Below are 57,671 nucleotides of genomic sequence, written 5' to 3'. Positions count from 1 at the left end.
ACGAAAATCCGGTTGCGATACCTAACGATGTTTCGCCTTTGGATGACATTGACTGGATCGGGTCAAGAATATTTCTAAATCAAGCGGATGAATATTATCGGCATGAAGAAGCCTATATGAGCAACATGGAACAATATGGATTCACACGGGATGAGGTGAATCGAGACTCTGACGCGGGCGCCGATCCAGTTTCGGGAGCTAATCCTTCATGCCGAGAAATATGGGAAGGCGAGGCGAACGGCGTCAATCCGGCGCTAGGTCTACGAGACGTTATTCTAGACGCGATCCCGGAAGATGAAGTGGGGGACGTTACTCAGGATTGGCAAGATTGGGGGCATTTCGTTGTTACTGAGGGTGCTATAGCCCCGGTGGACTCTGGAGATATGCTCATTAAGATGATCCTTGAGGCAGATGCCTTGAATCTAAACACTTCCACTCAAGTAGATCTTGGCAATGACTTTGACACTGACCGTTCGATGGGGAAGAAAATCCTAGATATGGTTAGTAATACTTTTGGGATGTTTGCTGGGGCAAAACAGTTTTTTGAGATCAATACATTGAAGCAGATGGCCAAAATTGCCGGGCCCATGATCTTAGCAATCGTGCAGATGATAATTGTCTTTGCTGCCCCATTCCTCATGGTTTTGACCGGCTACAAATTTGAGACATTCTTCAGTCTAGCATTGACCTATTTCTCTTTTGAATTCATCAACGTTATCTGGGCAACAGCATTCTGGTTTGACAATCATATCCTAGATATATATTTGTCAAAGTCGCAAGGCCTCGATACTTATACCAACACATTGATTGCACTGATTATATCTGCTGGGAACATCTTCCTAATGCCATTACTGTGGTTAGGTTTGATGGCCTATGCCGGCGGCGGAATGGTGAGAGGGTTGGCTGCAGCTGGTGGTGGTGCAGGTGGTGGAGCCGCGGGCGTTGCAGGTTCAGGTGGGGGAGCGGCTGGCGCTGGACTTGCTAGAGGTGCAAGCAGCGTGTATTCCAAACGGCAGGCAGCGAGAGCTAAAGCAAAAGAATCGAGCTCTGGGGGTGGTAAGAAAAACTAAGACGAAAGGGGCTGTGAGGCCCCTTTTTTATAATTTATCGTAAGATTTACTGACATAAGCCGAGGCGGGCATTTCTTCACCGTGAACGAATGCTTCGGCTTGCTCCGGGTTCCGCCAATCAGCTGCAGTGTATGGGTTGACTTGGATTGTGGTGCCGTTAGCGCGACGGCCGCTGAACATCCATTCTAGGCAAACCTCCCACAAAAAGCTGGCTATACTCACTGCGCCAATCAGTATGAGAGACACGATCTTGAACCACAGTTTACTACCATGCTCTGACTTTTTGACTCGATAGATATGCTCGGCAGAAGGCCTCAATCCTTTGTATAGCAAAGACACCGCTACTACGCTAAACACAAATGAGCATGCAAGATTAAGAAATGACGTATTTGGCTGGTAGGTCTGAATGATATTGTAGCCTGCGGAGGCAGCCGCCAGCATGCCTGCGCCTGTCGAGGTTTTTTCATCGGCGCTCATCGAGCGTTTGATCTTCAAGGTGATGTTCATTTTTTGCTCACCGTCTTAGTTCTTTGAAGGGCCAGCGATTTTCTGAGTTATCCACAACCTTGACCACGTTATCCGTGGATAAGTGACCCTTTTATGACAGGGATAATGGCCAGCCAATTGCCTAAATACCTCAAAATCCAGACTGTACTCCTTTTTTGCTAATTACCGCAAATGCGGGTTTACTGGGCTATGGCGCCCGGTCTAAATCATATTTCTCGCCGTACTCTGCTACAGCCTCAGCGCACCCAGATGCTCCATAGTTACTGTATAGCGCGTCTTCAGTCGCACCAATGTCTTCAAGAGTGAGCTGGTAAGTCTTGATCATCTCAGCTTCAAATCCCGCAAACCACATAATGCGTCTCATGGCGTCATTCCAGACGGACTGCGGTAGAAAGATCGTGTCCTGACTTTCGCCCAAGTGTTGCATCAATGCGGGAATGATCTCCACATCAAAGCAAAGCTCAGTTTCCCAGCTCCCATTCCCGATTATTTCGGCATACGCGATTGCAAGTTTCTTCGCGCAGTCGTTGATAATATCAAACCGTAGTTGGCCTATGCCCACGCGATGCTGGTGCTCTGTGAATAACGGATAATTTTCATCATCAAGCGCGGTCATCATACAAACTGCGGTCTCAACATCATCGTAGGTAAATGTTTCAGCATGCATTTTCTGTTTTCCTTCTGAATTAGGTTGTTGTATTCACTATCTCATTAAAGTGAAATCCAGCAACTCCGATCCCGAATATTTTTAAATGTGGCCACTTACCCTGCGCTCATGGTGAAACTGCATCTCTCAGAGACGTGGATTCAACGTCCAACCAGGACCGATATTGCGCATCATACTTCTCGCTAATCACACAAACAGCCTCTTCACACGGATCAATCGCGTCTAGCAAGTGCTTCGGTAGCATCTTGCGAACGGCCGACAAGTGCATGTGCTTTAGGGATTCAGGTAGCGGCATGGGCAACAGCTTAACAACGGAAATGTAGCCTACCTGCTTAAGTGATTCTGGCTTAACCCACATCTTCGCCACGGTGGGATAGCGCTGTATTAGTCGTCCTACAGCGCAAAGCGCCTTATCTTCAAAGTGAAGGAGGTTGCAAGCTCCATATTTATTGCCTTCGTAATAAACCTCTATAAGTCCACCTGAGAGCAAAGACCTATCAGAAACAATCGCTGTACCCTTGAGAAGCCTGCAGAATGGCTCTGCTTGATGATTGCGCGGGATAAATACACCGATGGGCCTGTGTGCCAATCGTGCTTGTAACCTATCTATATACGGTGCTGTCGTCATGGTCTGGCTCCTACGGGTAATTATGACACCTCAACACGAGGTCAATTACAGATTCCCATAGAAGTCCAAACCAGCAAGAGGTGCGGTCGCTAGAAATCACCAGAAACAGCGAGCCAGGGTCTTCCTGCCCAAACATGGTTATTGGCTTTCTGCCTAATGATTAAAGATTGTTGGATCATATTGATAACATCCTCTTCACCGCCGAATACGTAGCCCATTCGTTTTGTCGAGAAATAGTCGTATTCAATAGGATCTGCTCCAACTGGAGCCTGCTGGTATTCCTCAATTGACCACGAATACCCTCGAACTCCTCTGCTAGCTAAATCCTGCAGCGTTATTGGATCGGCCACCATGTAGAGCTTCGACATTAATTTGGAAAACTCTGTGCCGTTTGGAATGGTGTTCGATCTGGCTAGGCCATCGTCGAAGAAGTACGCCATTTTTGGCACGTAGTCAGAAATCATGGTCGATACTGGTCCGATATAATCGCAGGACCAAGTTTCTTGTGAAGTGTCCACGTTGTTTGCATGACTTTGTGAAATAACAATCACAACTTCGGTTCCATTGGAGAATAAATCTATCGGCTGGGTATTTACTTCACTGCGTATTCCAGTGGTGAATACAAGAAAGTCAGTGTATGTGTTGGAGCTCATACCGTCCTCCAATCCACGATGAATGTATCAGTACGTTTTATCATGAGATCACCTTTTTACCCGTTTAATTTATTCTGGAAAGTTTCCAGTAAATTCAGGCTCTCATGCTTTATAAAACTAGCAAGTCAGCAAAGTTGATATTTAGATAAAAATATTTTTATTTATTTTATTTTGTTGTATTAAGGCGCGAAATTAGTCAAATCTCGACAGCGAAAAGGAAGCCGGAAAACCCTCAATGCCTTTTGGCTGGTCAGCCCACACGAATTGATCAACTAATGGATATTCAAAATCCGACTGATAACCAAATGAGCAACATAAAGACATTGTGGGCGAGCTTACGCGGCTAATGTAAATCCTAGAAGTTTTAGAGTAGAGGTTCCGAGCTGAATGTTTGAAAGAAAGCTGCTGGAGGCCACCTCGGGCGACACGGCCATTTCCTCAGCGGCTTCGGCGGCACTCTTGATCCATCCCTTCAGTCTCCCATGCTCTATGCCGAGCCTTTGAATGAAAGATTGATCAAATTTTACGTGCATGTTGCCATTGAAGAAGCATCTAACTTCTGCAAATACCTTGTCCTTGCCAGACGCATGATCGCGATAGTGAAAAACTTTCTTCTTGTTGGACTCCCATTCAAAATCACTGGGGCGCTCTTTCCCCTGCACGTCGAATCCAATATTTCCCGCGATGGTCAAAATATCGAGCAAAAAGAAATGAGCGCGAGAGGAAAGACCATTGTGCTTTGTCCGCTCATAGGAGAAGTCAGAGTTAGAAAGACCACCTACACGCTCAAGCACAACGCGATAATCTAAGGTGAAGTGGCTGAGGTCATCAGGACGGTTACAATACCGCCATTTCTCGTCACCGAATGTCCGTTTATTCGACTTGTAGTTGATGACGTTAGCCTTCTCTACCATGCGCTCAAAGACCTCGATCAACTGTTGATCCATATAGTTATTACAGTTCTTCAATGCCCAGCCTAGAATTGCATAGGCATTTGATGCATTGAAATCGACATCTATCCTGGACATCAGCTTATGGAGCATCGCTTCACGAGAGTCGGTGGTGAGTCGGTCGGTAATCTTTTGCAACCGGTCGAAAAGCTCTTGCCAGTACCCCTGCTTACAGCCTTTTATTTTGGTGTAAAGACCAGCGCGTATGTCTTTAAAGTTCACGCCGAGCTCTCTCAGCAACTCCGGGTCCATTGTCTCAAGGGCTTTGTAGTTGCTAATGAGCTTGTCCATATCGCGGTTATACAGCTTTACCAGCACGGCGACCATATCCGAACCCGAAACCAACTCCTTATTGACATCGCTCGCAGTCGGCCCGCGAGGAGTTGGGCGGTCTGGGTCAAACTCATTGGATGCAGGAGCTTGAATTTTGAAGTGAGTATCAAACCATAGTTCGAATGGATCTGTCGCAGACTTACAATCATTAGCCCATCTCCTGTGTTTGCCCCGGAACTCCACGCGAATAATGTCTACTTTTGCCCGAGCCTTACGCTCTGCCTGTGAAAAATCAAAGCTGTCGATTACGGTAGTCTCTGCCTTGCGTAGCTCAATCGCCTGAGCAATTCGAGCGTCGGACTCCCATCGTCGAGGAAGGATCAGGTAAACTAGACCCGAACGAGTCTCCATCAACAGTTTTTCAGTCCAGCGCACATAATCACTGTAAGGCGGATTGCTGAAAGTGACTGCTATCTCTTTGTCACAAAGCGTTTGCTCATAGAAATCGGCGCCAACGATATAGATTGACGGGTCCAGTGCATTGATTAGCGGCCGCGATTTTTCAATAGCGTACATTTTCCCGCGAGTGACCAAGCTTTTAGAGCCATCGCGGTTTTCCTCTTCCCCCTTTGCCAGATATTCCAGTGTTCGGCCATCCCCAGCGCCACAGTCAAGAATAGAGAACCTGTCTGGTAGGTCATTTTCTATAATTAGGGCATCCATATCTGACCTAATTCGCGCCAACATAGCGTCTGTAGTCGGGTACCATTCTTCATCTTGGCCATAATCCTTTAGTTGCTGGACGAGGGCGCGGGTCGTTGCGGGGGTGGCTGTCATGAGTGTATATCCTGTGTTTGTAGTAGATATTTGCTTTCGCTTACATCCAAACTCTCACGGAATCTCAATCCAGCAAGTGGCAAAATATTGATAATTTTCGGGGGTAGCTGGATAGCAATATTGCGTTAAATTGGAAAAGTAGATATGTCGATTATTGATATTCGAGGGAATGTAAAAAATGGGAAAAATCATTCAATTCGCGCTATTAGCCGTAGTTCTGCTTGGACACGGATTATCGTTGGCGGCACCAACTAATTTTGAGCAAGCGAAAGTAGCCGGCAAAACCTATGTCTATTTTGATCGTGCAGATGATGGCGACTTTTACTGTGGCTGCGACTGGCAGTGGGTTGGCCGATCTGGCGGACGCACTGAACTGTCTAGCTGCGGTTATGTGACGCGCGCACAAGAAAAAAGAGCAGCACGGACTGAATGGGAACACGCCCTGTACGCATAAAAAGTGAAAGATTTAATTATAAATAAATATAAATCAATAAGTTATATATCTTAATAGTTACTACCCCGAATAATTTTAGTTATTAGGACAGAAAGTGAGAGAAAATTGGCTTTAAAGAAAAAAAATAATGATGTGAATAATTACAACTAGCATCTGGTTCATTTAAAACTTAACTATTTGAAATATATACAAATAATTCTAGTTCCAGATAGTGATCCAGCATTTTTCATCCCACTGCTTATAGTAGGCTTAATAATGATAAATATACTTATATATAAGTATATTATTGTATTTATTAGTATGTACCAGTGTTTGTACCAGTAGAATTTATAACGTACCAGTTGCACTGCACCGGTAAATTTTCGCGGTACCCTCTGGTCCCCCTACCTGGTTCGCTGCTACCCACCCTCAACCCCGCGAATTACGGGTATTTTTCTCATCTTGTACCAGCAACACGCCACGTACCAGTACCACCTTTTTGTCTGCCGGTTCAGTTTTCTTAGGCATCCAATTGGACGATATAAACCTTGTCCTTGCGGGACGCTATAAATAAGGTATAGTAGTTCACATAGTAATTTGCACCCCGGTTTACATGGTATGTATATATGGCATTTGTAGAACTAGAGGCATATGCTAATCACCAGGCCGAAAACAGGGTAGATGGAACAATGGCTGAGTTTTTAGATGAGCTGCCTCCGCTCACCAAAAAGCAGGAGGGCGTAATGCGGTACTTGGCTACGTTTTGGTCGAAGAACAGGCATATGCCTACTCAAAAGCAAATTGGTGAAGCAATGGGAGTTCAGGCGGCCGCAGCCCAGGGCTATGTAGAAGCCTTGGCAAAAAAAGGATACGTAATGAGGATTGCCGGAAGGCGTCGGAATTTAAGGTTTACTAGCGCGGGTGTTGAAAAACTAACACTCATCGGCGCTCCCCTGGAACAGCGAGATCTGTTTGAAGGAAACGATTGATTAAACACTGGTAGAAGCGAAAACGGCCCGCGTGGTGGAACACGCGGGCCGCTATAAAGACATCTGATTTTAGCCGACCAGATGTCCAGTATTTTCGCCTCACCCAACTGCCCTGTCAACCATGACAGGTATGGGGATGATGATATGGACAATAACTTTGGGCCTGCAACCCATCCAAACGCTGCTGAATACCGCCTTCAAGAAGGCGGTGATCAAAGACAGTATCTTGCAGATCAAGCTTTGATCGATGATCTTCCAGCTTCGTTTCATGAGGCTCTGGATGAAAGCATCCGCAGATTTCAAGCTCAGGGTGGTTCATTTGCGGGTGTATTAAGTCGCCTCGGTTTATCTACCCACACCGCCTACTCTTGGCGCAATGGAAAGGCCACTCCACGGGTTGTTTCTTGCCCATCTGTTAGAGGACTAGAGGAAGAACTCGGTGTGCCTTCAGGATCATTAACGGGCCGCCTTGGTTTTCGTTTGCGCATTCCTGATGAAGATATTCCCGAAGACTTTCATGCTGCGCTTGATATGCTGGCTAAAAACTGGCGCGCAATTACAGGACTGGGGTTTTCTGACCTGGCCACCTCTTGCGGCACAGATACAGAGAGGCTCTATAAGTGGAGGTCTGGCCAAGGTAAACCTGGAATAAAGGCTCTCCCCATTATATCTAGCCTAGAAGAGGCGCTGGATTCCCCGCATGGAACCTTATTAAAACGCCTTGGATTCAAAGTTGATGATGGGCTAGATCATCTGCCGGACGATTTTGGTAAAGCCCTTACTGAGCTTATCGATAGATACCGTATTGCCACGGGCAATTCACAGCGCGATTTATGTGAAGCCATCGGGACATTCGATGCTGTTTTGCTTCGCTGGCGCAAGGGGTTGAAGCCAGGCGTGCAATCTATTCCGATGCTGACTGACCTTGAAAAAGCCCTTAATGTTCCTCTCGGGACGCTGGTAGGGCGCCTTGGGTATGAGATAACACGGGCAAATGACTACTTACCCGATTCTTTTAGTGGAGCGCTAAACGCTCTGGCTATTCGCTACAAAAGCACAGGAAAAAGCCTTCAGCCATTGGCAGCTTCTCTGGGTATTATGGAAAGCACGCTGTATTCGTGGCGATACGGAAAAGCTGTGCCGTCCGCTGCGAAATACTCAACTGTATGTAATCTTGAGGCTCTGCTGGGGGCTCCTGCCGGAACGCTGGTTGACAGGCTTGACCTTGAATCTAATGAAGCGTCTTCCTGGTCTCACACATTTCGAGATTTGCGAAAGCGATACCTTCTGAGCAAAGGGGGGGTGAGTGCCAGAAAAATACCAGCCGTCAAAAATCGCCTCACAGCGCTCAAGCGGTTCATGGAAAGCTTTGAGGCATCCAAGAGTGACAACGCAGTCGTTTTGCTAGGACCTGGATTTAAAGATCGATTGGAAAACCACCTTGAAATGCTAAGGAATGCAGGTCGAGCACATCAGACAGTTAAGGATCGAGCATCACACCTTAACTTCTGGCATGACTTATACCGGGACACCGTCATTGGTGATGGTTTGCCGGAGAGTTTCTCTGAGGCTCTTCGGGCGCTTCTTATTAAACGATCCAGAGAGGGTGTTACACAAGAAGAGATAGGGCGGAGAGTTGGTGTTAGCCCCGCCACATTTGGAGGCTGGTGCAAGGGGGTAGCGGCCTCTCTTCGAAGCCGACCGAAGATTGCGGTGCTGGAAAAAGAGCTTGGAGTCCAGGAAGGGACTTTAGAGATGAGGCTTCCCAAAAGGCAGGCAAAGAAAAAAGTAGCGGAGAAGAAAAGGGGGTTAGCTACACCCTACCGCAAAAAAGCGCGCGGGTTGCGAGACTACCCGTATGGACTCAGACACTTCCCCCCTACATTGGAGAAAGAGTGGAGTGATCTGAAAAAATATAAAACGGCAGCATTTCTTCCGCCGGGAATTGAGCGGAACACCAGCTGGTCATCGGTTGACTTGAGTCGAGCAGCCCCATCTTCAATAGAGCTGGAGCGCGGCATTTTGGATGACGGGAAGTATTCCGCCTCGGCTGCAATAAGCGGCCAGAACCTTCAGCGATTCTTTGGTTACTTGATTCTTCCAAACGACTGCAGCGAGCCTAAGCTTTGTGGAGAGGGGCTTGCGAAAGAAGACCTTACCCTTTCACTGTTTTCGCGGTTTGATGTGATTCACAGGTTCCTTGAATTCAAGCGCCTTCGGTCTGGCGGGTATAACACTGATACAGAAAATTTTCTTGGCTTTGCTGCAATGCTGCTGGCTAAAGATGTTGGGTTTTTGTGGCAGCACCCCGAGTACGGACAAAAACTTTCCCCATCGCTAAGCCCTGATGAATGGCGAAGTGCGTGTGAAGAGTGCCATAAAGAAATCAGGCGCTTCGAAAAATCTTTGAAAAAGGGCAATCACGTTAAGCAGACACGGGACCCCAAGGACCCCCTTCAAGGGATACTGGCTCGCACACACCCTATGGAGGCGCTGCTTGAACTTATAGAGGGAATGGAGAATTCTCGACCATCAGAGAAGAGAGCCCCAATTAAACTTGCGCTGCACATGCGCGATGAGCTGGTAGTTAAAATGATTACAGCGAACCCCCTGCGCATAAAAATGTTTTCGATTATGACCTGGCGGGAAAACGGCTCCGGAAATCTCTACCAAAACAAAGAAACTGGTGAGTGGCGGCTGAGATTTTCTCCTTCGGACTTTAAGAATGAACATGGTGCAGCTAAAGATCCATACGATATGGGCCTTCCTGAACGCTTGTGGCCCGATATCGAGGACTATCTGAAAAATCACCGCCCCAATCTTGCAGGTGCGGATATCTGCGACTATGTATTCCGTCCCGCGCTAAATGCTAATAGCGAGAAAAATAAAGCGGCCCCCATTATCCCCAAAAGGCTGTCACTCAAAATTGACGAGTGGTCGGCGGCAATTCTTCCTGACTGCCCAGGATTTGGTCCTCACGGAGTGAGGCACATCATTGCTACCGACTATCTTAAAAACAACCCTAATGGATACCAGGTCGTCGCACATATCCTGCATGACAAGCTTGAAACGGTTCTTAAGAACTACGCGCACCTGCAGGTTGCTGATGGCTTTAGGTTCTTTTCAGCCTACCAGAATGGCGTCATTGATAACTACAACAAGAAAAGTGAGGCGGCCTAATGAGCGGCGCAACGATAACGAAGGTACCTGTCAGCCAAATTGCATCATTGCTGGCTGACCGCGCCCTTGATGTCGCGAAACACTTACTACCCAATGGCAAGCAAGATGGCGTGGAGTGGGTTGCTGGAAACATTCATGGGGATGATGGAAATTCATTAAAAGTCCGCATATCAGGAAACAAGGCTGGCGTGTGGTGCGATTTTGCTAATCCGAGAGACAGTGGAGACCTGTTGGAACTGTGGGCGGCGGTTTGCGGGAGCAAAGCGGATGCCATCAAAGAGGCGAAAGAGTATCTCGGAATTAGAGATGGAGAGGTGATATCCCTGCCGATCAAAAAACCGGAGCAACGAACCCCGGCTTTTGCGTCAGAAGTGCTGAGGCCTTTGAACGAAGAGTTCAACGCTAGACTTCATAAGCGACTAATGGAAAGTCCGAGTGCAATCAAGTACCTCCGTGGTCGAGGCTTGTCAGTCGAAACAATACAGCGTTTCAAGCTCGGGCTTTCAACGCCGTACACACCCAAGGACGGTGTTACTCAGGAAAACGCCCTAGTATTCCCAATGACGGGTCGGCGGAACGGCGAGTTTTTCAAAAAGTACGGTTATTACAACATCCCTGGCGTCACCCAGAACCCTGTTGATAAAAATGGCTGGATGAAAGGAAGTCCTCAGTGCTACTACGCTGATGCCGTCTATAGCCAGCGCTATATGTTTGTCTGCGAAGGCATTAAGGATGTGTGGCGGCATCGCTAGGCATTGGAAGAAGCTGGAATTCTCGGCGATTACCTGATTGTGAGCTCCACTCACGGATCTGGAATTCCTCAGGAATGGAAGGGTCCAGAGTTCTGGTCTCGCTGGGAGGCTGTCTTGTTGGGGCATGACAATGACGAGGCAGGCGATGCTATGGCTGAGCGGATTGCACTGCTCGCTGGTAGAGAGCTTCATCGGGTCAAGGTGCCCGATTCTCTCGGCAAGGACTGGACTGACTTCTGGCAAAACGGTGGAGATGTCCATCTTTTCAATCAGCAGGTCAATAACGCCACTGTCGTCTCCGTCCAAGTTAAGAACAGCAACGGCTCGCCAGAGCAGTTTGGTCGGGTTAGCTACGACCCTGTTGATATCAACGGCGCTTACCACGGCGGTCACCTCTACTACATCGCGCAGGTCATGATGCGAGAGCAAGGTATCGATGAAAGAGGTCAGTTGGTACCACTGGAGCGCCTGGAAACGCTTGTTGTGCGCTCTGACGGGACAACGCATAGCTATTACAAGTCCCCTGCTCCAAAAGGTACGCCCGACTCCCAGCGTGTTCTGCGCCTGACAGATGGGACTCTGATATCAAAAGAGCCAAAACCCAATCAGTATTCAACCTGGAGCTGGCAGTCGATCAGCAAATACGTGGATGGAAAGGCCAAAGTTAGATCAATTGCCGAGATCGTGGGCGATGTAGTCGATCTTCTAAAGGCATCCGTCTGGCTGCCATACGAAGAGGATTACGCCGTTCTGGCCTTCACGGTACCTGTCACGTTCTTGCAGTCTGTTTTTGAGTCTGTACCTCTGATCCTGCTGAATGGCCCCGCTGCGTCCGGTAAGACGGCGACCGGTATTAGCATGTCCAAGCTCTGCGCGAACGGTAACGTCATTGGGCAGGTTTCTGCTGCCACAGCAGCCCGACACATCGATGAGTGTCGAGGATTCGTCGTGATGGACGATTTGGAGGCTATCAGCGCCAAAGGCGGCAAGGATGCGCAGTTCAGCGAGCTAGTACAGGCGCTGAAGGTTTCTTACAACAAGTACTCCGGCGTGAAGGTATGGACCGACGTTAAGACAATGAAAACTGAGCGCCTGAATTTTTATGGCGTGAAGATGATCAACAACACGCTGGGTGCTGATGACATTCTGGGCTCTCGGATGATTCGAGTTCAGACTCGCTCGATTCCAGAGGGCTTTCAGTCTGAACACCTGCGTGACCTGACCGCAGAAGATGAGCAGAAAATGGCCGCGCTGCGCAACGAGCTTCACACTTGGGCGTTTATGAATGTTGATCAGGTTGCCGAGGTCTATAGCAAAGAGTTCGCTAACCGATCGAATCGAGCTGCCGAAATAGCCGCACCGCTCCGCGTTTTTGCTCGGCTGGTTGGCGATCCTGCCCTTTCAGGTCAGCTAGAGGCATCTCTTGCTCGGCAGTCGCAAAAAACCATTGAGAGCGATGATCCAATCGATACCCTGAAAGAGGCACTAGAGAACATAGTGGCTCAAGGGTACGACACTGTGACGCTCACTCACATCGGAATGGAGATGCGGAGCCTGCTAGACGCAAACTTTGGGCAAAGCGCCTCGACAGAGATCCCCGAATGGTCTCGCCCAGAGTGGATCGGAAAAGTATTGAGATCCAATGACCTTGCCAAGCACGGCACATCAGGCCGTAAGCGCATCTTTGGAAAGAATCTCCGCCTGGTTGGAATCGCGGATTGGTTCGTTAGCAAGGTTCGCGACAAGTTTCAGCAGGAAGGCGTTGAGATTGAGACTGGCACAAAAGGCCCGGACGACTTTTGTAGAGGGTGCCAGGATTGCCCTTACCGCAACAACGGCTGCGAGATCATGACCGCGCGACTACAGGTCGAGAGTAAATCTAAACGGTAGAAATTTTCTTGCGTTACCCAGTAACGGTATTAATATAAACGTTATTAATTATATTAATGGTTAAAACGGTATTAACAGTATGAAAACAATAGCGATAAGTAGTCAAAAGGGAGGGTCCGGGAAATCGACGGTGACCATCCACTTGGCTGTTGCTGCCGCGAATAGCGGTATGGATGTGTTAGTTGCCGACCTTGATCCGCACAGCCAAACAGCCGCGGAATGGGCCTCTGAGCGTGAGATTGATACGCCCTTGGTGGTTAAGGCGAACACCCAGGACATAGTGCAGCTTACGGCCCAGGCAAAAGACGAGGGGTTCGATCTTCTCATCTTTGACTGCCCGCCGTATGTGGATGACGTGGTTAAGGTCGCAACGGAGGTTGCTGATTACACGCTGATCCCCGCTCAACCCCGGTTCGCTGATATTCGTACCCTGCCCCGCGTAATCAATAACGTGGCCCCGCCCTTCGCTGTGGTTTTAAACGCCTGCCAGGTTGGGCTCAACGGACAGGAATCGTCGAAAACTCGTGAGGCTAGAATGCTGCTCGAAGATGCGGGAATTTTTGTTGCCCCTCTGCATATTACGCGACGCGAGGCGTTTGCGGACGCCCTGAATGGCGGCACAGCCGTTTACGAATTTGAACCTGGCGGGAAAGCCGCCAAAGAAATCGACCGGCTTTGGAGCTGGCTGCAGGAGGTGTGGAATGGCTAAGCGCGCAGGTCTCTCTCTTCGAGGGCAAGGAATCAATAACAAGCAGGAAGAAGCTTCCCCTAAGGCAGAAAAAGCGCCGGCAAAGCAAGCGAACCCCCAAAGGCAGATTACGTTACCAAGTAACGAAAAGGTTATCAAAGATACTTTCTCTTTCCCTTCTGGTGATTACGCATTAATTCAGGAGCTGCGAGAAGCCTGTGCAAAAACAGGCGTTATTGCTAACAAGAGCGAGGTTGTCCGGGCTGGCCTACTTGCCTTAGCAAGTATGTCTGACGCGGATCTGTCAAAGGCGCTTCGCCGGATTGAGAAAGTGAAGGTCGGCAGGCCAAAAGACAATTAAGACGTTACTTGGTAACGAATAATTTTGGGGCAACAGTGAAAACTATACCAACAGTTAATACTATATGAAAGATTCTCACGAAGGCGAAAAGAAGCGGCTTAACCCACGAATTACTAAAGACAATGCGTACGATATCAGTCGTGAGCTGGATAAGTGGTTAAGCCGCCGGATTGAGCGACGTTTTATCTATGATTTTGACGGGAGCATTGCTTCAACCCTCTCCGCAATACTGGCCCTGATACCTCACCCCATGTATTCCGAAGCGGTCCGTGGCGAGAGGAAAAGGCAGGCAATGGATATTGTTGCCAATCTAAGTGATAAGCCTGATGAGAGTCTTACGTACCGCCACAAGCGGACACTCAAAAGAGCTAAAGAGACAATTAATGAGATAGATTCGACCGCTCCTTCGGAGGTGTATCCCGAGTCAATTAAAGAGCTTAAGGCGTGGGTGTCGGAACATCTATCTGATAAGGATTGGGAGGCTGTTCTTGGGACGATCAGGCAAAGAAAACATAAGCAGAAAAAGGGTTTGTATGATAAAGCTGTTCAAATCCCTGTCAGCCGGGGTGTTTTTTTCACCCTTAAAGAACTAAAAGGAAATCGAACTTGGGATGGGTTATTGAGTGATCTCGTTGCTCAACACAAAAAAAAGGAACAGAGTTAAATGCCGCTTTCATGGAATGAGATCAGGGATCGGTCGGTAGCATTTGTCCGTGAGTGGGAGAGTGAGTCTTCCGAGCATGCAGAGGCAAAGAGCTTCTGGGATGAATTTTTCCAGGTGTTTGGGGTTAGTCGCCGTCGCCTGGCTGCATTTGAAAAACACGTCAAAAAGGCTGACGGAAAGGACGGCTTCATCGATCTTTTCTGGCCGGGCATGCTGTTAGCAGAGCACAAATCCAGGGGCAAAAATCTGGATTCAGCTTACGACCAGGCGACGGATTACTTCCCTGGTCTAAGCGATAAAGAGCTGCCCAGGTACATCATTGTTTCTGACTTTGCGAACTTTCGAATCCGGAATTTAGATACGGGGGAGAGCGATGAATTTCCGCTTTCTGAGCTGCCTCAGAACCTGTCTCATTTTGGTTTCATAGCTGGCTACGAAACCCGACAGTACAAAGAGCAGGACCCAGTAAACACCAAAGCAGCGGAAAAGCTGGCACAACTCCACGACGCCCTAAAGGAAATAGGCTACGAAGGACACGAGCTGGAAGTGTATCTAGTTCGGATTTTATTCTGCATGTTTGCCGACGACACTGGCATCTTCATGCCGAGAAGTGCATTTGAGGACTTCATTCGTGACCGCACAGCAGAAGATGGTTCAGATCTCGCGCCACGGCTAAATCAGATATTCCAAACCCTCAATACGCCTCCTGAAAAGCGCCTTAAAAACCTCGACGAGCAAATCGCGGCGTTTCCCTATGTGAACGGCAAGCTATTCGCTGAATTCCTGCCTCAGGCCAGTTTTGACCGCTCTATGCGCGAAACCTTGCTAGACTGTTGCGAGCTGGACTGGGGGGCAATTAGCCCGGCCATATTTGGGTCTCTATTTCAGGGCATAATGGACGCCAATATGCGCCGTAATCTGGGTGCGCACTACACCAGCGAGAAGAATATCCTCAAGGTGATTGGGCCGTTGTTCATGGATGAATTGCGAGAGGAGTTTGAAAAGGTCAAAACGCAACCCAAGAAGCTACAGGAGTTCCACGACAAGTTGGGGTCGCTCAACTTCTTCGATCCCGCATGTGGATGCGGCAACTTCCTCGTCATCAGTTACCGGGAAATACGGCTTCTGGAGCTGGAGGTGATTAAGCGCCTTTACGGAAAAGATCAGCAACAGCTTTCGATGGACGCTATCGATCAGTATGTAAGAGTCGATGTAGACCAGTTTCATGGGATAGAGATAGAGGAGTGGCCCGCCCAGATTGCCCAGGTGGCTATGTGGCTGATCGACCACCAGATGAACCTTCTGGTCGGTGAGGCCTTTGGTCAGGCGCTGGTAAGAGTCCCGCTGGTAAAGTCGGCAAATGTCGTGCACGGGAACGCGCTGCGATTGGACTGGAATGAGGTAATTCCTTCGGATAGGTGCAATTACGTTTTCGGCAACCCGCCATTTGTTGGCGCGAAATACATGGATGCCGAACAAAGAAAAGATGTTGCTGTGGTATTTCAGGATGTACCAAGTGCAGGGTTACTAGATTTTGTTGCGGCTTGGTATGCGAAATCTGCGGTATATATGTCCGCGCGCGCTCGTTGCGGATTTGTATCCACGAACTCCATTTGCCAGGGAGAACAAGTGGCGGTGTTGTGGGGCTGGATGTTTTCGAAAGGGATTCAGCTTGATTTTGCGCACCGGACATTTAAGTGGAGAAACGAGGCCAAAGGCGTCGCGGCCGTCCATTGCGTCATTGTAGGATTTAGTCGATGTGGGTATCCAAATAAGAAAATATTCGACTATGAAAGCATTTCAGGAGAACCTCAAGAAACCTCAGTCAAAGCAATAAATCCATACTTAGTTGAAGCGCCTAATGCGCTGATTGAACGAAGAAGAAGCCCTATTTGCGAAGTTCCACAAATGCAAAGCGGGAACAAGCCGATTGATGGGGGGAATTATCTTTTCACGCCTGAGGAAAAAGCAGAGTTTTTGATAAAAGAACCTCAATCTTCGAAGTATTTTAAGAGATGGTTAGGCGGCTATGAATTTGTTAATAACGTTGAAAGGTGGATTCTGTGGCTCGGCGACTGTGAGCCCGGCGAATTAAAAAAACTGCCAGAATCAATGAAGAGAGTCGCCAGCGTTAGAGAATTTCGGTTAAAAAGCAGTAGTTCCCCGACAAAGAAATTGGCATCTTCTCCAACTAGGTTTCATACGGAATTCATCCCGCAGGGGGAATATATTGCAATGCCCCAAGTATCTTCGGAGCGAAGACCAATAATACCCATCGCATTTTTAGATGAGAGTGTGATGTGTGGAGATAAACTCAGGGTAATTGAGGGTGTAACTCTCTACCATTTTGGTGTTTTGCTTTCCTCTATGCACATGTCCTGGACTCGTAGCGTGACAGGCAGGCTAAAAAGTGATTACCAGTATTCAGCGCTTATCGTTTACAACAACTTCCCATGGCCCATGAGTGCAAACGAAAAGCAGCAAGAATCTATAAAGAAGGCCGCACAAGAAGTACTAGATGCCAGATCTAATCATAAAAATTCCAGTCTTGCCGATCTATATGACCCTCTAACCATGCCGTCTGATCTAGTGAAAGCCCATGAAAGGTTAGACCGGGCTGTGGATGCGGCGTATGTGCCTAGCGGCGGGAAAAAGACCTGGGCAACAGAAACTGAGCGCGTAGCATTTTTGTTCGAGCTGTACCAGAAAATCACTTCATTGCTTCCTGCAGAAAAACCTAAAGCTAAACGGAAAAAGTCTGCATGAGAATGGAATATGCTGTTTTATCTGTTCTTCTGATACCCCTTCTTGTGGTTGCTCATCCCGGAGGCGTTGATTCCTTTGGGGGGCATAAAAACAAGAGCACTGGCGAATACCATTGCCATAGAGATTCCTGCAGGGCCGCTCATAACCAGGTCCAGTCGGCCACTCAAGACGCAGAAAAAGAGGGTCGATCGTTTAGTCAACTTTATGATCGAAAGGATTACCCTCACTGGTCGGATCTGGATGGTGATTGCATGAATACTCGCCACGAGATTCTTGCTGCATCCAGTGTTGGTAATACAAGAATTTCACCTGACGGTTGTTATGTATCTTCCGGCCAGTGGAATGACCCATTCAGTGGCAAGGTTTATGTCCGAGCTAGTGATCTTGATGTGGATCATATCGTGCCACTGAAATGGGCCCATATACATGGGGCGGCGGAATGGCCTCGAAACCTGAAAGAGAAGTTTGCGAACGATCCTGAGAACCTTCTTGCTGTGGACGACGCACTAAATCAGGCGAAGGGTGCAAAGGGGCCAACTGAGTGGATGCCGCCAAATCAGAACTATCGGTGTGAATATCTTTCCAGATGGGTTCTCGTTCTTAGGAAATATTCATTAGCGATGCAGCCAGGCGAAAATAGGATATTCCAAAAGCAGCTTTCTGCCTGCAGCTTAAGCTCATAGGCACTAGATGGATAGCTTGTGAAGATTGAGGTTCCCACAGAGCTACTGTTCCTGATGGGGGTACGACACCGCTAAAAAACCTGATTTAAAAATAGTATTAACTATTAAAACCATTTGTTTGGTTGGTGAATTTTAGGGAGAGACAGGTGGACCCATTCACGTTAGTCGTTGGGTTTGTGGTCGGCGCTTTCACAGGTGCGGCTGGTCATTATCTCGGGGCAAAATATACGGATAAAAGAAGAATTAAAGAGTCATCCTCCAACCGGCAAGCACAATGGGATGAAGTAAAAAATAGATTCCCAGCGATCATTGCGGAAATGATGGAGGATGCCAAACATCCAGAACTACAGGGCGTTAGGGAATTCTTCGTGAAGAGCAGTCGAACGAGCGTTAACCGCGATGAGCCCTGTTTCGAATACCACACCGATGTTCATGAAGACATAGGTCCTGCAGTAAGCTACTTAGAGGAGCTTGGGTACATTGAAGATGTCACGCCGGGGAATTGTCCGATGTATCGAATGAAGGAGCATTTTATCGACCTACTCCGTCAGAGATAAAACTCTTAACATAATGACCAGTATGTAAAGAGATGCCCAGCAGCAGCCTTGAAACCACGAGCTTTCAAGCAAAGAAAAAAGCTGCGCCCAGCCGCCATTCTGTAAAGAGTTCGCGGCACCAAAACACCGTTACCCACTAACGCAACAAAAATCAGACCGCATTAACTGTTAATACCATTATAACGATAATAATAGTATTAACGGTATTGACTGTTTTATACTGAGCGTTACCCAGTAACGAATGAGGCGAACAATGCTTACTGTCGATGAGTCAGGTTTAGATAGAAAGTTTCTGACCGAGTCTGAGGTGCGGGAACTACTCCAAGCCGCCAAAAGGAACAGGCATGGCACCAGGGATTACTGCATGCTCTTGATCGGGTACAGGCATGGTTATCGGGTTTCCGAGCTAATAGATGTGCGGATGTCAGATATCGACCTGGAGGCCGGAAGAATCTTTGTGCGGCGATCCAAGGGGTCCTTATCAACGTCTCAGCCCCTGCAGGGTGATGAGATTAGAGCATTGCGCGCCTGGTTGCGTGTTCGAGGCAGCGATCCCAGCCCATTTCTTTTTGTGGCTATTTGCATTCTAAGGTTGGATATTGAAATTTCATCCAGATAGCGACATTTCCGATTTGTGCAAAACTTGGTAGAAACTGGTTTGATAGTCAAGGTCGCCTAAAGACAATCAGCAGACGTTCAACGCTGTGTTCAGGGGGCAACGCCCTGAGTGAGACGGGATTCGAACAGCGCAAACAACGATAACGCAAGTGTACCGCTGAAAAAAGCGAACGACCCAGTGAGTCACTTGCATTACGTTGTTGGGGGAGAGCACCACAAATTGGACTAACCCCGATTGTTCCGCTTCCAACACAAGCGCATTTTATGATAGATTGGCAGCTGTAGTCGCGATTCCCGCATCTGTTAGCTGGCTTAGTGTTCAAGGATTGTCTCAATCCAACCTATGGAGAATGCCCAATGACCGGTTTTATCGCTGTGCTGTTTTACGTAGTGTGGATGCAACTGCTGATGCTGGCTTACGCGTTTCCCCGCGTGCCGATGGCGCTGTTCGGGGATCGCAACTTCGCGGACTGGGAGCGCGCTGAAGTCAACCGCGACCCACCCTTTATGGTCCGCGTCAAAGGCGCACATCTCAACTGCGTGGAAAACTTTCCGCTCTTCGCTGCCGTCGTGGTGATCGCTGCGCTAATGGGTAAGAGTCCCGTTGTGGATGGCCTTGCGGCCTTTATCCTGGCCGCGCGTGTGGGGCAGAGCCTAGTACACCTCATCAGCACCGCGCCAGCGTTTGTGCTGTTACGTGCCACGTTTTTCCTCGCTCAGGTAGGCATGATTTTCTGGGTTTGCTACCAACTCATCGTCTGACCGAGCCAACGTGCCCCTGAAACCATGGGGTATCAAGCGCCAGTCAGATCCACAACGCTAATGAAAGAAGTCTGCGGGTATGTCGTCATGCTTATTGACAGCGGGAATCATATCAACACCCAAATATGGGGCGCGGACGCGCTGGCGAAAATGGCGAAGCCGCCTGCGTGTTAGCGTCCCAGCCCGCCTCGGCGGGCGCCATAATTTGTTTGTATGTTTCATTCACTCCGGCCGTATACAGTGAACTTGTCAGAAGTTGCGTCTTTGAAAAATGTAACGCTACTACTGCCCGTTGAGCGTAAAAGCTGAACATTTTCAGCTAGGTTCTCTACAGTAACGTTTTCTATGTAACTGTCAAAATAACAACCAGATACTTCTTTACTGAAAGAGGTATTGGAGTTGAGGTTAAGGTCTAGTGCTAAATATCCGGAAAGAAAGTTAGGGCCAATAACATTTGTCTCACTAGACGACGAGCGTAATTGTTTAATGCATTCCGCTTGTGACGAATTGGCTATGACTAAGTTCGCAGCTTTTGGGATGAACGTAAGCTGATATACATTAATTGCTAGTGATAGCGCCAGCGCGGCTACTAAGAATACCTTCACTCAACTTTCCTTGAAACATAATAGCTTATTGGATTGAATTCATAGTAACACCCGTTTCCCTTGAAGAAACATACTCCGTATTTTCATGGGAAAGGTAAAATGTCTGCTTTACGTACAATGCCGCCCCTCATATTTTAGATTCCAACCAGCAGCGCTTCCTCATTACTTTGGCAGAAAAACTGATTTCCAACCTTAGAATGCAAATAGGCCTTTTTGTAGGAGAGAGAGGTCCGTTTACGCGGCAGGCAATTAACTACCTCTTGAACGCAACCGCGAAGAAGGCCGGATTACAGATTAAGGTTCACCCTCATATGCTGAGGCATTCGTGCGGATACACACTAGCAAACAGAGGTAGTGATACCAGGCTAATTCAAGATTGGTTGGGGCACAAAAATATCTCCCACACAGTGATTTACACGCGGACAGCCGCTAGTAGATTTGATGGGCTTTGGCGTTGAGAAAATGAGAAAAGCTCACTTCAAGCATGGCGTAGTTACCAATATTTTTTCTCATAGCATTGCCGACTATTTTGCAGGCAAAAAAAATACTTATTTATCAGTGCATTAGCAAAATTAGTTGCCTATAAGTAACTATTTATCAAGACAGAGTGGGAACACGTTGTACCTGCGTATGATTTTGGCCATCAGCGTCAATGCTGGCAGCAAGGAGGCCGTTCAAATTGCAAGGCTAATGATCCTGTCTTTTCAGTGATGGAATCAGATCTTCACAACCTATCATGCGATCGGAGAAGTGAACGGCGATCGATCAAACTTCCGATATTCCGAAATACCGGGCGAAGCAACTCAATATGGCGCCTGTGACGCAGAAACTGATTTTAAGGGGCGTAAATTTGAGCCTCGGCCAGAAGTACGGGGCATGGTGGCGAGAATAAGCTTTTACATGGCTGATCGATACAACCTCAGGCTATCCCGTCAACAGGAACAGCTCTTTATGGCCTGGCATAAACTCCACCCGGTAAACGACTGGGAGCGAGAGCGAGATCGCCGTATTGCGACTCAGATGGGGCACTCCAACCCATTCGTTACTGGAAACGCACGGTGGGAGAAAGGGCACAAAAATTCTTCCACTGGCCTCGTCCAGCCCATACAAAGAAAATCCGCCGCGGTTGAATCAAATGTTTCCGATCAAGGTGGCGTTCGTGGCAACAAAAATAGCAGTGTCTATCATCTACCCGTGGGCTGCCCAAGTTTTGATCGGGTAGCAGTTCACAATCGAGTGGCATTTAGCAGTGAACAAGCAGCCGCTGCGGCTGGTTACCGTAAGGCTGGGAATTGCAAATGACTGGTAGGGTATTGCTAGTTTAACTTACCGAGAAAAACCAAATGTTGTAATTGAACGCTTGCGTTGACGTGTTTTTAGTATCTCTCACTGAGGGTGGCATAATGGCAGAAGAAGCAAAACTAATATCAAGGGAACCCTGGTGGGCGACGCCGCCCTCAGTATACGAATCCGAGGATGACCTGACGTGGGGTTATCTTGAGTATTACTCCGACGGCAGCTGGCATTTCGATCCAACAGAGCCCTCGGAGGAAGAAATTCGGAGCCGCAAGTCCTGCCGGTTGTAGTATCCTGTAGGCTCGTGTCGAGTCATGACACAAAACGCATATACAGGAGCTAGTCATGGACATGGAACTGGTCTTTCAAATACTCGCATTATTCGCAATAGTTGCCGCCGCTATTTCTTTTCACTTTTTTGATCTTGGCCGGATTCTATCTGCCAAAGAACGCACTACTGAAGCTGACAGCAATGCTGGCATTAACGATTATTACAGTAGAAACGAACCAATCAACTCTCACCATTGGGACGAATAGCGGCCTACCATTCTCCGGGAGATAGCCAATGATCAAATTATTTTTGGGTGCTGTACTACTGGCATTAAGTTCGTATAGCGTAGCCATGTGCGCGGTTATGACGAGCTCACCGCCTGAGCTGACTAACAAAATCAATGGGACATCCGCCTTTGGCCAGGATATTTTCACTCGATACGACGCACCCAATGGCGGTATCGCTGACAGGGATTTTGCAGATGCGCTTAAGATGTTCACAAGTAACCTAGCATCCCACCAAGCTGCTGAATGTGCCAAGCGCGGCGCGACGACCATCATTAACATGGATATAGATTTCGACGTGGACTTTGAGAAACAACGGTACTTCTTTCTAGCCACTTATGATTTTGTTTCGCCGTAAATACTGGAGAGCAACATGCGATGGATTCGCCTTTCACTACTTATTGTCACCACGACCCTCAGCATCACCACCAATGCTGATCAGAGCCAAGAGCCGTGGCCATACATTAGTTTTAGAGTTGACGCTACCGAGGGTTGCCATCGACTAGCAGATGTGAAAAAGGATGAGATGGTTGGATGGGTCAAGGAAAGAATTGAAAGACATAATAAGCCGCTTCCAATCCACGGTGAAAAGATTGGGCTAATGATTAAAGCTATGTGTGTCATTAATGTGAGCTCACGCAACGGCGGTCGCGCAGATGGTTATGTGAACGTTAATGCGTTTGTACTTTCTGATGGTAGCTTTCTAGGGCATGAAGTTGACAGTCTTATTGACTTCAAGACCGAGGTTTATGCCTTCCAGCAATTCAACGCACAGCAAATAAAGGCGCTACTGAAAGAAAAGATTCAGGTCGTTTCCGCTCGCTACCTTTTCGATATGATTATGGGAAAAAACAAGATCAACTTAGGCCCAACACTTTTTCATCACAAAGGTTTTGATATGAAAGTAGATCCCGCAGCTGCTGAAGCGTTACGAAATCAAGATCGAAAATAATACTAGTGGCGCAAGACACAGGACTTGTAGCAAGTCTCGCGGACGAACCCATACTTTTGATTAACTGAATCGTTCGCCGTTATGGCCGCATCTCACGAAATAGTCTGAATCGGGTCGTTAGTTTGGCTGGTGTCAGTAACGGGCTTGTTGAAAATGTTCTACGGTGTACATTCTTGGCCTCATAGATTTAGTAGATATGGCTGAGTATGAAGAGCTAATAGGAAGGGCAAAACGACAGTAATCCGGCATGCAGTCGATTCAGTCATTCAAATCGAGTGACTCGCAGCACCTCATCTATGCTGGTTACACCCTCAATCACCTTTCTTAGACCGTCTTCATAAAGGCTCGCGCGAGATTTGCTAGCTTCTTCCAAAAGCTCTGCTTCCGATCGCCGGTCATGAATTAACTTCCGTAGCTGAACGTTTATTGCAACTACTTCGTAGATGGCCGTCCGACCTTTGTAGCCATCTGCTTGACAAACCTCGCAACCATCGTGGTTGGGCTTATAAATTGTTGGTGTCGCACCCGGAATATCACGTAGCAGGTTATCTGGGAGTTCCTCGGGTAGGCACGGTTGTCGGCAGTTTAAGCATAATACCCTCACCAATCGTTGAGCGATGACTGCACTAAGGGTCGAGGCTATTAGGTAGGGTTCAACGCCCATATCTTCTAATCGTGTGATGGCACCAATCGCGGTGTTTGTGTGAAGAGTAGATAGTACTAGATGTCCTGTAAGGCTCGCTTGAATAGCAACACGGATTGTATCCTCATCCCGAATTTCCCCAACCATGATGACGTCAGGGTCTTGACGAAGCATCGAGCGTAGGCCTTTTGCAAACGTCATCCCGGTCTTTAAGTTCACCTGCGTTTGGCTGATCCCATCCAAGCGGTATTCCAGCGGATCTTCAATAGTGAGGATATTTCTTTCACCATTATTGATATGTGATAGTCCTGAATACAGTGTTGTACTTTTTCCTGACCCAGTGGGCCCAGTAATAAGCACAATTCCGTGAGGTAACTTTAATATATTTTTAAATGACGTCAGGTTTTGTTCGGTGAGTCCTAGGCCTTCTAACGCGAAACGTCCAGCATTCTTATCAAGAATACGCATTACTACTCTTTCACCAAAACTTGCAGGAAGAGTCGAAATTCGTAGATCTACATCTCTGCCGCCAATGCGAATACTAATACGGCCATCTTGAGGAACACGTTTTTCAGCAATATCCAGCTTTGCCATTACCTTGATTCGTGAAACGACTATTTGGGAGAGCGCCCTATCTAGTTCAAGGGTTTGTTTCAGGCGGCCATCAATTCTGAACTTTACGTCTAATTTATTTTCATTCGTCGTTAGGTGAATGTCAGATGCACGAAGACGAATGGCCTCTGCGATTAAGGCGCTTATCAATTTAATTATTGGCGCGTCATCTTCTTGAGCCAGAACTTCGGTTGCATCAGGAATAGCGTCCTCAAGCGACTGCAAATCCAAATTGTCAGTTAAACCAGAAGACTCCTGAAGGGATTTGGCGCTGTGCTGCTGATATAAGGAAACGAGAAGATTTTCAAATACTTGCTCTGGTACCTGTTCCATGACCAATGGGCTGACGTCAATCCGTTGAATTTCATTTAGAACAGGTAGTTCCGGGAATTGATGAAAGATTAGTTTATAGTGTGTTGAATTTGGGGCGGCGAGCAGTATGGCTTGATGCCTTTTAGCATAACTGTAGGGAAGAATAACCTCCCCTTCCGATAAGGCAGGTGACATGTCACGGTTCAACTGGAGCATCGACAGTATTCGATTTTAATTCAGGCAATATCGGAAGCGCGTCAGGTAATAGGAATGTCTCTACGCGGTTTCTAAAACGTAACTGCTGATCCCTAATTTCATTGTAACGCTCATTTGAGATGGCTACGCCAGATGCACGATCAGGCAAAATTAGCGGGTGAATGAATACCATCAAATTACGTTTGACCATACTATTACTCGTACTACGAAAAGCTCTGCCTATTACCGGAATATCGCCGAGAAATGGGACTTTACTTACGGTTTCCATAACTTCATCACGGATAAGGCCACCTAAAACTAGCACGTCATCATTTTCAATTAATACGCGTGTGCTCAATTCCCGCTTATTAGTGATAATGTCGGCGGTTTGAACGGAAGACTGACCAATGCTTTCCACTTTTTGGGAAATATCTAGCGTCAGTGAATTACGATTATTGATTCTAGGTCGTATATTTAAAGTAACGCCAATGTCTTGTCGCTGGATTGTTTGGAAAGGATTTTCATCGCCAGCGCGTTGCAGTGACCCAGTAACGAAAGGCACGTTTGACCCCACCAATATTTTCGCCTCTTCATTATCTAGTGCAACGATACTTGGTGTGGAAAGGATATTGGCTTCAGACGATCCCTCTAATGCCCTGATCATCGCTCGTAAAGAGCCATTTCTGAAATACCCTAGTGATAACCCCGCGCCGCCACTTGCCGCGCCTCCCGAAATATTAATGGTGTCGGAAATGGCGTTTGGTAGGAGCGAGACCGATCCGAAAACGGCGTCATCAGTTTCAAGGTTGGTTTGCCACTCCACCCCAAGATCTTTACTTAAGTCCTCACTGACTTCGACAATAATTGCTTCAACCAGAACTTGGGCGCGCCTAGCGTCTAACTCTTGGATCACAGCTCGCATGGTTTCCATTACACTTGGTGGAGCTGTGATTATTAGGGAATTTAAGGGCTCGTGGGCACTAATTTTAATATCTACGTTCGCTAGACGCTGATCTTTCTCCCCGCGCTGGATACTTCCACTAACGGTTTCAAGAATAGGTACCAACTTACCAGCTTCGGCATATTGAAGACGAATGACCGAGGTATTGCCAGTACCCTTAACCGGCTTATCCATCTGATTAACGAGATCGCGAACTTGTGCTTTAGTCATTGCGTCCCCAGATACCAGAATGCTATTGCTTCGTCTATCGACGGACAGGCGAAACTCTGGTCCGTTTCCCTGCTGCTTAGCTGAACCGATAAGCTCTCTAATGGTTGCTGAGACTTCATCAGCATTGGCAAATACTAGCGGTATTATTTGCACTTCGATTTCAGCAGCTTGGTCAATACGGCCAATGATTTTTTCTAGCTGTAAAACCTTTGAACGGCGATCGGCAACGATTAGCGCATTGGTTGGTGCATACGCAGCCAAATAAGCTGTGGCAGAAGAAATCGGTTTTAGCAGTTCAACGACCTCTCGAGCAGGAATGCTACTAACAGAGAGAATTTTAACAACGATATCTTCTGATTGAGCGCTTGAGTCCCCTTCGAGCAGAGGGATTTCGTTTTCTTTAGCTTGTGCGGAAGGGATTACTTTTAAAACGTCATCGCTGCGAATAACAGTAAAACCATGTACTTGCAACGTAGCAAGGAAAACTTGGTAAGCCTCCTCGCTGGAGATCTGCTTGCCTGAAATAACCGTAACTTTGCCCGATACTTGTGGGTGAACAACAATAGTTTGTCCGGTGATTTCAGCGCACCACCGTACAAAATCTCGGATATCTACATCTTCAAGTTCAACCGCTATCTGGCTATCTGAGGCTTCTTTAGAAAATGCCGGAAGTGGGTGGAAAAGTCCCAGCAGGATTATGCCTGCTAGGCAAAAGCACGAAAGTGTTTGAAAAATTACATCCTGAGTGGCTCGTCTATCTCGCCTTGCTTTATTGTTATCGCGGGGGAGAGTTGCGTAGCAATTCCGCCAAGGTATTTCGCGAAATGCCGCTGCCTCCTCCAATATATGCAGCAAGTGTATCCACATCCTCGTTTGAAACCTCCGAGTCGTCCTTGTTGTGCTTTTGGCTGGATTCTGACACAGCCGTACTCTCTGACCAAATTGAAACCACGTTGAATGCCAGTTTTTCATATCGTCCTTGATTACGTAAGGTCACTTTACCTGGGTGAATCTCAATTAATTCAAGACCCGGTTGAATCTCCATCCCACTACGGTAGTATTTGGCTGGCTCCCCATTGATGCTGATCAACGCCGCAGATTGACCTTGAGTTGAGCTGGCAAATACACCTGCTAAAGACAGAGAGAGTTCTGTTTCTGGTATGGATTCGAGCATAGGCTCTGGTTCCAATGGGATAGCTTTGGTGCCCATTAGTGCTAATTGACTGTAGGAATTCAAATCCATCAATTTAGTATTTCCATGCACTGTTTGCTCGCTTTCTGCCAAGTTCAGTTGGTCATATAGAGGCTCTGTAATACTTGATAGGTTCGTATCATTCAAAATACTCTGGAGATGATAATGTGCAACCAAGACGAGCAGCGCGACAAGCGCGCTTAGGCCGAGCGTGATGGGGATAATCTGTTGTCGGTGGTAAGATTGCTCTCCAGCCATGATACTGTATCCAACCTAATATATTTTGTACATTGTACCGTGTGTTATGTCCAATTGGACCTACTACAGTGATAAGGGATTTTACTAGTGTGGTACATTCTTACAAGGCCCTAGCGAGCGAGAAAATGATATGCTGGCCGAAAAATTGAAGTCGTTAATCATCGTCCCTGATACGCAGTGGGTGCGAGGTAAGCCGGGAGTGGCAACGGCGGTTGTCTTCCATGCAGACGGGGAATGGGATGACACTATTGAGCTGACAGAACTAACATCATTTCTCCCAGCGGAAGAATACGCGCGCATCATCGCTGTCCTCCCAGCAATATTTGTAACCCATTTGGCGCGTTTTTTACCACATGCCAAGATGAAAAAATATCAGTCGGCTTTGGGGTATGCGGTAGAAGACCTGCTGGTGGAAAATCCTGACAAGCAGAGTATTGCTGTCGGCTCCCCCGATGATAGTGGCGAGTGTGCAATTCGTGTAAGCGACTATTCGTTATTGCTTAACATTGTGGCCCGCTTTGCCGAAATGGGCATTCCGCTTGATGAGGTGGTTACTGAGATAGATATTCTACCCAATGAAAAGAATCTTACGCTAGCAATTGACGGTACTCGCGTTCTCATGCGCCATGGGCATGAAGGCGCCAATTGGCCAGAGTCTGCCGTTTCGCAGCTAGAAGATTATCTGATGAAATTTTCGCCAGAGCAGGTGAGTGTTTACCTTCGAGAAGCTAAGCCAGAGTGGGCGGCTAAGTTCTCGCCAGATCAGGTTCACATGATTGGCGAATCGCACTTTGATACATGGATTGCCTGCATGGCTCAGAGGTCTAATGCTGTCAATTTACTTCAAGGCGATCTTACACCAATACACCGACAGAAGCGCCTTGGCTGGGGGCAGCGCGTTGCTGGAATAACAACGGGTGTGGCGGGGATACTGGCAATATATTTTGTGCTCATGGCTAATCAACTAGAGAGTCGCGCTCAGGCAGTTCAAGCAGAAACACGCTCTGCTTATCAAGTATTATTTCCTGAGCCAATCCCTAGGCTTAATGTGCGCCGCGCATCTGAATTGAGAATAGCCGCTTATAATACAGCGCAGCAAAACAAAAAAAATGTACTTCCGTTCGCAGAGATTCTTGCCGATATAACTTCCGCGTGGCAGGCGGCAAATTTAATGGGCCCGCTCCTGAAGCAAATCCAATACTCGGCTGATAATAGAGAAGCCTATGTGGATATTGACGAATTATCGGTGCCGTTAGCGGAGGCAATGCTAGTAGCATTCCGGTCGGATGGTTACGTGGCGGATATCGTTTCTGTTAGTGATGCGGGAGGAGAAAGTGGAGCGCAAGTCATTAGATTTCGGGTGCGCGCAGGGGCGGCAATGTGATCAACCTTAGAAAAAACCTCAAGCTAAATTTGGCATTAGATGCAACTACCGACATGCTTCGTAGTGCATCAAAGGCACAGTGGTTGATGGGGTGCGGCTGCTTGTTGGCAATGCTGTTGTTGAATCAAGCATATAGCGCCTTCACAGAAGCAAGAGCAATGTATGAAAATGCACGGGAAGAGGCTAGGTGGTTTGCTGGCGCAGCGCCTACCCTTGAAAAGATCCAAACCTCCGTTGAGGCTTCCCAAAGTGACTTTCAGCGCCAATCGCTACTTTCACGGGTGAATCAGGCGGCCACACAGAACCAAATTCGCCTAATCCGCTCAGATTTTCGAGAGGGTGGTGTGCAAGTGATGGTCGAGCCTGGAGACGTTGATCAGCTTTTTCAATTTATCTTTCGGCTTCAGAGTGAGCACCATATTATAACAGTGGATGCGTCAATAATTCGTACCGAACCGGGTATGGCGCGAGCAAGATTGGCGCTCCAGGAGGCGCGATAATTGAGATGACTGAAAGTAATCAGTTAGGCTATTGGCTGACCAATGGGCCTGCACTAACATCCGTCATTTCTCGGCCGATCTTTGGTTTAGCCTGTGCTTTTGGTGTGAGATCTTTGCTTACAGGCGATGCGATAGCGAGGCTTTCAGTGCCGTGCTTGGTATCTTTTTTACCGGTATTCACTTGCAAATAGACATTAGCTTCCTTTTCAAAAAGGTCGTCTAGTTTATCAACGAATTGACCTGTAGTTCGCTTGCTAAGTTCTTTGCGTTCATCTTGGCAGTGACGATTGAGGTCACTCTTCTTTATTTCTTTTTTTGCCGAACTCTTAGCGAGACTTTCCAATCCGCTTTCTTCAATGCTGAGCGCTGAGCGTAAACACGCTCCGTATATGTCCATCAAGGCTTGAATAGGAAGCGTCTCGATGCCTTTTGCTTCCAATTTTTCTGCTTGACGATTTCTATCTTTTTCAGCGGCGTATAGGGAGCTGCTGGCTATGGTGAATAGGCAAGCTGCGGTGAAAGTCGAAATTACAATATTGGTGAAACACACTTTTTTCATTTTCCGAGTCCTTTCAGAACGAGGCATTGGTTTATAAAACTGAGTTTTTCACAATTCAAATGCGAGAGCCACTAGGGGAAAACGCGTATTGCGGCTCATTTGCGTTTTAGTGAATCATCCGCGACTAGCGACATATAGATAGAACATTGATTCGCTGATAAAAATGCCAACTTATTTTAGCAAAGGACTGCCGACATGGCCCGACTCTTTTCTCGATGCATTGCCCTGAATATTCTTACGCTACTTATTGGGTTCACCATGGAATCGCACGCTGCCACGATGGTAGCTAGCGCTGTTTCGGGGCAGTATGATGTCGGAAATGATGGCAGTGCCCAATATAATATACCAGTAAATTTGCCTGCGGGTGTGCAGGGTATGAAGCCAGACATTGCGATTACTTATAGCAGTAATGGCGGAAATGGTGTGGTAGGAATGGGATTTGATATTGCAGGACTTTCTTCCATACATCGATGCTCTACGACTATCTTTCGTGATGGATATCATGATGGTATTAACTTCGATGACGATGATCAGTTTTGTATAGACGGACAGCGTTTAATCGCAGTTAACGGTGAATACGGTGCGGCGGGCACTGAATACCGTACAGAGTACGATAATATTTCCAAAATAGTTTCATACGGGTCCGAAGGGACTTTGATGGAGGGTGAGACAAACATTCAAGCCACTAATGGAGCGCATAATCCCATATGGTTTAAAGTCTGGACTGCAGATGGCCGCGTACATATCTATGGCGATGAATCAAATGTATCAAGTAATGCAAGAGCGTCAGTTGAGAGAACTTTTTATACTTGCCCAATCGCCGGAAGCGTAATACTTGGTGGGCCGAGTGACTCCTATTTTGTGTGTTATAGCCCCACGGGGCAATTGGAAAATCCGGTCGTTAATGTGGAGAGTCGATCGTACGAGTGGCGTGTCGCGGAATCGGTTGATCGATTTGACAATAAAATTCAATATTATTACCACGACGATGATGAAAATGGCGAGTATTTGATTGGTCACATTAATTATAATTTTGTTGGCACAGAGCCGCAAAACGAAGTTAAATTTTTATATGAGACACGGCCCGATACGTCATACGGCTTTTTTGCAGGTCAACGTAATCGGCATACAATGCGTCTAAAATCTGTTACTGGTCTCACGACAGCGACTACTTTGGGGGTAAAGCAGCGTGAGATGAAGCTTACTTATACAACGAATGCTGCTACCGGTGAATCACGAGTCGCTTCAGTACAAGAGTGCGTCTCCTATTGGTGCGCGCCGGCTACCTATTTTACTTGGGACGATGGACAGCCTGGGTTTTCTGCGCAAGCAGTTAATAGCGGAAGTTCTGAAGATGGTGGTAACCAAAACCCGCATGTAATGGATGTAAACGGCGATGGTCGTGATGATTTAGTGCAGTCTTATGGTGGGTATTGGCGCATCCTTTTAAGTAATGGTGGCGGGCTAATTACTCAAACTACGGCAATTGCTTCAAGTAACCCCGCAACATCTCATAGTTTTAGATATAACGATGATCTGAAGGAAGATTTACTGGTGGATTACGGTGGTGTTTGGCATGTGCTACAAGCTACCACCACCACGCCACAGACATATACGTTTCAGTGGGGTGGCCAGCCGGTCACAGTAACCATACCGGGTGGTCCTAATTTCACTAAAATTAGCACGGGTATAAATGTATCGAATGCCAGTACCACGCGTCTTATGGATGTCGATGGTGATGGCCGTAAAGATCTTGTTTATTACGATAATAGTCAAGGCTTCACTTGGGTGCGCTTTTTAGGTAAAGGGGCCAACGGGGGATTTGGTGACCCACAGATTACCAATTTGTATTATAACTTTGTGAATGGAAAGGTCTGGATCGCAGATTTTAATGGCGATGGCTTGGATGATGTGCTGCAGCAAATCACTAGCTCATCTTGGGGGGTTTACTATTCTCAAGGTGGGCCGGTATTTAAATATCGCTCAGGTTTCGGTGGCCCCGACGGTTTTTCCGGCATGAAAGTCGCCGATGTGAATGGCGACAGTTTGCCAGATCTTATTACTCGTTATGATTCTAAAATTTGGTTTCGAATCAATACTGGGCACGGGTTTACAGAGCCTACAATTGCATATCCTTCAAATATATTTGGAAATTCGCAATGGGACAATGCTTTAGTTTATGACTACAACGCCGACGGCCAGGCAGACATCCTTTTCAGTTATGGGAATCAGTGGGGTGTATTAACCTCCAATGGCACAACAATGAGTTACACCGCTACAGGTATACCTAGCACAGGGTGGGATTGGGGGCCACAAGTGGCTGATATAACCGGTAATGGGATGTCGGATCTCATTTTAGCGATTAGTAATACGTGGCAGGTGCGACTGCATAATAACGAACGTCCCGATTACCTCGCTAAGGTTTCTAATGGTATGGGCGTGGAAACGGAGTTTGAGTATCGTTTCTTGAATGACCCTACTGACCCCTATTTTTACGACCGAGGTAGCGACGCAGTATATCCCTTAGTTAATGTGCAAAATGCCAGTTACCTTGTGTCGAAAGTAAGCCAAAGCAACGGAATAGGCGGCAAAAATAGTAACTCATACCGCTATAAAAAATTATTAATTCACCAGGAAGGACTTGGCAATCTCGGCTTTGAGCAAGTTAAGATCATTAACAATGACACAGGAATTGAGACCGTCTCTACTTTTAGCCAAGACTATGAAAACCTGCTACAAGGCACTTTGAAAGAGGTGACGACCACGTCTCCGTTAACTGGCTCTACATTAAGTAAGACTGAAAATCAGTGGTCAGTGAATTACCTGTGTGCTGGGGGCGATGGTAGCGACTGCACTGATGGCCCTACTGACATTGATACCGTACGCTACTTTCGTTCTGTATTAAAAACGACGGTGACCAAAAAAGATCTTAATGGTGCGTTTCTACACAAGGAAGTTGTCACTAATCCATCCGTAGCCGATATCTATTATGAGGTAGATAATTCGTCAAGGGTCATGGTCAGTAAGGTGTACAGCTCGGCGAGCGCTACAACACCGATTCGGACGACAACGACGACGTCAAAATATAAAAACGACACGACTAATTGGTTGATGGGGATGTTAACCAGCAGCTCTGTGACAACGGTAGTACCAAATAAACCGGCGTTAACACGTACCTCTGAATTTGATTATGACACTGTCGGCTCAAATCCTACGGGCAGAAAAATGGCTGAGCGGATCATGAAGCCCGGCACGAGTACAGCCTTACACACCACTCGGTACGGCATTAATGAAGCTGGTCAAACATCGGTAGATAGCTTTGGTCACAATCTGGCCGTCACCGTGTCTGGGCCAGATTTTGCCAGCCGGACTAGCAAAGTGACTTATGATAACACCGGTCGTTATGTTATGACCGAAACTAACGCGCTTGGCCAAAGTGTGAGTCATGAATACTTAGATGACAGTTCTGCCGGCGCAGGGTTAAGGACACGCACTACGGATGCAAATGGATTGGTAAGTGCGTTTGCATATGATTATTTCCGCCGGTTGCGACAGTCGGCTGTACTATACGGTACTGCCAATCAAGTTATTGCTAACACTTTTTATCTCAACTGCAGCAGTTCAACCGAGTTTTGCCCAAGTGATCCTACCTGGACGGCAGAATACTATATTCAGTCGCTCGGCGCTGATGGTAGTGAAAGCCACGAGTATTTCGACAAACTTGGCCGAACGTTGAGAAAGGCGGTACTAGGATTTGCTAGTGGAAGCGAAGAATGGATTCTGATGGATTACGAATACGATGCTAAAGGTCATAACGTTAAAGTCAGTGAACCGTATAAAGCGGGAACGGGTAGTCCAAGCTGGAATACGATTGTGTATGACCAATTGGGTCGGCCCGTTACTACTGTCAATGCAGATGGCCGCTATGACACGGTAAATTATAATGGGCTCACTGTTATATCCACCATGAACATATATGGTTGGCCCCAAAAGAAAACGGAAACGCGCGATTCCTTAGGTAATCTAATTCAAGTAAAAGATACTGCGAACAGATTGCTACAGTATGAATACGATGCGTTTGGCCAGATGACTGCGATCACTCCAGTTACATTATCACCTGCCACTACGATCAGCTACGACGTGCTTGGTAGGAAATCCAGTATGGATGATCCTGATAAAGGCGTGTGGAGTTATACCTACAATGGTTTGGGGCAGCTGATTACCCAAACCAATGCACTTGGAAAAACCACCTGTTCAGCGTACGATAAATTAGGCCGTAAAGTTAAGCGCATCGATGCATATACCGGAACTAAGCCCAGTATCGGAAATGTTGGCCAAACGGCCCAATCGACGAACCAATGTGCTGGTAATACTGCGAATGTTGAGACCACGACGTGGCAATTTGACACTGCCAGTGGCGCGGGCATTGGAAAGCTGCACTGGGTGAAAAGCCCAAATGGTTATCAGCAAACAGCGACCTACGACAGCTTTGGGCGCGGTACTCAACTTGCGGAAAAAATCTCCGGTGTAACCTATTACAGCAATACGACCTACGACAGCCTCAATCGAGTGGCCACGGTGCAATACCCCGGGCCAAGCAATCGTTTGACCATCGAAAATGTATACAATAATCGCGGTTATCTCAGTGCACTTAAAAATGCGGCAAACAATGAGGTCTATTACACCGTCAACGCACAGGATGCGCGTGGCAATATAGTCAATGCCTTGCTGGGCAATGGCTTGACCACTCAACATCAGTATGACGCCGCTACCGGCTATCTTGAGCAAGTTGTTACCCAGAACGCGCTTTTAGATTATCGTCAGAATCAGGAGTTTAGTTTCGATAAGCTTGGGAATTTGTACCAGCGAATAGACCATGTAAATGGTTTTGAGGAAGACTTTGTTTACGATGTCCTTAATCGACTTTTTACAACCAAAGCCGATTTTGGAAATGGTGAGGAGCAGGTAGTAGATATCCGTTATGATCCTCTAGGAAATATTATAAGTAAGACCGGTGTTGGCGTTTACACATACGGTAGTACTTGTTCTAACGGGGGAGCAGGACCACATGCTGTCTGCCAAATCACGGGAGGGGGCATCGGTAGTAAAAACACCAATTACAGTTATGATCTTAATGGCAATATGCTCAGTGGCGATGGTCGTAGTATTACGTGGAATCTGTTTGATAAACCGACTTTTATCAGTCAAGGCACGACCAATAAAACAACCATGGGCTACGGTGCTGACAGACAGCTAATCACGCGGATGGACGAAACCGCTGCGGGCATTAGCAATACCGTGTTTGTAGGTGGTCTATATGAAAAGGTCACATTGCCTAATGGTGATATCAAAGAACGCCACTATGTCGGTGGCAATACCATTGTTACTTATAAGAATCGTACAGCCAACAGTGCCGGAACAGTGGACACGCGCTACCTGCACAAAGACCATATTGGCAGCACCGTCCTTATCACTGATGAAAATGGCGAGGAGGTAGAGTCTTTTAGCTTTGATCCCTGGGGTAAGCGCAGAGCAACCACCTTGGCTGAGATTCAATCGATTCTCGGTAGCTGGAGTACGCTGAGTGCCTACCAAAAGGGGAATCTCACGATCTCAGCGCTGACACTGAGTAGTGATATCACTAATAAAGGCTTTACTGGTCATGAACAACTGGATGGGGTCAATCTCATCCACATGGGTGGACGAGTGTACGACGCAGAGATTGGCCGTTTCTTAAGTGCTGATCCATTTGTGGGCGACAGTACCAACCTTCAGGCACTAAACCGCTATAGCTATGTGGAGAACAATCCGCTTAGTTATACCGACCCTAGCGGTTTTTTCTTGAAGAAATTGGTTAAGAAAATAGGTAATGCCATCGGTAAGGCCCATAAGGCGGTTGCCGACGCGTTTTTATCTGCCCACAAGAAATTCTTCCGAGAAATAGGTCGAGTCGAGGGCTTGTCTACTGCGATCAGTATTGGTCTAGGTATTGTATGCAATGGCGCGGCCGCTGCTTGTGTTGCGGCTTTTAATGCGGCTATGACGGCGGCGAATGGCGGTACAATCGAACAGGTTATTACGGGCGCTGCAGTTGGGTATATTGCTGGGGAGTTCACAACGCAATTGGGCGTGGCTTTCGACGCTGGCAATGTAGGAAATGTAGGTGCAGCTATGTTTGTTGGTGGTAGTGTGGCGAAGGCCCAAGGTGGTAAGTTTATAGATGGGGTCAAGGGCGCGGCTGTGGGGGCGGCGATTGGCTATGGTATTCACAGGATTCTGAATCCTGAGCCCGCTAACTCGGGCTTTAGTACTGATGAGGATGGTGAGCGATACTTTTTGGATAGTGATGGTAACAGAGCATATCCGGATCGATTCCTAAATGAAGATGGAAACCCACTGCTTGCGATGAATTTAGAGGAAAGAATCTTGTTGGATAAGGTATTTTATGGCGATGAGCAGGCTGGAATAATGGCATGCTCGCCTTATATTGATTGTATGAAAGCTGTTGAGGCGGGTTACGGCCCAGATATTATTGACAATCCAAACTGGGAGACAATTGTAGACAAGTCAAATTCTATCCTTCGGAAATCGTGGAAATTTTTCAAAAATCCTTCAGTAGGATTTGGTATCTCAGTGGGTGAAAAGGTTAACGCGAATCAGGTTTGCACGGAGTACGCAAAAAATTCTGGTGTAACTTGTTATTAAAGGTCGTTCAAAATGAAACTATCTAGATATTTATTAGTGGCAATTTTCCTTAATTTAGTTTCAGGTTATGCTTTCTCTAGTGTTGAAGGTTTAAAAAGTTGTGTTGACGTCAAGAAGACTATCCACAGTAATAAAGGCGACTATATTGTTGATGGTTTAGAAATTGGCTTAAGGTGCTTTAATGGTAAGGAGATATCGAGAACGGAGCTTCGGGTATTGATTAATGACAGGCTTTCAGGAATTACTAGGCGAAATCCGGATGCTTTAAGAGATATGAGTATTTATATGAACTCTTATCTGAATACGTATGCTGGTGATTTTGAACGTGAAATTGGAAGAGAGTTGCTTGATCATATAGTAAATCAAAAAATTAAATCTAAAGGACGGTATGAATTTTTACTTGCTGTCACTTTGTTGGAAGAGTGCTGTGTGGAAAATAGAGGCGCTATTGTTGAGCTCTTGGGTAGCGCCGCTGAGGAGGGTAATATCCTTGCGGCAGGGTTACTGACTCACCTATATCAAGGAAATATATGCTTTGAAAGAGACCCTTCTATGCTTCTAAAATATGAAATTAAACTTGAGGAATTAGGCCGTGAACAGAGTATTTCCCTTGACGCGGTTATTGAATATCTGAATGAAAAAGATTTACTAAATTAGGTCATCAACGGAGCTAATTTGAGATCAGGGGCAGGTAAAAATTTTGGCATATCTTAACTGTAGAAGTCTCGATCTGATCTGACATATCTTCTTGAAAAAGAGAGAGTTACCCGTTTTGATGACGCAGAGATCGGCCGTTTCTTAAGTGCTGATCCATTTGTAGGCGACAGTACCAACTTACAAGCGCTAAACCGCTATAGCTATGTGGAGAATAATCCGCTTAGTTATACCGACCCTAGCGGTTTTTTCTTGAAGAAATTGGTTAAGAAAATAGGTAAAGCGATCGGCAGTGCCTTGGACTCTATAGCCAATGGAATTAAATCTGGTCTTATCAAAATTGGGCGCGCGTTTGCTGAGACGCCGGGGTTGTCTGCTGTGATCGTTGGGTTTGCTTGTGGGGTGGGCGGCCCTGGGGGTTGTGTTTTGGCGGGTAAAATCATGATGGGGCTAAACGCAGCGATTACGCTGGCAAATGGTGGCACCATAGACCAAGCTCTGACGGGGATAGCTGTGGGTTTGGTGACAAGTGGTGTGCCAGGTTTGGATGGAATGATTGGGGGAGGCCTGACGGGTGTTGTTGGTGACGCTATTGGTAGCAATTTTGCGGCCGCGATGTTTATGGGTGGCGTTGTTGCAAAAGCAAGCGGTCAGAAATTTATAGATGGGGTCAAGGGGGCTGCGGTTGGGGCGGCGATTGGCTATGGTATTAGTAGGATCTTAAGTGCTGTTGCACCGCCTGCTGAGGCAGTTACTGTCTCTGAATCAAATGGCGGGCAGCTGGATAGCAAAACATACACCGAAGAGCAGTGGGAGCTTGCCAAGCAGAATGTAAGCCAGGCCAGGGATATGGTAGTTGCTGATATCAGAAGTGGTGACCTAGATATTAGTCTTGTTGAAGACCAGGTTTTGGGAGGTTTCGATAAGGGCATAAAGCTTAAGGTTGTTGCTTCTATTGACGGTGCTAATGCAGATGTGACGTTTAGTTCAGATCAGTCTATTGCTGGAAGGGCAATGGGTCGAGTCATGGATGTAAAAATCAACATTGCTGTAGGGAGGGCACAGACTTTAGGTGGGGCTATAGAATCATTTACACATGAATTAAGGCATCTTAGTCCGGTAAATCGAGCTATGAACGGGCCTGCGCCTGGAGTTTCTGTATATTATGGTGAGCAAGAGTCTGATGCCCGAAGGACTGGGGGAGCTGTTAGGAGGGCGTATGGCTATTAAGTGGTTTATCCGATTATTTGCTTATGTTTTTATAGTTATTTTTACCATCGCGGCTGATGCACAGGAGTACTCGTATATTTCACCATTTGGAAGTGAGCTGGTAGTGTCTGTATCTAGTAGTAGCTATGAGGTGAAATCAGGTGATGTTACTCAAGTGGTGAAGGCTTGTGATCTTGATAAAAATAAAGTCTGTCTTATTTCAGATAATCTGGATGTGGTCATTCCGAAGGTGCCGTTCGCTGTAGGTCAGAGTTGGATTGAGCAAGGCACTACTTTTGACGTTGTTCACAGGTTAGAGAATCTCAGTCTTCTAAATAAGACATACAATAATGTGTATTACATTTCAGTATCTAAGAATCTTGATTACTACTTGGGTGTCAATAAAGTCAAGAAGTTTGAATTAATTTACACTGCCGATTGTGGCCTTATTGCGTTTAGACTTCTTTCAGAAAAGTACCAATTTCCATTTCAATTTGTTAAAGGCGTAGCGGGTCTTGGCCGATAGTCCTACGGGTATGGTGTGTCCTGCAATATTTCATTGAATGGTGTGGTGGTAAATTTTTTATAGATGGGGTGAAGGGGCTGCTGTTGGGGCTGCTGCTGGGATTACCGGTCGTGGTTTAGGCGGTTCTTTTCAGGGTGGGGTGCCATCGATAAGTAGTGCACTGGAGAACATTGCTTTTGAGTTTCAAGAGGCGATGTTGCCATCTGTTGATCACGGCAACGGGCATGTTTATATGGATGAGAAAAATCCAGACGGCGATGCGTTTCTTCGAAGTGGGGGTTCGATAGTAACGCCCAGAATTACTGGCCCTGGATGTAGTGATGGAAGTTGCGTAGTTCCAAATAGCGGTACGGGCTGGTCTCCAGCAGCATCCTTTGGTGATGCTTACAACCGAGATACGAGGTATCGAGGCGATAGGAATCTGAATATAGCAATAAATACTTTTAAAGTAGGAGCTTTAGCGGTTGGAGGTTGGGCGGCTGTGACAGGAAAGACTGCTTTAAACGTCGCTCTGTTAGGGCAAGAAATAGTTTCAGACTATGGTGGTGAACTGCTAACGGTGTGGATCATTTTGCTAATATCTATAGCGTCGCAGAATTTGGTATGACTCATCTTGCGAGACACCCAGTGGCAAACGCGGTTGGCTGGGCTAAAACTACGTCGCTTCATGAATTGTCTAATCATGACTAAGTTTAATCCGATAGAGTCGGGGCTCGGATATTGCTTTGGTTTTATTGGTGGCATGCATCTGCTTCCCGGTCTTTTAGCTCAGGGTCACGAATTTCTGTTTATACTTTTTTTGGGGATTGCGTTAGCAGTTTGTACTTATGTGTATCAGCATATAGGCTGCCTTGGTGAGGGCTGGAAGGGCAAGTTACTTGTTCTTCCGGTCATCTTTAATGGTCTATTATTATTTATTTTCGTTAGGGAGTCGATGTCAGAAATTGAGCGCTCAGGTATTATTATAATAGCTATAATTATATATGTTGTTGTGTATTGGATATTTGTCCATAAAAAGCTAAAAACCCATTTAAGTTCGACTGGAGGTGGGCTATGGAAGTGAAAATAGCTTGTAACTTACCTAATAATCAAAGGCTTTTGAGTTTGTCCAAAACTAGCTCACGACTAAGAAGCCTCAGTCAGTTTTAAATACAAAGAAAGCCCCACCATGTCGGTGGCAATACCATTGTTACCTATAAGAACCGTACCGCCAACAGTGCCAGCACAACAGAAACGCGTTACCTGCACAAAGGCGACGGGGTGGAGTGGGCTAGCCCCGCACAATTGGCAGCCCTGAAGTAAGGTGAGTTCGCCGGACGCTTACGAATATCCGGTATTAGCAGGGTAGGAGAGACCTGCCCTGAAAGAAATAAAGCCTATTTAGAGGCACAAGCAATCGACTTTATTGCGCGATTATACTCAGAATGGTTCCCGTCAGCTTTGGCTGATAGCGCCGCTTGAAATCTCGGTTGGTTGACTGTAGATGAGCCTATCCACGCGAACCAGGGGTTCTCTTGCGTCCTTGCGTCCACGCCACACTTTTTACCAACATCGACGAACACTTCGACGCTATTGCTGCCTCCTGCGAGATCTGAAGCCATGGCGTACATTTTATAAGCATCCGACTCAGCGAATACAGCCGAAGTCATGGCGATAGTTGCTACTAGTATTACTAATTTATTCATTCTTAGATTACTCCAATTTTGATAAGAAACGCTTCACTGCAGGGAGAGCTCCCCATTTAACGAACACCGTGGACGCAAGCGCCAAGGCGACAGCGGAGAAAACCCCGTGTTCTTGAAATACTCTAATCGCCAGCCACCACACAATACCGATATAAATAGACAGCAAAACAAGCAGGAAAAATTTAATTAAAAATAAAATACTTCGATGAACCTTCATTATGAAGATCCGCCCGGCAACCACCTGATAACGCCGATCAAATTTATAATATTAAAAAGCATATTCTGTGTAACCACTTTATTGTCCTTTACTGCTATACCGTGAGCGGTCATGCAAAGGGAAGAGAGCAGGAATAGAGGGTAAGCATAAGGGCTGACTGGGATATTCAAGGCCAGTATTGCGGCTGCCACAGGCCCCGAGACGGCGCCAAACCAACCCACAAAATTAACAAAAACTGGTTTTGTAGCGGTATTCATAAATTGGGTCCAAAAAAAGCCCCTCTGGAGTAAGGGGCAAGCACTCAACGTCCTTCGGTAGGTAGAGCAGGTAGAGAAAAAAGCCCCGGCTGACCAGGGCAAGCACTCAACACACTCAACGTGTCTTCGTGTAGATAGATTCTCACGACTTTTAGATCTAGCAACCCACAATTTCGCAATGTGTGAAATTAATTTCACTTTCTATACTGGAACGAATATCTGCAGGGAAATACTTAAGATGAAGAACTAGATTTCCGTCGAACTCGGACATCAATTTACAGAAACCTTGGTCTCCGCTATCAACCGTCAGTGAAGCTGCAATGTTGCAATGGTACCGCTTTAGGTGTGCCCACAATTGCTTTTTCTGACTCCGGCTCAAATCTTTGAGGGGATAGCTTGGTTCATACTGTCCTACAGCTACCAACTCGGGGAGAGCCAGACTTTCTTCCTCATCGTTCACGCACATGCCTCCCTGTAAGCGCAGCTTCGGCATTTTCGAGCTTCCGGTTTCTTCTGCATAGCTCTGCCATCTTTAGCCTGGCGGACTAACAGCACATACCCCTGAAGTTTACGGTAAACGGCCGAATCAGATTCACGTAGGTCAATGGAGAGCTCTGTGGATCGGGTTTTTACTAAAACCTCTATTACGCGGTAACCACTTCCCCTGGCGGCAAGTGCTGCAGCCAGTGCCTGTGCAATATCAGAGTCGAATACCGGCCCCATTCTGTGTTTATATTCGACAGCCTTTACACCACGCCTGACTTTGTACATTAGATCCGGTTTTCCAAACACAAGAAATTCCGAATGATAAAAGGGCTTGGTCTTTATTCCATAATCAGTCCATATCAGCTTTCCGGAAATATCGCCTTGTTCCTTCGAGCGAAAGATATGAAATAGAAGTAGAAGAGCAATTACTGCGAGTAGACCAAATACCAGGTATCCGATCACGAGCGTTGGCATTTCTTCATCCTCCTTTTTGCTGCTGATGCGCATCGATCGACCAAAGGCTTAATTACCTTATCCAAAACTGGAAATCTTTGGCAAAGAGCAACAAGCGGTGGCGATATTGCGTAGTAGGCATGGATCAAAGCACGGCCGAGCAGGTGACCGAGTAGCTTCTGGTCTCTGAACTCCCTTAGGCTTTCCGTTCTTTCGTCTGTCGCGCCATACAAATGAGACGCTACGAAGCAGCGGCTATCAGACACGCTTTTGTTAAGATCATCATGCCCCATCTCCCCAATTTTTCGCTTAGCTATCGCATGCTTTCCGACCCGGACGCCTCTTTGGCGGTGTTCAAGATATTTTGGGCAGAACTCTGCTCGCCCTATGTCGCTGGCGGACACCCAATCGTTCATATCTTTATTGCGTCTCACTTTGAATTTCCTCTGTGCAGGGCCATGAACCCTTCGACTTCAACTCTGGTTGTATCATCTTTATACAAACCAGCAACTTCAGAGGAAGCGTTCTTGTTACGGCAAAAATAGAGAATATTTTCGAGTGCATTTCTGAATCCGCTTATGTGGGTAATACAGTAAGGGAAGGCCTCTCTAATTGTTCTATCCATACTGGCTGAGTAGCTGTCTTCTAGCGTTGGCTTTGCAACAATGTTCATGATTGCTTTGCCAGCTGGCTTGAGTCGCGAGCTCACTAAGTTGAAAAATTCAAGAGTTGAAATGTGGGCGGGGATGGTAGAAGAATTGCTGTAAACATCCACCACAATAAAGTCCCATCGTTCGGTCGATCTCAATAGATACCGTCGAGCATCGTCCTGTATAAATTGGCCTGTAATTGGTGTGCCCAAAAAGGCCTCTTCCGCTGCCCGTTTAGCTTCTGGATCAACATCTACATAGGTGACCTTTGCCGAGCCAATATCACCAGTGGTTAATGTGAAGCCGCCGGCGCCAAGCACCAGCACATCCAGCCCCTCTTCCTGGCTAGCGAATACCACCTCTTTGATAACCTCGATGTACGGCCAGCCATCTCGCTCCTCAGTCCCTATGAACGAAGAATTGCTTCCATTCATCACCATTTTCTTACCACCGGGGACATCGAATACTTCGATATTTGAATAAGCTCCATCGGAGAACATGATCGCTCTGGGAATGAGAACATTAAGCCCGACGGATACAGCAATAATTGCTGATGTGGCTACGAAAGTTGTGGCTTTCGACTTACTGGTCTGGCCTGTTGTTAGCCATGCGCAAATTATCAAATATAGGCAATTAAGGATTATCGAGGCACCCACGCCAAGGAAATACATAACGACCAATGAGGTGAGAACGCAGCCAATGACATTACCCACGGTACTAATCGCCGTAGCGTTTCCAGCAGCACGGCTATTACTTAATCCCACGGTAGTATTGAGAAGGAGAGGAACGGTTTGAGCCAGGGCAAAGACAAGCGGTGCCATTACAAGCAGGCAAAACAGACATAAGTGGAGTAAAGGGTTGCCTAAGATTGCACCCGTACCGAGCAAATTTGACAGTAAGAAAAAGAAGGTTTCGACAAAAGGGTATGAGAGGCCCACGCCGAATATGGTGCAGCCTATTAGGATGTTTCGGTAGAGTGCTCGCTCGTAGTCCTCGCTACGAACTCTGCCCCCAATGTAGTACCCAAGTGCTAAGGCGGCTAAAAATGTGCTGATAATAATGCTCGTGCTGAGAACGCTCGATCCAACAAAGGGTATTGTTTGCCGGATAGTTATCATTTGTAGGCCACTGCTAGCTAAGCCCTCCAGAAACAGGATTGCAGCTGCACGATATTGGAGCTTCATAGGGTGGCATTTCCTTAGAATTTACACGGAGGATACGCCCAACAATGGTGGTACGGAGCCGGAATTGGGGCAAAACACGCGCCCCAAAAGACGAAAGTTGATTCTCTGTCCAATCTGGGCTAAATTCAGTCTAGATAACTTTATCTGACGACGCCCCAACAAGCCCCTAGAGGCGTCAGACCCACAAGGGTTGGGCTTACTCTTCTCCGCTAAACCTTCAATACCACTTCGGTCTCTACCAGTCATATCCCCTAGGGTTATTTTGCCTGTGCGTTCTTGCGCTCAGCCAAAACTGCCTTGACGGGTGGTTCGCACGATTTCCTTCGTTTCTTGTTGCTCTTGCTTCTTCTGTTGCAAGGCACTTGAAAAACACCCCTCGCTAGCCATGAAACGGGTGTGGATGCTACGGCATTTGGCTTTAACTCAACCAATGAAGGAAACATTCCTATGGAATACGGCGTAATAACATTTGTGGCGCTATTCACCATGATTTTCGGACAGCTTTTTGCCGCTCGACTTGTTGATATTGCTTTTACCCTTGTGGATAAAACTATTGATAATGCCGGTGCGTTAATGATGCTCCCGTTCCGAATTTCGGCAATGGTCTTCCGCGCTTTGTTCAAGGGATTTGTTCTGGGTTTAAAAGGCTTATGCTATTTGATCCCTACGAGTAAACCCGAGGCTCGGACGGTACATACTGTTGTTGAAACACTGGAAGTAACACCGCTTACGCTTCAACACCTGCGGAATCAACGCTTCCTAAATGCTCAACCAAAAGTTCATTCTGGACTTTTAATCGAGCAATCACCCGACTAAGAGCCTTTGGTTCTTAACCCTTGCATCTTGTGGCACCCGCTATGAGATGCAATCAAACCTAACTAAGGCAATAAAGCCTTTCACAGCACTCAGATTCGCTTCTGCGGATTGACTGTGCGCTCAACACTCTCAAGGAGATACATCATGTATCAACAAACCATTCTGATCGGCCGTATCGGTCAAATCACTCCTGCAGCTCTTGCTGACAACACTAGCGTTTCAAACTTCACTATTTGCACGACAAAAAATGTGAAGCAGAAAGACGGTAGTTTTAAAGAGTATGACAACTGGCACCGTTTGGTTGCTTTTGGTCATGTCGCAGATCACTTCAACACTAAAATGGCTCCTGGCGACTTAGTTCACCTGGACCAGTTGGATCTGCGGACGCGGGAATACCAAAAGGACGGCGAGACTCGGTATATCACCGAGCTGTATTGCGACACGTTTCCTAAAAAGCTTCCTCGGTACTACACCAAGGGTGAGTCTCAGGGTAACGATCAACAAGCAGCACCTCCTGCCCAACAGCAACAACAGCGCCCGAATAGCCGCAGCAACATGCGGTCAACCCGAGCGCCTGCGAATAGCGGTTACGGTTCAAATGTACCTGTTTAGCAGATTGACGATCCCTTACTCCTTGTGAGTTTGGGATTCGTCTCCTTTACCTTCGATATATCACCTTCACTCAACACAGGTAAACTCTCATGAGCAACCAAAACCCCTTGGTGATTTGTAAAGATCAAATCGCCCAAGCAGCAGTAAAGTTCACATCTTCGGATCTATCGTTTCAGGCTGAAGAAGTCTTTGCGATGCAGCAGCTGATGAAGAACGATTATTTGCTGACTACCGCAGTCAACGATCCAGACTCTCTCCGGCTTGCAATGTACAACGTTGCGGCCATTGGCATCTCTCTGAATCCAGTAAGGCAACTTGCTTATTTGATTCCTCGGGCTGACAAGAAGGGAACACCTCCAAAGGTTAAGCTGGATATTTCTTATCGAGGCTTAATTGCTCTTGGTCAAGCAGAAGGCGTAATAGCCAATGCTGTATGCGAGCTGGTCTACAAACAGGATTCATATCTGTTTAAAGGGCCTACCCGCATTCCTGATCATGATGCAAATGTCTTTTCTACCGATCGCGGAGAAGTGATTGGCGGATACTGCATTACAGAACTGATAAACGGCAAGGTTCAGATCCACAATATGTCCAAAGCGGACATGGATCAGATTCGAGACGCTTCTCAGGCCTACAATTCCAATTCCGGCCCTTGGCTCGAATGGGAATCCCAAATGCAGTTGAAGTCAATTCTAAAACGCGCAGCAAAATGGTGGCCTGCATCGTCTCCTAAAATGGCGAAAGTCATTGAATTTCTCAATGTTGAGAATGGAGAAGGTTTTGTACCAAAGGCCGTTTCAAACGCTAACCAAGCAGCAATCACCGCTCCTGCTAAGGAAGAGGATGTGGATTCACGAACGCTGTCATTCATTAACCAGGCGCTAACTCGCGCTGTCCAAAGCCAGTCTTTCGAGGCTTGCAAGGAGTTGATGGAGAATCGAATCAAAGATCCTGCGTACTTGGCGTTCGCTTTGGCTCGACTACAAGAAGTTCAACCAGAAGAGGCCGATTACCGAGAAGTCGGTTAACGCTAAACTTCTACACGTACTCAACCCACCGGGGGAAATTAAACTCCCCTATGGGAGTTTATGCCCCCTCAACTAATGAGGTATCGATATGGGCGCTCCCGCAAAGATAACCACTTCAGCTGATGGCAATGCGTCATTCTATGTTGTGGATCTCAACCAGAAAAGTGACGAGTGGCTTGAATGGCGTTCTGAGGGCATTACTGCTTCAGATATACCCATAATCCTTGGGCTTAGTCCATACAAGACGCCATACCAGCTTTGGGCAGAAAAAACCGGCCGTTTTAATACTGCTGATATTTCTGCTAACCCGAACGTGAAGAGAGGTAATCGCCTGGAAGACAAAGCACGGCAAGTCTCAGAAAACCGAGCTGGTCAGCTTCTTGTTCCTTCCTGCGGAGAATATCGCGATTGGCGACCATTCCGAGCAAGCTTTGATGGCTTAGATGAAAATTTTAAGCCCCATGAGTTTAAGGCACCCTCTGATGCACAATGGGAAGATGTGAAGGCAAAAGGCGTGAATAGTGCGGCATACATTATGTATGAGGCACAAACTCAAGCTCAAGCCATCGTAGCTGGCCAAAACGAAGGGATTTTGCTGTTTTATCGGGAAACTGAGAACGGCCCTGAAGACATGGAGTTCCCTATATCTGTGTCTGAAGGTCAGAAAATCTCAATTCTTAACCACGCAAAATGGTTTTGGAATTTAGTTGAAACCAACACCCCTCCAGAGAAAGATCCTGAGCGCGATGTTTTTGAACCCGCCGAAGGAGATGACTATTTCGCTTGGAGGAGCTATGCGGATATATGGCGTGACAACCATAGCCGCATGAAGGCACTAAAGGAACAGCTGTCTGAGCTGGACAAAGATCAGAAGGCTGTTCAAAAGCAGATGATTACCATGATGGGTCCGTTTATGCAGGCGGATGTCGGTGGGGTAAAAATCTCTTTATTCGTTAAGCAAGGTAACATTGACTACAAATCGTTTCTGGCGGACAAGTTCCCCGGTCAAGATTTTGAGTTAGAGCTTGAAAACTATCGCAAGGATTCTCGATCCGAGTCGCGCTTCACGAAGTCTGAAGACGCCTTGGTCAACATTGAGATCCCCGAACAGTTGAAAGGTCGATCAAGTTACTTTTAGACGAATTTTAGTGACAAACGCGCAGGGGGATTTTATCCCCTTGTCGCTTATTTCTTGTAGAGCATTCCACCGCTCAAGAATTCACGCCCTTCGCTGAACTGCGATTGGCAACCATGTCGCTTCTCCATCTATTGGCGAGGTTCGTGGGCTTCCCAAAGTGCTTTTACTGAGAGTGCTTCGGGGAGTCCACGGACTTCATACAAAACCAATTCTTAGGAGATGCGATATGTTGACAGAAACCGTAACCAAGCCAGCAACACCAAAAGGTACCCAGTGCGTTTGTGATAAATGCACGGAAACCGCAATTGATCTAGCCACAAAGGTGGCTCGCCGTACAGGACGAGATATGTCAGTTGTTGCAACAAGGCATGCTGGAATTTGTATTTATGATGATGGGACCGCGCTGGCGAACAAGACCCAGATTACGCACGTAATCTTCCAGACGCACCCAAAATCGGCCGTCGCGTAATGGCCGTTGTAACACTACCTGCATCAACGGCCTCAGGGCCGTTTAACCGCTCGCTCCGGCGTTCGGAATAGGTAGGCACAGAGATTGTGTCTGCCTTTTTTAGTGCTATGATTGGTGTCTGTTATAGTCCTAAAAAAGGCAGTTACTCTTAAAGGTTTCCAAAGAATTTTGATCGTGCTTGCACGACAAAATAAGTGGCTCTCATCAAGCATTGAAAAAGTCACGGCAGCTACGGCTGTATGCTTAAACTCAACTCAAAATAGTAGTCGCCCGCAGGCACATCATCAGCCTGTTGGCTATTGGTGTGTCTGAAGGTCTTGGCTATGCACTCAACCTTTGGAGAAACACCATGACTAATCGTACTCAACAAGTCTCAGTCGGCACTGCATTTGGTATTCCAGGTGTACCCACTGAAGTCACAGCCCTCTCTCATGCCGAAATTGGAAGCCACGCGGTTCCCAAGCTTGACAAGAACTACGTGTTTCGGCGCGAGGTTCTTCGGGACATCCTGAACTTCTTGGATGATCCTGATGGAGATGGGTTCTATGTTTGGGGCCACTATGGTTCTGGCAAGACAACCCTACCTTACCAAGTTGCTGCAAGGCTCAACTGGCCAATCTCTCACTTCACCGCGCACAGCCGCATGGAGTTTGACGATCTGGTTGGTGCTTGGAAAATGGTCAATGGCAACATGGAGTGGATCAACGGTCCACTTACTACCGCCATGATCGAAGGAAGACTGTTCGTTCTCAATGAGGGCGATCGCGCTGACCCCGGCCAGCTTTCAGGATTGCACGACATTCTGGAAGGCCACCCCTTAGTCATTGCGGCTAATGGTGGCAAGGTGATTTACCCTCACGATGATTTTCGGATCATTATGAACGGTAACTCTTCGGGATCTGGTGACCCAACTGGACTGTACGCAGGTGTTAACGCACTTGACGTTGCTTTCATGGATCGTTTTCGCGTTATCGAGGTGGAATATCCCACCCCTGAAATCGAAATGACGATTCTTGAGAAGAAGTGTCCTTCGCTGCCGGCTGAAATTCGCAACAACATGATCCGTGTTGCAAACCAGGTCAGACAGCTTTTCATCGGTGGTGCAGAAACGGCCACTCCTTTAACGATAACCATGTCCACACGCGCCTTGTGCCGCTGGGCAAAACTGACTCTCGATTTTAGAACTGCGCCTAACGCGCTGTCCTACGCTTTGAACCAAGCCCTGCTTTCTAAGGCTGAACCAGAGCAAAAAATCGCGATTCAACGTATAGCCAAAGATGTATTTGGTCCTTCTTGGTCAGAGGAGGATGCTTAATGGCTATTCACGTTTACCATTTTAATGCGGGTAGCTCGGATAAATACTGGGCTATTTCTGACCAGTTGGACTCAAACGGAAACCATGAAATTTGGTATGGCCGTCGAGGTTCGGCATTAACCTTCACCACGAGATCTGAAAACAAGCACTGGGCCTCTATTGCTGAGGGAAAGCTGAAGAAGGGATACACGGAGAGGTCTAGCCTAACGGTTGATCGATCCGCCCGAAAGGTAGTGCAGATGACAAATGTTGCCGACCTACCGCCTTTGGCTGGATCACCCACGAAGTCTAGAAGTGCTTTCTTCGTTGTAAGGCCGTTTGACCACGAGCTTACCGAAGATGTAGATCTGAAATCGGAAGTCTTGAGCTTGCGCACGAGCTTTATCAAGTCCGTCAAGGATTTTGATTCTACGCTTGCTCAATTGGATTTTGCCTTTTTGCCGGACTATTCGGACTCTGTGACAGAAAATTCGTTGCATTGTGAGGTGGAATACGACCAGGGACCTTTAGCGTTTTTGTTCCTTTTCGTTGTGAAGCACCAATTAGCCGATCACGGCTTTGAAGTGCTGATTTCCAATGATGACTTGATTGTAAACCCTAGCCCAACCAAAGCAGATGACTTGTTTAGCGAAGCTCGCGCTGAATGGCTTTCGGATTACTCCGCAATGCCAAACGACGGGATAGTAGCTAAGCAAGTACGGGACGCATGCATAAAGCTCGCGGACCGCGTGTTCTTTAATCAGCTCTGCATTGAAGTGGGTTCAAAGGAAGCGCCATTTAGTTTCAGAAATATCGAAACGACAAGCAAGGCTGCTTTTTTCTAACAAAATTCACCATAACGGTGAATCACTCAACCTCGCCTTAACCGGCTCACTCAACCAAACCTCTTAGGAGAAACAACATGGAATTTATCCGTGGAACTACACTCGTCCATCTGAAAGTCCGTTGCTGGTCTGGAGAAAAGAAAGCCTCTCGGGATTTGGATATTCAGCTTGGAAAGGATGGGAAGATCCCTCCTCAAAAAATGCTTGATCTGGGCCGGAAAAAGATTTTCCCACCCTCAGCTCTCGATCCGATGAACAACAAACGGAAAGCGGCTGAACGTGCATGTCTGGCAGTAGGAACTCGCTTTATGGGTGGCTACGCAATACCGGACCACGAGATCGACGAGCTTGTTACTAGGCTCAATAGCATCAACACCGAGTTCGACGCTTCCTTGTCAGATTTCTTGGCAAAGTTTGATGAGAACCGGGACGCCTGGCTGCTTGATGAAGAGGTTAAGGAGTTCGCCCACATACTGGAGAATCAGATACCTGGTTCAACCACAGTGGCCGAATCCTATGGCTTCAGCTACAAGCTATACAAGATCAATCCACTAGAAGGCTATGAGCCGGATGAGGGAGAGATTGCGAACCAGGTACTACACGAAGTAGGGCAGGGCTGCCGCCAGATGGTCAAACGACTGTTGGAGCGCAACACTGCCATTAGCGGCCAAAAGCTACGAGAGCAGCTTGAGCCGTTCTGCAACAAACTGGATACGTTGAGCTTTGGAAACGGCAGAATTCTTGCCGTTTTGCGAGAGTTTAAGAGTTTGTATCAAATGATACCTCTTGAGCGAATTGACAAAGACCACCCCAAATTCGGGCCCACTGTAACTTTCCTGTCCATGTGCGACGACGCTGAAAAGCTCGAACGTATGTACCAGGGAGATTTTTCAGTATCCGAGTTGGTTCAACGCCCATCCTCAAACTCTGCTCCGGCGGAAACTCAACCCTCACCATCTATTGCCGCACCCGCTCCCGCAGCAGGTCGTGTTGTAGGTTATTTCTAACAAGGAGTTCGCTATGAGTTCCATGCAATCGGCCCTAGAAAGGGCCTTACCTATCGTCGCAGCCGCTTATGGTCAGCAATTTGGTGTAAAGGTCATTCTCTCGGGGACCGACGCTTGCACTAATGGGGAGTCAATTGTGCTTCCTATGCTGTCCGATATGAGGGGCATGTCTGACGTACTGTTCGGTTATCTCGCCCATGAGTCTGCTCACATTAGAGATTCTAACTTCGCGGTAATCGGTCTATGCACTTCAGAAATCGAGAAGAGTTTTCTCAATATTATTGAGGATATTCGTATCGAACGCATGATGCAGGAGTTGTTTCCGGGAACAGTGGAAACGCTCAGCGCCATGCAAACATACATTGTGGACAGTGGAATGAGCCCTCCGGCTTGCGCTGAAGACAGTGAGGCTACTCAGCTACACCAATATCTGCTTCATCGACTGTACTACGAGTCATTGAACAGAGAAGTAGAGAAGGATCTATTCGAGGCCAGTGACTTGGTGGTTAGAGAAACTTTCCCTGAAGGTTTTTTTGTCCGTTTGGATGTGTTGCTTAAACAGAACATGCCAAAACTCAAAGATTCAAGAGACTGCTTAATACTTGCCCGCCGAATCCTTGACGCGTTGAAAGATGCAGAGGAAGAGGAGCGCCAAAAGCAAAATAGTGCTGAAGCTGATAATCCACGGCAATCAGATTCAAATGGTGACGATAGCTCTGCTGATCCTTCGGGTACTCAGGGCGATTCAGACTCAGGAGATGATGGTGATAGTGGTGATTCTGGCCAAGGTGATCAAACTGCTGATGGCGGGGATGGTAAAACCAGTGATGGTGATTCAGGAGCTGATAAAACTGATGATGGGAATACGCCAGGCCAACCAGGCTCCGATCCTCAATCAAGCTCCGATTCGTCGTCCAGTCAAGACTCAAGCGGCTCGCCGGGCGATTCTGACTCAACTCAAGCTGGCAATGGTGCTTCTGCACACTCTCGGATGATTCAGGAAACTGATTTACCGGAAGACATTGTTTCACAGCTTCGCGCTGACCTGTCTGAAAAAGCTGTTGAAGATAACGGCCGGAGTAGCAGTTTTACTCTTGATACAGACTCAGTTGGCGACACAGTAGGGAACACGGGCAACGTCGATTCATTACACGCGGGGATTCTGTCTTCGTCGATGATTCGCGCTCGCCTTGCTGGTCTCTTGCAAGCCCAAAGCCGTCAAAAGGAGTTCCTGCATCATAGGGGGCGCCGAGTAGATGGCAAGCGGTTAACTCGCATGGTCTCTGGTGATACTCGCGTCTTCAAAAAGCGGGAGGAAACCAAGCGGCCTGATACAGCAGTCCATGTGCTCCTTGATGCTAGTGGATCTATGGGGAACATTCAGGACATCGCTAACCAGGCGGCAGTGTCATTAGCTTTGGCTGTCTCGTCTATACCCAAGTGCGACATTGCAGTTTCGATGTTTCCTGGGAAAGGCGGCGCAGTCAGCCCGATGATCAACCGCGGTCAACCTGTAAGGGTCAACCTTGGGCGATGTGCAGTTCGTTCCAGCGGGGGTACACCTCTTGCTGAAGCGATGCTTTACGCCGGGCGGGAGCTTGCTGTGAGTAGAAGCGAACGAAAAGTGCTCATTGTCATCACTGATGGAGCACCAAATGACGGTAACTCGGTGCAGTACATGACCAAGCTTATCGAACCCTTTGTCGATGTTTATGCGATCGGCATTAACTCAACTGCGGTTAGAAACTATTTCAAGAAAAACGCTGTAATCAATAGCGTTGAAGAACTCCAGTCTGCGCTTTTTAGCATAGCTGGGAGGTTCCTTGATTTGCACTAGCCAGCTTCATCAACCCTCGTGGGGATACATTCCCCATAAGGGCGGGTGTGTCTCCACATTTTTTTGGAGATACACCGATGCAAGCTCAACTGACGATCTTCGATCTGCTGGAGCGCTTGGATAAGGCTGACCTTTTAAACGGGGTCGTCTTAGAAATACCCGCCGAGTTGGAAAGCAACGAAATCCCCGAGGAAGACATTCCATTTATTCGGGAGAAACTGCTGATTGAAACAGTGAGATCTGCGTTTGGCGTGAGTCGTGGTGGTCGTGACAGAAGACCCGATGACGATAGCTGGAAGTGGATTACTGCAGAGGACAAGGGCTCGCCTTTTTCCTTCCGCAACTGCTGTTTATCGACTGGAGTAAATCCAGACGAATTACTTGAGTGGCTTTTCTGGTACAGGAAGAAGCTCAATTAATCAGTACACCAAAACAATACTCAACCCACTGGGCGTTTTGCACTTTGCCCTTTGGGGAAGTGCTGCGCCTCACTCAACGAAAGGTATAGCACTATGACTATTGATCTTAACCAAGTGACCCGTAATGCCCGTGGCAATGAGGTCGTAACTGTGACTGTCCGAAGTTGTAGCAAAGTCATCGAACAGCGCTTTCAGCGTTGCAATGAAGGCTGGGCTCGCGTTTTTTGGACACGTCGAACTCTTCACTAATGGCTTCGGCCATATTCACTTCACGGCTGGTGGGGTAACTAACTGCCAATCGACAGGAGGATTTGGATATGAAGCGTAACTCAACAGAAATGAAACGACGTATGAGCGGTCGGTGGTTGTCAGCCTTTAATGCGCTGGCACCGGCACTTTCTCAAGCGATGTCTAAGCTCGGAGAGAATGTGCCCTGTCCCGTTGCGGGCGGTACTGATGGCTTTCGGTTGTTCAAAGACGCCAACTTCACTGGAGGTGGCGTAAAGCAGTCTCTGCGTGTAATCCCGGAAGGGATTGATATGTTGATGTGGGTAAACGACTGGTCTTTTCCTGAAGCGTATGACGCGCTTTCGGAGTGGCTGGATGGCAAGTCTGTCCGGCCGGGACCGGTCTATCTACCTAAACCAAAAGAAGTGGACGAAACATCCCTTCGTGCCTGGTTGAACCGAATATGGGGAGAATCTATGCCCCTTACTGAAACGCTGAGTTATCCCGCAAGGGCTTACTTCTCGTATCGGCGTGTTTTAAGAGCAGCTTTACGCTCAAAAGACATTCGGTTTCATCCTAACCTTAACTACAAAGGCAAGGGTGGTGTTCTCTTGGGAACATATCCAGCAATACTTTGCCTGGTGCGTAATAACGCAGGTTCACCAGTTGGAATTCATCGAACTTTTATCACCAAAGGTGGCTTAAAGGTAGAGATGGAAGAAGGCTATAAAACCCGCAAACTGACCCCGACGGTTTCAAAAGAATCGAAGGGACGCGTTATTCGCGTAATGGAACCAGTAGCCGGAGTCATGGGAATTGCTGAAGGTCTTGAAACTGCATTGTCAGTTTTTGAGGCTCGATCTTTCTCAGTCTGGCCTGGACTGTCCAATACGATGTTGCAGAGCTTTGTGCCACCAACAGGTGTCCACACAGTAATCAATTTCTTAGATAAGGACAGAAACAAAGCAAGTGAAAATTCGGCTGTTATCGTGGAGCAGAACCTTACTTCCCGAGGAATTCGAGTATTCAATCTTTTACCACCAATACGCATTTTAGACAGTGATCGAAAAGGCGTTGATTGGGCAGATCAGTGGTGCAGAGACCCTAAAGGATTTTGGGAATTAGACAAGCTCCTTCGAGATCTCAGCGTTCACGCTGCCTGAAGCTAAACTACTTGGAGATATGCCAATGGGCACTATACCAAAGGGGAAACCCACAACCTATGAGGAAAAGTTACTCTGGTATGCAACGGCACCCAGAGCTGCAACGAAGCCACTTTGCACTGTTGAAAATAAGGCCTTAGTGGAGGGGTTCGGCGGTACGCTTAGAGGGCACATTGTTTCTCTCAAAGGCGAGCACTACCGGAAACCAACGCGGGCTGAAGCTTTAAACCTCGCACGTCGCTTCCGCCAATCTTGCATTGACGAGGCGAAAAAGAAAGGGCTTCTCGAAGCCTAGAACCATCCGATAGCTTCGGCTATCACTTAACCGATTTCTTCCCTGGAGGGGCATTTCCCCTTCGGGGATCTGCTCTTTCTAGGTTGGAGATCATTCAACCAAGGAAAGCACAACATGAAAAATCTCGACCTACTCAGGAGGCTCAACCGTTTAAAGACGATGGAGCTTCTTTCTGAAAAGGTTGTGTGCACCGTGAAAATCAACATCTTCAAGCTTATCGAGCTTGCGATGCTAGGCATTACTGGCAGCTTTGCTGCATATGCGATGCCGAAGGTGTATGACGAGACAATGGTGTGGGACGCTAAGGCGATTGGGTTTTTGATCGTCGCAGTGTATACCGCATCTTTGGCTCTGATTGCTCGCTACAACCACGGGTACCAACTTGGAATGAAGGAACTGATAATCGATCTGTTGGCCTTCCGTATGAACCGCACCGGCAAATCTGGATCAGCTAAACGTCGCAAAACTGCGGCCAAAGTTGACAAACCAGATAAGTCCGAGTAAACCATATAGGAGATCACAGAGATGTTTATTGGACCTATGCCTACAGAACTTGTACTTACAGCCGCATTATTAGCGGTCGTTTTCACCGCGATTTTTGCCTACCAGAAATGGGATGACAAGAAGCGGTGGCGCACGATCTGTGAGCGTTCCGAGAACAACCTCGATGATGATCTGGACTGAATAGTTCAGTGAAGTCAGACAAGACCCTGCAATTGCGGGGTCTTTTTTTGCCCGAAATTTACTTCATGGAATGTCCTGTCCGACTTAACATAAAAGTGGGCATAGTGTTTTGCCCTAATTTTATCCAATTCTGTTATCGCATCAGAATATAATTCCTGTTGTGCCAAACCGTTTATACCAAGCTATGGAGAATGAAATGCAGAGTTTTATTTGGGGCGTCGCGAGCATTGCCCTTATGGTTATTGTTATTTTTGTTTTACTTATGTCAAAAATCGACATTGGAGACGTCGTTTATGCAATGCTTAGTGGCTCGATAGTTGGTCTTCTAGCGGCCACCTATTCATTCAGTAGGGGAGGCGAGGCACATCGAAGTGTTTTCCTTATTTTCGCTGGCATCGCAGCATCTGTTGGCGGGTGGTTTTTTACGTTGCTATTGCTAAAAATCACCACTGTCACTATTTACAGTAAAACCGCACTAGCATTTGATTTGATCGTCGGTCTAGTTGGTGCAGCATCGCTTTGCTTTTTTCTTCTTGGCCGTAATGTTGATAAGCAATCAGAAAAGACTTAGTTATCCGCTAGCAAAGTGGGGAGCGCCTGAACAAGGAAGCCAAATGTCGATTCATCCAAAAACTGGCCTAACTTTTAACCACAAAATGGCCAAATTGAGACTCTTGGATACTAGAAATCCAAATATGCCGCGCCCATTTACCGATAATTGAGCGCGAGCTAACCCATATTATGGCCACCTCACATAGCGGCCGTTGAGGTCGATGTATTCGTCGGCAGGTGTGTGCCAATAGCCGACCTCCATTAAAAAGTTACGGATGGGGTTAAAGTTCGTAAAGCGGACATTCAGATCGACCTATTTTCCGGTAGAGCTAAATCTTATTCTCGCTTATGAAAAGCGTGTTCAATGGAAGCGGGCTCACTAATTCTGCGGACAGTCGTCTAAGTTGTTGATTTATACTTAAACGGGTTTATGATCAGGAGAAAGGAATATAGAAAAGATATAAGGAGCTAGTCTTGTTAACGCCGACAGAATTTTCTGCGATACACACTCAAGCCTTTGATCGAAGGGCATTTTTTTCAATGACCTCCCGAATATTCTCTCCGAGATAGGGAGCCAAAGTGATATAAGGCCCCAGTCTTCATAACAAAACTGTTAAGTTTCACCCAGAATTTCGGAGTAATCATGGGAACATATTTTACAAGTTCAAAATTTAGTAGTTGTGAGGTTGGTGGCTTTGTCGCAACAGCATTGATACATGACTTAAGGGTAAATAACTTCACATTTACCAACTTCCCAGAAGTCGATATTCAGTGGGATGATTACAATTTCCATATAACCTTAAAAGCGCATGGTGCTAGTAGTTCTACTTTTAGTCTCAACTATGCAACGGTCAAATCTGAAGTTTCCCTGTTTAGGGAGAAAAAAGAAGTTAGCAAAGAGACCTTTGAAATCATCCAAAAACATGCTGCTGAATTAGAGGGCGCAGTATCAAAAACTTAACAAGGCCAACCACAATCGCCCATGCAAAAAACGCATGGGTTGGCAACCTCGCATTCGCTCGGCCTGTGTTGGCGGCGTTGAGGCTGTAGATTTTCTCTTAAAAACCAGTGTTTTTTGCTAAAATCAGGCATCTGA

Annotated in this window: 58 protein-coding genes and 1 pseudogene (1 of these 59 running past the window's edge); 42 read left to right on the top strand and 17 right to left on the bottom strand. The window is 47.1% G+C overall.

The features are described 5' to 3' along the window. A protein-coding gene (locus tag C0068_RS16560; protein ID WP_103685594.1) for a conjugal transfer protein TraG N-terminal domain-containing protein crosses the window boundary here: on the top strand, positions 1-1,070 show its 3' portion. It extends 589 nt beyond the left edge of the window; only the last 1,070 of its 1,659 coding nucleotides appear in the window; its start codon lies off the left edge, out of view; its stop codon occupies positions 1,068-1,070. Between the two features lie 27 nt (positions 1,071-1,097). Here C0068_RS16560 and C0068_RS16555 read toward each other — a convergent pair whose 3' ends face one another. The 5 genes from C0068_RS16555 to C0068_RS16535 all read right to left on the bottom strand — a co-directional run bounded on the left by C0068_RS16555 (position 1,098) and on the right by C0068_RS16535 (position 5,585). Continuing rightward, a complete protein-coding gene (locus C0068_RS16555; RefSeq protein WP_103685593.1) occupies positions 1,098-1,577 on the bottom strand; it encodes a hypothetical protein in 480 nt (159 codons plus the stop codon). 187 nt (positions 1,578-1,764) lie between these two features. Then, positions 1,765-2,244: a hypothetical protein gene (locus C0068_RS16550; RefSeq protein WP_103685592.1), complete on the bottom strand. Its 480-nt coding sequence runs from the start codon at positions 2,242-2,244 to the stop codon at positions 1,765-1,767. Between the two features lie 106 nt (positions 2,245-2,350). Further along, entirely contained in the window at positions 2,351-2,872 is a 522-nt protein-coding gene (locus tag C0068_RS16545) for a hypothetical protein (RefSeq protein ID WP_103685591.1), read from the bottom strand. An 89-nt stretch (positions 2,873-2,961) separates the two neighbouring features. Further along, complete coding sequence (locus C0068_RS16540) at positions 2,962-3,525, bottom strand: hypothetical protein (protein ID WP_103685590.1); 564 nt, start codon at positions 3,523-3,525, stop codon at positions 2,962-2,964. Between the two features lie 335 nt (positions 3,526-3,860). Then, positions 3,861-5,585 (bottom strand): DUF4942 domain-containing protein, encoded by a 1,725-nt coding sequence (locus C0068_RS16535; RefSeq protein WP_103685589.1) that lies wholly within the window; start codon positions 5,583-5,585, stop codon positions 3,861-3,863. Positions 5,586-5,763: 178 nt separating this feature from the next. Between C0068_RS16535 and C0068_RS16530 the strand changes: the two genes are divergently transcribed. From C0068_RS16530 to C0068_RS16470, 13 genes are all read left to right on the top strand, one after another. Continuing rightward, a complete protein-coding gene (locus C0068_RS16530; protein ID WP_103685588.1) occupies positions 5,764-6,039 on the top strand; it encodes an HNH endonuclease family protein in 276 nt (91 codons plus the stop codon). A gap of 605 nt (positions 6,040-6,644) precedes the next feature. Further along, entirely contained in the window at positions 6,645-7,007 is a 363-nt protein-coding gene (locus tag C0068_RS16525) for a LexA family protein (protein ID WP_103685587.1), read from the top strand. A 144-nt stretch (positions 7,008-7,151) separates the two neighbouring features. Next, complete coding sequence (locus tag C0068_RS16520) at positions 7,152-10,187, top strand: hypothetical protein (RefSeq protein ID WP_146047917.1); 3,036 nt, start codon at positions 7,152-7,154, stop codon at positions 10,185-10,187. Further along, the gene (locus tag C0068_RS16515; protein ID WP_103685585.1) at positions 10,187-10,939 is read left to right on the top strand and encodes a hypothetical protein; all 753 of its coding nucleotides are present in this window, start codon (positions 10,187-10,189) and stop codon (positions 10,937-10,939) included. Before C0068_RS16520 ends, C0068_RS16515 begins: the two co-directional genes overlap by 1 nt. 3 nt (positions 10,940-10,942) lie before the next feature. Further along, positions 10,943-12,829: a toprim domain-containing protein gene (locus C0068_RS16510; RefSeq protein ID WP_103685584.1), complete on the top strand. Its 1,887-nt coding sequence runs from the start codon at positions 10,943-10,945 to the stop codon at positions 12,827-12,829. A 79-nt stretch (positions 12,830-12,908) separates the two neighbouring features. Continuing rightward, positions 12,909-13,538 carry an AAA family ATPase gene (locus C0068_RS16505; RefSeq protein ID WP_103685583.1) on the top strand — a complete coding sequence of 210 codons (630 nt, stop codon included), beginning with the start codon at positions 12,909-12,911 and terminating at the stop codon, positions 13,536-13,538. Beyond that, positions 13,531-13,878: a hypothetical protein gene (locus C0068_RS16500; RefSeq protein WP_103685582.1), complete on the top strand. Its 348-nt coding sequence runs from the start codon at positions 13,531-13,533 to the stop codon at positions 13,876-13,878. Before C0068_RS16505 ends, C0068_RS16500 begins: the two co-directional genes overlap by 8 nt. Before the next feature lie 64 nt (positions 13,879-13,942). After that, positions 13,943-14,542, top strand: a complete 600-nt coding sequence (locus C0068_RS16495) for a hypothetical protein (protein ID WP_103685581.1) — start codon at positions 13,943-13,945, stop codon at positions 14,540-14,542. Beyond that, complete coding sequence (locus C0068_RS16490; RefSeq protein WP_103685580.1) at positions 14,543-17,308, top strand: class I SAM-dependent DNA methyltransferase; 2,766 nt, start codon at positions 14,543-14,545, stop codon at positions 17,306-17,308. Then, entirely contained in the window at positions 17,305-17,991 is a 687-nt protein-coding gene (locus C0068_RS16485) for an HNH endonuclease (RefSeq protein ID WP_103685579.1), read from the top strand. Before C0068_RS16490 ends, C0068_RS16485 begins: the two co-directional genes overlap by 4 nt. Before the next feature lie 146 nt (positions 17,992-18,137). Further along, positions 18,138-18,548, top strand: coding sequence for a hypothetical protein (locus C0068_RS16480; protein WP_103685578.1), 411 nt, complete (start codon positions 18,138-18,140; stop codon positions 18,546-18,548). A gap of 241 nt (positions 18,549-18,789) precedes the next feature. Further along, positions 18,790-19,167, top strand: a complete 378-nt coding sequence (locus tag C0068_RS19885; RefSeq protein ID WP_103685577.1) for a tyrosine-type recombinase/integrase — start codon at positions 18,790-18,792, stop codon at positions 19,165-19,167. Positions 19,168-19,523: 356 nt separating this feature from the next. After that, complete coding sequence (locus C0068_RS16470) at positions 19,524-19,928, top strand: MAPEG family protein (protein ID WP_103685576.1); 405 nt, start codon at positions 19,524-19,526, stop codon at positions 19,926-19,928. 218 nt (positions 19,929-20,146) lie between these two features. Here C0068_RS16470 and C0068_RS19705 read toward each other — a convergent pair whose 3' ends face one another. Then, positions 20,147-20,533, bottom strand: coding sequence for a hypothetical protein (locus C0068_RS19705; protein WP_103685575.1), 387 nt, complete (start codon positions 20,531-20,533; stop codon positions 20,147-20,149). Positions 20,534-20,730: 197 nt separating this feature from the next. Here C0068_RS19705 and C0068_RS16460 point away from each other — a divergent pair, with 197 nt between their 5' ends. From C0068_RS16460 to C0068_RS16435, 5 genes are all read left to right on the top strand, one after another. Next, the gene (locus C0068_RS16460; protein WP_103685574.1) at positions 20,731-20,991 is read left to right on the top strand and encodes a tyrosine-type recombinase/integrase; all 261 of its coding nucleotides are present in this window, start codon (positions 20,731-20,733) and stop codon (positions 20,989-20,991) included. A gap of 292 nt (positions 20,992-21,283) precedes the next feature. Beyond that, positions 21,284-21,835, top strand: coding sequence for an endonuclease I family protein (locus C0068_RS16455; protein ID WP_233208846.1), 552 nt, complete (start codon positions 21,284-21,286; stop codon positions 21,833-21,835). Between the two features lie 339 nt (positions 21,836-22,174). After that, positions 22,175-22,366 (top strand): hypothetical protein, encoded by a 192-nt coding sequence (locus tag C0068_RS16445; RefSeq protein WP_103685572.1) that lies wholly within the window; start codon positions 22,175-22,177, stop codon positions 22,364-22,366. A 28-nt stretch (positions 22,367-22,394) separates the two neighbouring features. Beyond that, positions 22,395-22,742 carry a hypothetical protein gene (locus tag C0068_RS16440; RefSeq protein ID WP_103685571.1) on the top strand — a complete coding sequence of 116 codons (348 nt, stop codon included), beginning with the start codon at positions 22,395-22,397 and terminating at the stop codon, positions 22,740-22,742. A gap of 15 nt (positions 22,743-22,757) precedes the next feature. Next, on the top strand, positions 22,758-23,336 hold the full coding sequence (locus C0068_RS16435) for a hypothetical protein (RefSeq protein WP_103685570.1): 579 nt from the start codon (positions 22,758-22,760) through the stop codon (positions 23,334-23,336). 262 nt (positions 23,337-23,598) lie between these two features. Here C0068_RS16435 and C0068_RS16430 read toward each other — a convergent pair whose 3' ends face one another. From C0068_RS16430 to C0068_RS16420, 3 genes are read right to left on the bottom strand one after another with little or no spacing between them, the layout of a single operon-like run. Then, on the bottom strand, positions 23,599-25,098 hold the full coding sequence (locus C0068_RS16430; protein WP_103685628.1) for a GspE/PulE family protein: 1,500 nt from the start codon (positions 25,096-25,098) through the stop codon (positions 23,599-23,601). Position 25,099: 1 nt separating this feature from the next. Beyond that, the gene (gene gspD / locus C0068_RS16425; protein WP_158250014.1) at positions 25,100-27,112 is read right to left on the bottom strand and encodes a type II secretion system secretin GspD; all 2,013 of its coding nucleotides are present in this window, start codon (positions 27,110-27,112) and stop codon (positions 25,100-25,102) included. After that, positions 27,045-27,719 (bottom strand): type II secretion system protein N, encoded by a 675-nt coding sequence (locus tag C0068_RS16420; RefSeq protein WP_103685568.1) that lies wholly within the window; start codon positions 27,717-27,719, stop codon positions 27,045-27,047. Before C0068_RS16420 ends, gspD begins: the two co-directional genes overlap by 68 nt. 130 nt (positions 27,720-27,849) lie before the next feature. Here C0068_RS16420 and gspL point away from each other — a divergent pair, with 130 nt between their 5' ends. Together gspL and C0068_RS16410 are read left to right on the top strand one after the other, a co-directional pair. Further along, a complete protein-coding gene (gene gspL, locus C0068_RS16415; RefSeq protein ID WP_103685567.1) occupies positions 27,850-29,103 on the top strand; it encodes a type II secretion system protein GspL in 1,254 nt (417 codons plus the stop codon). Further along, positions 29,100-29,603 carry a type II secretion system protein M gene (locus tag C0068_RS16410; protein ID WP_103685566.1) on the top strand — a complete coding sequence of 168 codons (504 nt, stop codon included), beginning with the start codon at positions 29,100-29,102 and terminating at the stop codon, positions 29,601-29,603. Before gspL ends, C0068_RS16410 begins: the two co-directional genes overlap by 4 nt. Positions 29,604-29,631: 28 nt before the next feature. On the opposite strand, the gene C0068_RS16405 is transcribed toward C0068_RS16410, so the two are convergent. Beyond that, positions 29,632-30,162, bottom strand: coding sequence for a hypothetical protein (locus tag C0068_RS16405; RefSeq protein WP_103685565.1), 531 nt, complete (start codon positions 30,160-30,162; stop codon positions 29,632-29,634). A 195-nt stretch (positions 30,163-30,357) separates the two neighbouring features. Between C0068_RS16405 and C0068_RS16400 the strand changes: the two genes are divergently transcribed. The 6 genes and pseudogenes from C0068_RS16400 (at position 30,358) to C0068_RS16375 (ending at position 40,319) form a co-directional block, all read left to right on the top strand. Continuing rightward, positions 30,358-36,867, top strand: a complete 6,510-nt coding sequence (locus tag C0068_RS16400) for an FG-GAP-like repeat-containing protein (protein ID WP_103685564.1) — start codon at positions 30,358-30,360, stop codon at positions 36,865-36,867. Positions 36,868-36,879: 12 nt separating this feature from the next. Further along, on the top strand, positions 36,880-37,524 hold the full coding sequence (locus C0068_RS16395) for a hypothetical protein (protein ID WP_103685563.1): 645 nt from the start codon (positions 36,880-36,882) through the stop codon (positions 37,522-37,524). Positions 37,525-37,602: 78 nt separating this feature from the next. Continuing rightward, positions 37,603-37,755, top strand: a pseudogene (locus tag C0068_RS19880) (RHS repeat-associated core domain-containing protein); the annotation flags it as partial. An 18-nt stretch (positions 37,756-37,773) separates the two neighbouring features. After that, positions 37,774-38,751, top strand: coding sequence for a hypothetical protein (locus tag C0068_RS16390; protein ID WP_233208845.1), 978 nt, complete (start codon positions 37,774-37,776; stop codon positions 38,749-38,751). Beyond that, the gene (locus C0068_RS16385) at positions 38,741-39,256 is read left to right on the top strand and encodes a hypothetical protein (protein WP_103685561.1); all 516 of its coding nucleotides are present in this window, start codon (positions 38,741-38,743) and stop codon (positions 39,254-39,256) included. Before C0068_RS16390 ends, C0068_RS16385 begins: the two co-directional genes overlap by 11 nt. Positions 39,257-39,938: 682 nt before the next feature. After that, a complete protein-coding gene (locus C0068_RS16375) occupies positions 39,939-40,319 on the top strand; it encodes a hypothetical protein (protein WP_146047916.1) in 381 nt (126 codons plus the stop codon). Positions 40,320-40,632: 313 nt separating this feature from the next. Here the strand turns inward: C0068_RS16375 and C0068_RS16370 are convergent, their stop codons facing one another. From C0068_RS16370 to C0068_RS16340, 7 genes are all read right to left on the bottom strand, one after another. Further along, positions 40,633-40,941 carry a hypothetical protein gene (locus tag C0068_RS16370; RefSeq protein ID WP_103685558.1) on the bottom strand — a complete coding sequence of 103 codons (309 nt, stop codon included), beginning with the start codon at positions 40,939-40,941 and terminating at the stop codon, positions 40,633-40,635. A 7-nt stretch (positions 40,942-40,948) separates the two neighbouring features. Further along, positions 40,949-41,158, bottom strand: a complete 210-nt coding sequence (locus tag C0068_RS16365; protein WP_103685557.1) for a hypothetical protein — start codon at positions 41,156-41,158, stop codon at positions 40,949-40,951. Then, positions 41,158-41,415 carry a hypothetical protein gene (locus tag C0068_RS16360; RefSeq protein WP_103685556.1) on the bottom strand — a complete coding sequence of 86 codons (258 nt, stop codon included), beginning with the start codon at positions 41,413-41,415 and terminating at the stop codon, positions 41,158-41,160. The genes C0068_RS16365 and C0068_RS16360 overlap by 1 nt, the downstream gene beginning before the upstream one ends. Before the next feature lie 157 nt (positions 41,416-41,572). Beyond that, positions 41,573-41,875: a hypothetical protein gene (locus C0068_RS19700; RefSeq protein ID WP_103685555.1), complete on the bottom strand. Its 303-nt coding sequence runs from the start codon at positions 41,873-41,875 to the stop codon at positions 41,573-41,575. Further along, a complete protein-coding gene (locus C0068_RS16350; RefSeq protein ID WP_199176208.1) occupies positions 41,872-42,408 on the bottom strand; it encodes a hypothetical protein in 537 nt (178 codons plus the stop codon). Before C0068_RS16350 ends, C0068_RS19700 begins: the two co-directional genes overlap by 4 nt. Beyond that, on the bottom strand, positions 42,360-42,647 hold the full coding sequence (locus C0068_RS19830; RefSeq protein ID WP_332908294.1) for a CFI-box-CTERM domain-containing protein: 288 nt from the start codon (positions 42,645-42,647) through the stop codon (positions 42,360-42,362). The genes C0068_RS16350 and C0068_RS19830 overlap by 49 nt, the downstream gene beginning before the upstream one ends. A gap of 137 nt (positions 42,648-42,784) precedes the next feature. Beyond that, a complete protein-coding gene (locus C0068_RS16340) occupies positions 42,785-44,188 on the bottom strand; it encodes a fused MFS/spermidine synthase (RefSeq protein ID WP_103685554.1) in 1,404 nt (467 codons plus the stop codon). A 396-nt stretch (positions 44,189-44,584) separates the two neighbouring features. Between C0068_RS16340 and C0068_RS16335 the strand changes: the two genes are divergently transcribed. From C0068_RS16335 to C0068_RS16265, 15 genes are all read left to right on the top strand, one after another. After that, positions 44,585-45,004, top strand: a complete 420-nt coding sequence (locus C0068_RS16335) for a hypothetical protein (RefSeq protein ID WP_146047915.1) — start codon at positions 44,585-44,587, stop codon at positions 45,002-45,004. Between the two features lie 144 nt (positions 45,005-45,148). Next, complete coding sequence (locus tag C0068_RS16330; RefSeq protein WP_103685552.1) at positions 45,149-45,616, top strand: single-stranded DNA-binding protein; 468 nt, start codon at positions 45,149-45,151, stop codon at positions 45,614-45,616. Between the two features lie 89 nt (positions 45,617-45,705). Beyond that, positions 45,706-46,644, top strand: a complete 939-nt coding sequence (locus tag C0068_RS16325) for a recombinase RecT (protein WP_103685551.1) — start codon at positions 45,706-45,708, stop codon at positions 46,642-46,644. Positions 46,645-46,732: 88 nt separating this feature from the next. Continuing rightward, entirely contained in the window at positions 46,733-47,782 is a 1,050-nt protein-coding gene (locus tag C0068_RS16320; RefSeq protein WP_103685550.1) for a lambda-exonuclease family protein, read from the top strand. 226 nt (positions 47,783-48,008) lie between these two features. Then, the gene (locus C0068_RS16315; RefSeq protein ID WP_103685549.1) at positions 48,009-48,251 is read left to right on the top strand and encodes a hypothetical protein; all 243 of its coding nucleotides are present in this window, start codon (positions 48,009-48,011) and stop codon (positions 48,249-48,251) included. A gap of 349 nt (positions 48,252-48,600) precedes the next feature. Continuing rightward, on the top strand, positions 48,601-49,566 hold the full coding sequence (locus tag C0068_RS16310) for an AAA family ATPase (RefSeq protein ID WP_103685548.1): 966 nt from the start codon (positions 48,601-48,603) through the stop codon (positions 49,564-49,566). Further along, positions 49,566-50,390 carry a hypothetical protein gene (locus tag C0068_RS16305; protein ID WP_103685547.1) on the top strand — a complete coding sequence of 275 codons (825 nt, stop codon included), beginning with the start codon at positions 49,566-49,568 and terminating at the stop codon, positions 50,388-50,390. The genes C0068_RS16310 and C0068_RS16305 overlap by 1 nt, the downstream gene beginning before the upstream one ends. 77 nt (positions 50,391-50,467) lie before the next feature. Continuing rightward, a complete protein-coding gene (locus C0068_RS16300; protein WP_103685546.1) occupies positions 50,468-51,397 on the top strand; it encodes a DUF3150 domain-containing protein in 930 nt (309 codons plus the stop codon). A gap of 13 nt (positions 51,398-51,410) precedes the next feature. Beyond that, positions 51,411-53,234, top strand: a complete 1,824-nt coding sequence (locus C0068_RS16295; RefSeq protein ID WP_103685545.1) for a cobaltochelatase CobT-related protein — start codon at positions 51,411-51,413, stop codon at positions 53,232-53,234. Positions 53,235-53,311: 77 nt separating this feature from the next. Further along, positions 53,312-53,653, top strand: a complete 342-nt coding sequence (locus tag C0068_RS16290; protein ID WP_103685544.1) for a hypothetical protein — start codon at positions 53,312-53,314, stop codon at positions 53,651-53,653. A gap of 317 nt (positions 53,654-53,970) precedes the next feature. After that, positions 53,971-55,044 (top strand): DUF7146 domain-containing protein, encoded by a 1,074-nt coding sequence (locus C0068_RS16285; RefSeq protein ID WP_103685543.1) that lies wholly within the window; start codon positions 53,971-53,973, stop codon positions 55,042-55,044. Between the two features lie 25 nt (positions 55,045-55,069). Continuing rightward, positions 55,070-55,339: a hypothetical protein gene (locus C0068_RS16280; RefSeq protein WP_103685542.1), complete on the top strand. Its 270-nt coding sequence runs from the start codon at positions 55,070-55,072 to the stop codon at positions 55,337-55,339. A 114-nt stretch (positions 55,340-55,453) separates the two neighbouring features. Continuing rightward, a complete protein-coding gene (locus C0068_RS16275) occupies positions 55,454-55,843 on the top strand; it encodes a hypothetical protein (protein WP_103685541.1) in 390 nt (129 codons plus the stop codon). A 376-nt stretch (positions 55,844-56,219) separates the two neighbouring features. Then, entirely contained in the window at positions 56,220-56,594 is a 375-nt protein-coding gene (locus C0068_RS16270; protein ID WP_103685540.1) for a hypothetical protein, read from the top strand. 624 nt (positions 56,595-57,218) lie between these two features. Further along, on the top strand, positions 57,219-57,536 hold the full coding sequence (locus tag C0068_RS16265) for a hypothetical protein (RefSeq protein ID WP_103685539.1): 318 nt from the start codon (positions 57,219-57,221) through the stop codon (positions 57,534-57,536). Positions 57,537-57,671: the final 135 nt, after the last annotated feature.

It is taken from the genome of Zhongshania marina (assembly GCF_002915595.1).
GTDB classification, from domain to species: Bacteria; Pseudomonadota; Gammaproteobacteria; order Pseudomonadales; family Spongiibacteraceae; genus Spongiibacter; species Spongiibacter marinus_B.
This window is presented reverse-complemented; position numbering and strand designations above follow the sequence as displayed.

Bases quoted from the DNA above. Each gene is read 5' to 3' on its own strand.
- C0068_RS16555 (WP_103685593.1), bottom strand. From the start codon at position 1,577: ATGAACATCACCTTGAAGATCAAACGCTCGATGAGCGCCGATGAAAAA.
- C0068_RS16550 (WP_103685592.1), bottom strand. From the start codon at position 2,244: ATGCATGCTGAAACATTTACCTACGATGATGTTGAGACCGCAGTTTGT.
- C0068_RS16545 (WP_103685591.1), bottom strand. From the start codon at position 2,872: ATGACGACAGCACCGTATATAGATAGGTTACAAGCACGATTGGCACAC.
- C0068_RS16540 (WP_103685590.1), bottom strand. From the start codon at position 3,525: ATGAGCTCCAACACATACACTGACTTTCTTGTATTCACCACTGGAATA.
- C0068_RS16535 (WP_103685589.1), bottom strand. From the start codon at position 5,585: ATGACAGCCACCCCCGCAACGACCCGCGCCCTCGTCCAGCAACTAAAG.
- C0068_RS16530 (WP_103685588.1), top strand. From the start codon at position 5,764: ATGGGAAAAATCATTCAATTCGCGCTATTAGCCGTAGTTCTGCTTGGA.
- C0068_RS16525 (WP_103685587.1), top strand. From the start codon at position 6,645: ATGGCATTTGTAGAACTAGAGGCATATGCTAATCACCAGGCCGAAAAC.
- C0068_RS16520 (WP_146047917.1), top strand. From the start codon at position 7,152: ATGGACAATAACTTTGGGCCTGCAACCCATCCAAACGCTGCTGAATAC.
- C0068_RS16515 (WP_103685585.1), top strand. From the start codon at position 10,187: ATGAGCGGCGCAACGATAACGAAGGTACCTGTCAGCCAAATTGCATCA.
- C0068_RS16505 (WP_103685583.1), top strand. From the start codon at position 12,909: ATGAAAACAATAGCGATAAGTAGTCAAAAGGGAGGGTCCGGGAAATCG.
- C0068_RS16500 (WP_103685582.1), top strand. From the start codon at position 13,531: ATGGCTAAGCGCGCAGGTCTCTCTCTTCGAGGGCAAGGAATCAATAAC.
- C0068_RS16495 (WP_103685581.1), top strand. From the start codon at position 13,943: ATGAAAGATTCTCACGAAGGCGAAAAGAAGCGGCTTAACCCACGAATT.
- C0068_RS16490 (WP_103685580.1), top strand. From the start codon at position 14,543: ATGCCGCTTTCATGGAATGAGATCAGGGATCGGTCGGTAGCATTTGTC.
- C0068_RS16485 (WP_103685579.1), top strand. From the start codon at position 17,305: ATGAGAATGGAATATGCTGTTTTATCTGTTCTTCTGATACCCCTTCTT.
- C0068_RS19885 (WP_103685577.1), top strand. From the start codon at position 18,790: ATGAGGCGAACAATGCTTACTGTCGATGAGTCAGGTTTAGATAGAAAG.
- C0068_RS16470 (WP_103685576.1), top strand. From the start codon at position 19,524: ATGACCGGTTTTATCGCTGTGCTGTTTTACGTAGTGTGGATGCAACTG.
- C0068_RS16460 (WP_103685574.1), top strand. From the start codon at position 20,731: ATGCAAATAGGCCTTTTTGTAGGAGAGAGAGGTCCGTTTACGCGGCAG.
- C0068_RS16445 (WP_103685572.1), top strand. From the start codon at position 22,175: ATGGACATGGAACTGGTCTTTCAAATACTCGCATTATTCGCAATAGTT.
- C0068_RS16440 (WP_103685571.1), top strand. From the start codon at position 22,395: ATGATCAAATTATTTTTGGGTGCTGTACTACTGGCATTAAGTTCGTAT.
- C0068_RS16435 (WP_103685570.1), top strand. From the start codon at position 22,758: ATGCGATGGATTCGCCTTTCACTACTTATTGTCACCACGACCCTCAGC.
- C0068_RS16430 (WP_103685628.1), bottom strand. From the start codon at position 25,098: ATGTCACCTGCCTTATCGGAAGGGGAGGTTATTCTTCCCTACAGTTAT.
- C0068_RS16420 (WP_103685568.1), bottom strand. From the start codon at position 27,719: ATGGCTGGAGAGCAATCTTACCACCGACAACAGATTATCCCCATCACG.
- gspL (WP_103685567.1), top strand. From the start codon at position 27,850: ATGCTGGCCGAAAAATTGAAGTCGTTAATCATCGTCCCTGATACGCAG.
- C0068_RS16405 (WP_103685565.1), bottom strand. From the start codon at position 30,162: ATGAAAAAAGTGTGTTTCACCAATATTGTAATTTCGACTTTCACCGCA.
- C0068_RS16400 (WP_103685564.1), top strand. From the start codon at position 30,358: ATGGCCCGACTCTTTTCTCGATGCATTGCCCTGAATATTCTTACGCTA.
- C0068_RS16395 (WP_103685563.1), top strand. From the start codon at position 36,880: ATGAAACTATCTAGATATTTATTAGTGGCAATTTTCCTTAATTTAGTT.
- C0068_RS16385 (WP_103685561.1), top strand. From the start codon at position 38,741: ATGGCTATTAAGTGGTTTATCCGATTATTTGCTTATGTTTTTATAGTT.
- C0068_RS16375 (WP_146047916.1), top strand. From the start codon at position 39,939: ATGACTAAGTTTAATCCGATAGAGTCGGGGCTCGGATATTGCTTTGGT.
- C0068_RS16370 (WP_103685558.1), bottom strand. From the start codon at position 40,941: ATGAATAAATTAGTAATACTAGTAGCAACTATCGCCATGACTTCGGCT.
- C0068_RS16365 (WP_103685557.1), bottom strand. From the start codon at position 41,158: ATGAAGGTTCATCGAAGTATTTTATTTTTAATTAAATTTTTCCTGCTT.
- C0068_RS16360 (WP_103685556.1), bottom strand. From the start codon at position 41,415: ATGAATACCGCTACAAAACCAGTTTTTGTTAATTTTGTGGGTTGGTTT.
- C0068_RS16350 (WP_199176208.1), bottom strand. From the start codon at position 42,408: ATGCGCATCAGCAGCAAAAAGGAGGATGAAGAAATGCCAACGCTCGTG.
- C0068_RS19830 (WP_332908294.1), bottom strand. From the start codon at position 42,647: ATGGGGCATGATGATCTTAACAAAAGCGTGTCTGATAGCCGCTGCTTC.
- C0068_RS16340 (WP_103685554.1), bottom strand. From the start codon at position 44,188: ATGAAGCTCCAATATCGTGCAGCTGCAATCCTGTTTCTGGAGGGCTTA.
- C0068_RS16330 (WP_103685552.1), top strand. From the start codon at position 45,149: ATGTATCAACAAACCATTCTGATCGGCCGTATCGGTCAAATCACTCCT.
- C0068_RS16325 (WP_103685551.1), top strand. From the start codon at position 45,706: ATGAGCAACCAAAACCCCTTGGTGATTTGTAAAGATCAAATCGCCCAA.
- C0068_RS16320 (WP_103685550.1), top strand. From the start codon at position 46,733: ATGGGCGCTCCCGCAAAGATAACCACTTCAGCTGATGGCAATGCGTCA.
- C0068_RS16315 (WP_103685549.1), top strand. From the start codon at position 48,009: ATGTTGACAGAAACCGTAACCAAGCCAGCAACACCAAAAGGTACCCAG.
- C0068_RS16310 (WP_103685548.1), top strand. From the start codon at position 48,601: ATGACTAATCGTACTCAACAAGTCTCAGTCGGCACTGCATTTGGTATT.
- C0068_RS16305 (WP_103685547.1), top strand. From the start codon at position 49,566: ATGGCTATTCACGTTTACCATTTTAATGCGGGTAGCTCGGATAAATAC.
- C0068_RS16300 (WP_103685546.1), top strand. From the start codon at position 50,468: ATGGAATTTATCCGTGGAACTACACTCGTCCATCTGAAAGTCCGTTGC.
- C0068_RS16295 (WP_103685545.1), top strand. From the start codon at position 51,411: ATGAGTTCCATGCAATCGGCCCTAGAAAGGGCCTTACCTATCGTCGCA.
- C0068_RS16290 (WP_103685544.1), top strand. From the start codon at position 53,312: ATGCAAGCTCAACTGACGATCTTCGATCTGCTGGAGCGCTTGGATAAG.
- C0068_RS16285 (WP_103685543.1), top strand. From the start codon at position 53,971: ATGAAGCGTAACTCAACAGAAATGAAACGACGTATGAGCGGTCGGTGG.
- C0068_RS16280 (WP_103685542.1), top strand. From the start codon at position 55,070: ATGGGCACTATACCAAAGGGGAAACCCACAACCTATGAGGAAAAGTTA.
- C0068_RS16275 (WP_103685541.1), top strand. From the start codon at position 55,454: ATGAAAAATCTCGACCTACTCAGGAGGCTCAACCGTTTAAAGACGATG.
- C0068_RS16270 (WP_103685540.1), top strand. From the start codon at position 56,220: ATGCAGAGTTTTATTTGGGGCGTCGCGAGCATTGCCCTTATGGTTATT.
- C0068_RS16265 (WP_103685539.1), top strand. From the start codon at position 57,219: ATGGGAACATATTTTACAAGTTCAAAATTTAGTAGTTGTGAGGTTGGT.